Origin of the sequence: Tepidimonas ignava (assembly GCF_004342625.1) — a bacterium.
Classification (GTDB): domain Bacteria; phylum Pseudomonadota; class Gammaproteobacteria; order Burkholderiales; family Burkholderiaceae_C; genus Tepidimonas; species Tepidimonas ignava.
In genome coordinates this window covers 55221-112500 of sequence record NZ_SMAH01000006.1, presented here as the reverse complement: position 1 = coordinate 112500, position 57280 = coordinate 55221, and the positions used below count along the sequence as shown (strand labels likewise).

The window sequence follows — 57280 nt, the reverse complement described above, 5'->3', positions numbered from 1 at the left end:
ACGATCCTGCGTGGGGACAAGGTGGGCATCATCGGCCCCAACGGGGCCGGCAAAACGACCTTGCTGCGCTTGATCGTCGGGGAGCTGCAGCCCGACGCGGGCACGGTGCGGCGTGGCACGAGGCTGCAGGTGGCGTATTTTGACCAGCTGCGCCAGCGGTTGGACCTTGAGGCGACGCTGGAGGATTTCATCAGCCCTGGCAGTGAATGGATCGAGCTGCCGGGACGGCGCCAGCACGTGCGCAGCTACCTGGCGGACTTTTTGTTCGACCCGGCGCGGGCGCGCAGCCCCGTGCGCACGCTCTCCGGCGGCGAGCGCAACCGCCTGCTGCTGGCGCGGCTGCTGGCGCAGCCGGTCAATACGCTGGTGCTGGACGAGCCGACCAACGACCTGGATATCGATACGTTGGAGCTGCTGGAGCAACGGCTGGCGGACTACGACGGGACGGTGCTGCTGGTCAGCCACGACCGTCGCTTTTTGGACGCCGTGGTGACCAGCACCCTGGTGTTCGACGGCGACGGGCGCTGGCGCGAATACGAGGGTGGCGTGGACGACTGGATGGCGCAGTCCATGCGGCTGCACGGGCGCGTGCCGGTGTGGCCGTCGCCATGGCGCGACGACGAGGACACCGCGGCGGCGCCAGCGCCCACCCACCCGACCGCCCCCGCGACACGTCGGCGGCTCAGCTACAAGGAGCGGCGGGAGTTGGAGGCGCTGCCCGCCCGCATCGACGCGCTGGAAGCCGAGCAGCGCGCCATCGAGGCCGAACTGGCCGATGGCACCGTGTACGCGCGCGACCCACAACGGGCACGCACGCTGGCCGAGCGGCACCACGCGGTCGAGGCCGAGCTGCTCGACGCGCTGCAGCGCTGGGAGGCCCTGCAGGCGCTGGACGATGCGGCAGCGTCACCGCGGTGACGGCAACCGCAGGCCAGGTGGGTGGCGACGAACACGCCGCCGTGCACAATGCCCTCCATGCCAACCCCTGCGCTGACGTGGGCCGAATTCACCGCCTTGCTGACGCTGGCCACCGCGGCCAGCTTCACGCCGGGCCCCAACACGACGCTGTCGACCGCCTTGGCGGCCCAAGGCGGACTGCGGCGAGCGCTGCCCTTTGTGTGCGCGGTGCCGGTGGGCTGGGCGCTGCTGCTGGCGCTGTGCGCCGCTGGCGTGGGGACCTTGGTGCTGACGGTGCCGTGGCTGCGGCTGGGCATCGTCGGCGCTGGCGTGGCCTACCTGCTGTGGCTGGCGTGGCGGTTGGCACGCGCGGGCACACCGGCCCAGGGCCCGGTGCCGCCGCTGCGGATTTCGTTTGCACGCGGCGTGCTGCTGCAGTTTCTCAACATCAAGGCGTGGATGTTGGCGCTGTCGGTGGTGGCCGGGTGGATCGCGGGGCATGCGCAGGCCGGGCAGCGTTTGGCGTGGGTGCTGCCGGTGATGGTGGTGTACGCGCTGTCGAGCAACCTGACCTACGCGATGATCGGAACCGCGCTGCGCGGGTGGTTGGCCGGGCCGCTGGTGCAGGGACGCCCCAGCCACCGCCGACTGCGCGCCTTCAACCGCGCGATGGCCGTTGCGCTGGCGGTGACCGCCGTGTGGATGCTGGTCAGCGGTCTGGACGGGCGGCGTTGAACCGCGCGGTCACCGCGGCGACTGCCGCGCCAGTCGGCGGCGCGGACAATGCCGCGCATGGGCACCCTTCACCTCGTGCGGCACGCGCAAGCCAGCTTTGGCAGCGACGACTACGATCAGCTCAGCCCGCTGGGCTGGCGGCAGGCGCAACGCCTGGGTGAGCATCTGCAAGCGCACGGGCTGGAAGTGGGCGCGGTGCTGTGCGGCACCCTGCGGCGCCATCGGCAGACGTGGGAGGGCATGCGCCAAGCGTGGCCGTCCCTGCCTGAACCGGTGGTTTGGCCGGGCTTGGACGAATACGACAGCGCTGCGCTGATCGAGGCGCTGCACGCCCCGTGCGCGGGGGATCCCCACACGCCTGAGGGGTATCGGGCCCACTTCCGGCTGCTGCGCGACGCGCTGCGGCAGTGGATGGATGGCGTGATCACCCCGCGCGGCATGCCCCCCTACGAGGCCTGGCGCCGCAACGCGTTGGAGGTGCTCGAACACGCGCGTCAGCAACACGCGCAGGGGGAGGTGTTGGTGATCAGCAGCGGTGGGCCGATCGCCACGTTGGTGGGGCATTTGCTCGGGGTGCAGCCGGAGACGACGGTGGAGCTCAACCTGCGGCTGCGCAACACGGCGCTCAGTGAGGTCGCGGTCACGCCCAAGCGCTGCGCGCTGGTCAGCTTCAACACGCTGCCGCACCTCAGCGCCCCCCAGCACCGCGGCTGGATCACCTACGCCTGAGAAGGCCCGCCGGGTGGCGCAGCGGCCAGCATGGTCAGCGGCGCGTCCATCGCTTCGAGCAGCAGTTGCGCCAGCGCGCGGCCAGCGGCTTCGATGACACGCCGGCCCCATGAGGCATCGGCCGCGGCGGCGTCGCCCGCCGCGCCCAGCGGGTGCAGGTCGTGCATCGCCCACGCCCATTTGGCGCTGCGCCCGTCGTGCAGCGTGGGCTGCCGGGGCACGTGCTCGGTGCGGCGCGACACGAAGGTTTGCAAGGCGGCGTGCCGCACCAGGTGCGGCGCCAGCGCCAGCATGGCGGCGGTTTCGAGCTGGCCGGCGTGCACGCCCCAGCGACGCTCGGACGCGCCAAGGTCACCCTCCAGGTCGTGGCCGTCGGTGTCGATCAGCGGCAACTGCCACCAGTGCACGCTCCACACCAGCAAACCGTGGCGCATGCGCATCGTGCGCGTGGCCACGTCCAGCAGACCCACGTGGCCGCCGTGGCCGTTGAGGATGAGCAGCTTGCGCACCCCCGCCCGGGCCACGCCGGCGGCCACGTCGGCCAGCAGCGCCAGCGCCGTTTCGGGCTGCAGCGACAGGGTGCCGGGGTAGGCCGTGTGCTCGGTGCTCAGGCCCACGGCCAGGGTGGGCAGCACAAGCAGCGGCGCGTCATGAGGCAGGTGGGGCGCGGCGGCCGCCAGCACGCCCTCGGCAAGGAGGGTGTCCACCCCCAGCGGCAGGTGGGGACCGTGCTGCTCGGTGGCGCCCAGCGGCAGCACCGCCAGTGTGCGCGCGGCGTCCAGCGCGGCGAAGTCGGTCCAGGCCAGGTCGGCCCAACGGCGCAGGTGCGGGCGATGGGTCATGGCGCCATCGTAGCCGATGCGGCCCGCCCCACGGCTCAGGCACCCGGCTGAGCGTCGTAGATCCAGCGACGCGACCAGGGCAGCTCCTGCGCGCTGCGCCCCGCTGGCCGGCACAGCACCTGGTACAGCGCGATCTGGTCGTGCTCGAACGCCCACGCGCAGCCCGCCAGGTACACGCGCCAGATGCGCCAGATGCGCTCGGGTACCATGCCACGCAGGCGTTGCGACTGCCCTTCGAAGTTGCGGCTCCACAGCGTCAGCGTGCGCGCGTAGTGGCGACGCAGGTTTTCGACGTCGAACGCTTCCAGCCCGCCCTCTTGCATGGTGCGCAGCACGGTGGCGATGTGCGGCAGTTCGCCATGCGGGAAGACGTACTTGTCGATGAAGCGCCCGCCGCCATAAGGGGTTTCACCGTCGGCGGCGTCGGTGGTGGTGATGCCGTGGTTCATCGCCCAGCCGTCGGGCGCCAAGCGATCGCGGATGATGCGAAAGTACTGCGGCAGGTGTTGAAGGCCGACGTGCTCGAACATGCCGACGCTGGTGATGCGGTCGAACGTGCCTTCGACATCGCGGTAGTCTTGCAGGCGAATCTCGATGCGGTCGGTCAGACCGGCCTCGGCCACGCGCTGGCGCGCCAGCTCGTACTGCGCCTGCGACAGCGTGATGCCCACGCAGCGAGCGCCAAACTTTTGCGCGGCGCGCAACACCAACGCGCCCCAGCCGCAGCCGATGTCCAGCAACGTGTGCCCTGGCTGCAGCCGAATCTTGGTCAGGATGTGGTCGATTTTTTTGCGCTGCGCGCTGGCCAGGTCCTCGTCGCCGTGCTCGAAGTAGGCGCACGAGTACACCATCGCGGGGTCCAACCAGGTGGCGTAAAAATCGTTGGAGACGTCGTAGTGGTACTGGATGGCCTCGCGGTCCAGCTTGCGGTTGTGCTTCAGTCCCTTGACCACCCGCTGCAGCAGCGTCGTGGAGCCTTGGTGCGCGGCGTTGTCGCGCACCAAGGCGTGCGCCATGGCCAGCACGTCGTCGATGTCGCCTTCGACGTCGAGGTGACCTTCGACATAGGCCTCACCCAGGCTGTCCAGGCTTGGGTTGAGCAGCGCCGACAACGCAGCCACGTCGCGCACCGTGATGACCACCTTGGGCTCGTCAAACCGCCCCAGGTCCCACGCGCGCGGCGCACCGTCCGTGTTGCCCGTCCCCCACACCACGCGCAGCGGCAGGTCGAGCCGCTGCCGCCAGCGTTGCACCCAGGCGTCGATGGCCTTGTCGATGGTTGGCATGCGCGCACCTCCTGATCCCATACACACCTTGGGGGATTGTTGGGTAAGCCCGCGTGGTTGTGAAGGGGGTGCGGGCTATGGCGGGCATTGGCGGTGACGATCGCGCACGGCCCCGGCCGCATGCGCCACAATGCAGCGCGGCCCTTGGGGAACCCCAGGGGGAATAACAGATTCGATAGCGTCACGATGAAACAACGTTGGCTTGCATGCTTGGCCCAGCACGGGCGGCGATGGGTGCGCACGCTGGGACTGACGATGGCGACGGCGCTGCTGGCCGGCGGCGCCGCGGCCCTGGAGGTTTTGCCGAGCCGCAACCCCTCTGCGGCCGTGGCTGGCGCCAGCGCCGACCTGGCCGGCGCCCGCGCGCGCACCGAGCACGCCCAGGTGGCGCTGCTGGCGCACGCGCCCCAGGGCGTGGCGCCCGGCCGCGCGCTGTGGCTGGGCTTGCAACTGCAACACGAGCCGGGTTGGCACACGTATTGGCACAACCCAGGCGACTCCGGCTTGCCCATCGAGCTGCAGTGGACGCTGCCCGAGGGCGTGCAAGCCGGTCCGATCCAATGGCCGACGCCGCGCAAATTCCCCATCGGCGAGCTGGCCAACTACGGCTTTGACGGCACGGTGCTGCTGCCGGTGCCGCTGACGCTGCCGCCCACCTGGCGCGCCGAAGCGCTGCCGGTGCGGCTGCACGCCACCTGGCTGATCTGCCGCCAGGAGTGCGTACCGGAAGAAGCCACGCTGCAGCTCACCCTGCCCGCCGGCGCCGTGATGGGCGAGCACGCGGCGGCCTTCGAAGCGGCGTGGGCCGCCGCCCCGCGAGCGCTGCCGGGCGCGCGCGCCGCCCTGCGTGTGGACGACGCTGGGCTGCACCTGGAGGTGGCGGGGTTGCCCGGCGACTGGCAGGGACGCACGCTGGAGTTCTTTCCGGAAACCGGCAATCTGATCGCCCCGGGCGCGCCCTGGACCCAGCGGTGGGACGGGCCGGTGTGGCGTGCCAGTGTGCCGCTGCACCCCTACCGGACCGAGACCGCCACGCGGCTGGCGTTTGTGCTGGCCCTGGCCGACGCCGGCCACGGACCCGCCCCGGCCGGGGTGCGCCTGGACAGCGCGGTGCAGGGCACATGGCCCGCACCGCCCGCGCCGGCACCCCTGACCGCGACGGCACCGGTGCCGCCAACCCCGGCCGACGCCACGGGCGAGGTCACGGCGCTGGGCCTGGCCTTGGCCGTGCTGGGCGCGCTGGTGGGCGGCATGATCCTCAACCTGATGCCGTGCGTCTTTCCGGTGCTGACCATCAAGGTGATGGCGTTTCAGGCCCACGGGGCGGATGCGCGCGCCCACCGGCTGGGTGGGCTGGCCTACACGGCCGGGGTGGTGTTGTCGTTTGCGGCGCTTGGGGCGGCGTTGCTGGCGCTGCGCAGCGCCGGCGAAGCCGTCGGCTGGGGCTTCCAGCTGCAAAACCCGTGGGTGGTGGCGGGGCTGGCAACGCTGTTCCTCGTCATCGCGCTCAACCTGGCCGGGGTGTACGAAGTGGGGGCGCTGGCCCCCAGCGGGCTGGCGGGGATGCAGCTACGCCACCCGCTGGGCGACGCTTTTTTGACCGGCGTGCTGGCCTCGGTGGTGGCCTCGCCGTGCACGGCGCCGTTCATGGGCGCATCGCTCGGGCTGGCGGTGACACTGCCCGGCCCGGCGGCACTGGCCGTGTTCGCCAGCCTCGGGCTGGGCATGGCGCTGCCGTACCTGGCGGCCAGTTGGTGGCCCGCGCTGGCGCGAAGGCTGCCCCGGCCCGGCCCCTGGATGCAAACGCTGCGCCAGGCGCTGGCGTTTCCGATGCTGGCCGCGGCCGTGTGGCTGCTGTGGGTGCTGGGGCAGCAAACCAGCGTGCATGGGCTGGCGGCCCTGCTGCTGCTGTGGCTGGCGTTGGCCTGGGTGCTGTGGGCCTGGGCGCGCCGCGCGCGCGTGCTGACGGCGTTGGGCGCGCTGGCGCTGGCGGCGCTGGCCGTCGGCGTGGGCCCCCATGTGGTGCGCGAAGCGACCATGCCCGCGGGCGCCGCCACGGCCCAGGAAGCTGAGCGCTGGCAAGCGTGGACCCCGCAGCGGCAGGCCGACTTGCTGGCGGCGGGCCGGCCGGTGTTCGTGGACTTCACGGCGGCGTGGTGCGTCACCTGCCAGGTCAACAAAGCCGCCGTGCTGAGCGACGCCGAGGTGCTGCGCGCCGCCGAAGCCGCCAACATCGCGCTGCTGCGCGCGGACTGGACGCGACGCGACCCGACGATCACCGCCGCGCTGGCGGCGCTGGGGCGCAGCGGGGTGCCGGTGTACGTGCTGCACGTGCCGGGACGCGCGCCGCAGGTGCTCACCGAGGTGCTCAGCGTGGCCGAGGTGCGCGCGGCCTTTGAGGGGGCGCGGCGATAATCGCGCGCCAGAGCCCCTCCACCTTTTGAGATTGACGCTGCGCCATGCCCTTTGCCCCGCTTCGCAACGATACGTTTGTGCGCGCCTGCCTCGGGCAGGCCACCCCGTACACCCCTGTGTGGCTGATGCGCCAGGCGGGGCGCTACCTGCCCGAGTACTGCGCGACGCGCGCGCGGGCCGGCTCGTTCATGGGCCTGGCCACCAACGTTGACTTCGCCACCGAAGTGACGCTGCAGCCACTGCAGCGCTACGAGCTGGACGCAGCGATTTTGTTTTCCGACATCCTGACGGTGCCCGACGCCATGGGCCTGGGGCTGACCTTCGCCGCCGGCGAAGGCCCGCGGTTTGCGCGCAGCGTGCGCAGCGAAGCCGACGTGGCCGCGCTGGCGGTGCCCGACATGGAGCGGCTGCGCTACGTGTTCGACGCCGTCACCAGCATTCGGCGCGCGTTGGACGGCCGGGTGCCGTTGATCGGCTTTTCCGGCAGCCCCTGGACGCTGGCGTGCTACATGGTCGAAGGCGGCAGCAGCGACGACTACCGGCACGTCAAAACGCTGCTGTACGCCCGCCCCGACCTGATGCACCGGCTGTTGGCCATCAACGCCGATGCGGTGGCGCTGTACCTGCGCCACCAGATCGAGGCCGGCGCGCAGGCCGTGATGGTGTTCGACAGCTGGGGCGGCGTGCTGGCCGATGGCATGTTCCAGCGCTTCAGCCTGGCCTACACGCAGCGGGTGCTGGCCCAGCTGCCGCGCGAACACGACGGTCAGGTGATCCCGCGCATCGTCTTCACCAAGGGTGGGGCGCCGTGGCTGGCCGAGATGGCCGCGCTGGACTGCGACGTGTTGGGGGTGGACTGGACGGTGCACCTGGGGCGCGCGCGGGCGCTGGTGGGTGGACTGCCCGGCGGCCCCGGCAAGGCGCTGCAAGGCAACCTCGACCCCGCCGTGCTGCTCAGCACGCCCGAGGCGGTGGTGCAACAGGCCGTCGCCGTGCTGGAGGCGTTTGGCGCCCCCCACACCGACCCCACGCGGCGCGGACCGACGCACATCTTCAACCTGGGGCACGGCATCAGCCAGCACACGCCGCCGGAACATGTGGCCGCGCTGGTGCACGCGGTGCACGACCATTCGCGCCGCATGCGCCAAGCGCGCTGAGCACCGTTGGCCAACGGGGCACAGGCGCGGGCTTATGCACAACTACATCACCACCCAGAGGGACCGCCGGGGTCACCACGGGCGGCCGGCCAGCCCTCACCGAAACCGCATAAGTCATTGTTCTTTCGATGACATCCATGCGTTGCCGGGTTTTTGTGCAGCCTGTTGCAAGCCTTGAGCGGCAACGCTTTCCGATGCCCATCCGCAGGTTGCCAACAAAGTTATCCACAAGCCCCCTGGATAACCGACAAAAGCCCCGGTCGCACAAGCCCTTGGCCCACCCAGCGCAACACCGCTTGAAGACATGAGGCCATCCGCGCAGGTCGCCGTCGTCGTGCCCACGCCCGCGCACAGCGAGCTGCACGGGCCACTGACCTACACGCACGACGCGCCGCTGCCGCCCGGCACCCTGGTGCGGGTGCCACTGGGCCGGCGCACGGTGCTGGGCATCGTGTGGGACCATGCGCCGGCAGCGCCTGGTGCGGCCACGCTGCGCGCCATCGACGAGGTCTGGTCACCGCTGCCCCCCCTGGACGCGGCGTGGCGCGCGCTGGTGGCGTTTGCCGCGCGCTACTACCAACGCAGCCTGGGGGAAGTGGCGTTGGCCGCCCTGCCGCCCGCGCTGCGCACTCTGGACGCCGAGGCACTGGCGCGCCGACTGGCCCGCACACCCAGCCCATCCGGCCCCACCGCCCACGAAGCCCCGCCCGCGCTGACAGCCGATCAAACCCAAGCGCTGCAGGCCATCGAAAGCGCCACGCGCCCGGTGCTGCTGTTTGGCGCCACCGGCAGCGGCAAAACCGAGGTGTACCTGCAGGCCGCGGCACGCACGCTGGCGCGTGATCCCTTGGCGCAGGTGCTGGTGCTGGTGCCCGAAATCAACCTGACGCCGCAGTTGTTGGCGCGTTTTCAGGCGCGCTTTGGCGCCAGCGTGGTGGCGTTGCACTCGGGCCTGACGCCGGCGCAGCGGCTGCGCCACTGGTTGGCCGCGCACATGGGGCAGGCGCGCATCGTGCTGGGCACACGCACCGCCGTCTGGGCCAGCCTGCCGCGGCTGCGCCTGATCGTCGTCGACGAAGAGCACGACCCCAGCTACAAAAGCCAAGAGGGCGCACGCTACTCGGCGCGCGACCTGGCGGTGGTGCGCGCCCACCACCTCGCCGCCGCCGGCTGCCGGGTGGTGCTGGGCTCGGCCACGCCGGCGCTGGAAACCTGGCACGCCGCCGAGCAAGGGCGCTACCAGCGCATCGAGCTGCCCGTGCGCATGGGCGGCGCGCACTGGCCGGCGCTGCGGTTGGTGGACCTGCGCCAGCAACCGCGCGACACGCTGCTGGCGCCGCCGTTGCGCGCCGCGCTGCAAGCCCGGCTGGCGCGCGGCGAGCAGGCCCTGCTGCTGCTCAACCGGCGTGGCTACGCCCCGGTGATCGCCTGCGGCGACTGCGGCTGGAAAAGCGGCTGCCCGCACTGCAGCGCCTACCTCGTGTACCACAAGCGCGAGCGCGCGTTGCGCTGCCACCACTGCGGTCACGCCCAGCCGGTGCCGCGCGCTTGTCCCACGTGCGGCAACGTCGATCTGGCGCCGCTGGGCCGCGGCACCGAGCAGTTGGAAGAGCATGTGGTGCAAGCGCTGGCCGAGCTGCGCCGCCCCGACGGTGGCCCGGTGCGCGTCGGCCGGCTCGACGCCGACACCGCGCGCGGCGTGGGCGCGCTGGAGCAAACGCTGGCCGCCGTGCACCGCGGCGAGCTCGACGTGCTGGTGGGCACGCAGATGGTGGCCAAGGGGCACGACTTTCGGCGCATCACGCTGGTGGCGGCCATCAACCCGGACGGCGCCTTGTACGCCAGCGACTGGCGCGCGCCGGAGCGGCTGTTCGCACTGCTGTTGCAGGCCGCTGGGCGCGCCGGGCGCGACGCCGCGTTCACGGCGGCCCAGGGTGCGCAGCCCGAGCTGTGGGTGCAAACCAGCCAGCCCGACCACCCCTTGTTCGCCGCGCTGGCGCGGCACGACTACCCAGGCTTTGCCGCCCAGCAATTGCAGGAGCGGCGCGCGGCGGGCATGCCGCCGTTTGCGCACCAGGCGCTGCTGCGCGCCGAGGCCCGCCAGTTGGAAGTGGCGTTGGCGTGGCTGCAACACGCCGCCGCGTGCGCCGACGACCTGCCCGGGCGGCCCCAGGTGACGCTGTACGCGCCGGTGCCGATGACGCTGACGCGCGTGGCCGGGGTGGAGCGCGCGCAACTGCTGCTGGAGTCGGGCTCGCGCGCGGCGCTGCAGGCGCTGCTGGCGGCGTGGCTGCCGCACCTGCACGCGCTGCGGCGCACCCCCGCGGGCCGCGGGGTGCTGCGCTGGGCCATCGACGTCGATCCGTTGGGCTACTGAGGGCGCGCCGCCGGTCACGGCGGCGCCACGGCGCGCTGCACCCCGCGCGCCAAGCCATCGGGCAAGTGCGGCAGCAGCCCCAGCACGTGGGGCAGCAACCACTTTTTGACGCCGCGCACGGTGCTGGGCACGATCGCTTCGATCAGGTGTGGCCCCGGCGTGGCCAAGGCACGCTCCAACGCGTCGGCGAAGGCCTCGGCGGTGTTGACCCGCTGCGCCGGCACCCCCATGCCGTGCGCCAGTTGCACGAAGTCTAGCGGCGGCTGCCCGAGGTCGAACTGCGCCCGCGCCCGCTCGCCCCCGCCGACCGCGCCCACCCGGCGCAGCTCCAACTGCAAAATGGCGTAGGCGCGGTTGTTGAGGATCACCGTGACCACATGCAGGCGCTCACGCGCCATTGTCCACAGGGCCTGGGGCGTGTACATCGCGGCGCCGTCGCCCACCAGCGCCAGCACCGGGCGGTCGGGGCAGGCGATGGCCGCCCCCACCGCGTTGGGCAATCCCTGGCCGATGGCGCCACCGGTCAGCGTCAGCACGTCGTGGCGCGGGGCCCCGCGGGTGAAGTGGGGCAGCAGCGTGCCGCTGGTTTGGCTCTCGTCGACAACGATGGCCCCCTGTGGCAGCAGATGCCCCACCGCCTTGGCCAGCGTGGCGGCACTGAGCCGGCCACGCGGCCGCGGAGGCCGCCTGGGGGGCTGGCGCGGTGGCTCGCTGCCTGCCGCGCCCAAGCGCGCGGCCAGGCGGGCCAGGGCGTCGGCGGCATCCTCCCCCACGTCGGCCAGCGTGTGCACCGTGCACCCGGGTGGCACCAGGCTGCCCGGCTTGCCGGGGTAGGCAAAAAACGACACCGGTGCGCGCGCGCCCACCAGCACCAGGTGACGCACGCCGCGCAACTGCACCTGGGCCAACTCGGCCAGGTAGGCCAGGCGCGCCAGCGGCGGCAAACCGGCGCCACGCTCGATGCGCGCCGGGAACGTTTCCGCCAACAAGCGGGCCCCGCACGCGGCGGCGCAGCGTGCGGCGTCGAGCTGCGGCTCGGCACGCAACGCGGCGCCCCCCAACAGCAGCGCCGCGGGCTCGCCCCGCGTCAGCGCCGCCGCGAGGGCGTCCAGGCGCGCGTCGTCCACCCGCGCCGGCGGCTGCGGTGGCGGCACGACGCCGGGCGCCGCACCCTCGCTCCAGGAAACGTCGGCCGGCAAAATCAGCGTCGCCACCTGCCCCGGCGGGTGGCATGCCGCGGCCACCGCGCTGGCCGCCATCGCCCCCAGCGCGTGGACATCGGTGCAGGTGTGCAGCCAGCCGCTGACGTTGCGCGCCACCGTGGCGATGTCGGACTGCAGCGGGGCGTCCAGCGCCGCGTGGTGGGTGGCGTGGTCGCCGACGATGTTGACCACCGGCGTGTGCGCCTTGCGGGCGTTGTGCAAATTGGCCAGGCCGTTGCCCAGCCCGCAGCCCAGGTGCAGCAGCGTCGCCGCCGGGTGGCCGCGCATGCGGGCGTAGCCATCGGCCGCGCCGGTGGCCACACCCTCGAACAGCGTCAGCACCGCACGCATGCGCGGCTCGGCGTCCAGCGCCGCGACGAAGTGCATCTCCGACGTGCCGGGGTTGGTGAAGCACACCGTCACCCCAGCATCGGCCAGGGTGCGCAGCAGGGCTTGGGCTCCGTTCATGGCGGTCTCCTTGGGATCGGCGGGGCGCGGCGCGCATTCACCCCGGCCGCAACCACGCCGTGGCGGCCGAAAAGCTCACGAACGCCAGCGCCGTGGACACCAAAATGATGCGTGCGATGCGGCCGTTGTCGGCCCCCATGCGCTCGGCCAGCAACGACACGTTGCTGGCGCTGGGCAAGGCGGCGGTCAGCACCAGCACCGTCAGCGTCGAGGCCTGCAGCGGGGCGCCCAGGCGCGCGGCGGCCGCCCCCAGCAGCAGCACCAGCAGCGGGTGCAACGCCAGTTTGGCCAGCGCCAGCGGCACGTAGTCGCGCCATGGCATCGGGTGGTCGGCCTGCATTTGGGAGCGCGCCAACACCGCCCCGATGGTGAACAGCGCCACGGGGCTGGCGGCGTCGGCCAACAGGGCCACCGTCTTGTCCAACGGGCCGGGCAGCGTCAGCCGCCACGCCGACGCCAGCGCCCCCGCGCCGATGGCCCACGGCATGGGGTTGCGCAGCACCCCCAGCAACGCGTGGCGCAGCGCCGCACGGGCGCCCCCCTCCCCGGCGTCCAGCCGCGACAGGGCGATGCACAGCGAGCTGGTGATCACCATGTCCACCACGATGACCACGATGACCGTCCCCACCGCCTGCGGCCCCAGCAGCGCCGCGATCAGGGGCACCCCCATGAAGCCGGAGTTGGGGAACGCCGCCACCAGCGCCCCAAAGGCCGCGTCGTTCCAGCCGATGCGCCCACCCAGGCTGAACACCACCGCCAGCCCCACCACCAGCAGCGCGCACACCAGCCACACCCCGGCCACCGTGGGGTCGAGCAGTTGCGCGATCGGCGTGGAGGCGCCGAAGCGGTACAGCATGGCCGGCAGCGCGAAAAACAGCACAAAGCCGTTGAGCCCCGGGATCGCGGCCAGCGGCAGCCAACCGCGCCGCGCCGCCAGGTAGCCTGCGGCCACCAGCGCGAAAAAAGGAAACGTGACCAGCAGGATCGAAGCCATGCCCATGGGTGCGCATGGTAGCGGGGCACCCGGCGCGGCCCCTGTCACCGGCGCGGCGGCGCGCGCTCGGTATCATCGCGCGCCCGCCCCTGCGCCGTGCGCACCCGGGGCTGCACGCCGCGCCGTCCAACGATGCACGACACCCTCAACCCCGCCCAGCTCGAAGCCGTCCACCACCTGCACGGGCCCTCGCTCGTGCTGGCTGGGGCCGGCTCGGGCAAAACCCGCGTGATCACGCACAAAATCGCCCGCCTGATCCAGGCCGGCCTGGCGCCCGAGCGCATCGCCGCCATCACCTTCACCAACAAAGCCGCGGCTGAGATGCGCGAGCGCGCCCGCAGCCTGGTGGGACGCGCGGCGCACAACGTGCTGCTGTGCACCTTCCACGCGCTGGGGGTGCGCATCCTGCGCGAGGATGGCGCCGCGCTCGGCCTCAAGCCGCAGTTTTCCATTCTGGACAGCGACGACGTCATCGGCATCCTCAAAGATTGTGGCGGCACCACCGACAGCACCACCGCGCGCCACTGGGCCTGGCGCATCAGCCAGTGGAAGGGGGCCGGGCTCGATGCCCCCGCCGCGCTGGCGCAGGCGCGTGACGAAGCCGAGCAGCTGATCGCGCGCGTGATGGCGCGCTACCACGAGCGGCTGGCGGCGTACCAGGCGGTGGATTTCGATGACCTGATCCTGCTGCCGCTCAAGCTGCTGCAGCAGCACCCCGAGGTGCGCCAGCGCTGGCAGCAGCGCCTGGGCCATGTGCTGGTGGACGAATACCAAGACACCAGCGCCACGCAGTACGCGCTGCTGAAGGTGCTGGTGGGCCAGGGCGAGCGCCCCAACCCACCGCTGACCTGCGTCGGCGACGACGACCAGTCGATTTACGGCTGGCGCGGCGCCACGCTGGACAACCTGCGTCGCCTGCCGCAGGACTTCCCGACGCTCAAGATCATCAAATTGGAGCAAAACTACCGCTCCACCAACGCCATTTTGCGCGCCGCCAACGCCGTCATCGGGCCCAACCCCAAACTGTTCCCCAAGACGCTGTGGAGCGCCTTGGGCGAGGGCGAGCCGGTGCGGGTGGTGGCCTGCGACCACGAGGAGCACGAGGCCGAACGGGCGGTGGCGCACATCCAAGGCCAGCGGGTGCGTGGCGCGGCGTGGCGCGACTGCGCCATCCTGTACCGCGCCAACCACCAGTCGCGCGCGTTCGAAGTGGCGCTGCGCCGCGCCGGCATCCCCTACAAGGTGTCGGGCGGCACCGGCTTTTTCGAGCGTGCCGAGATCAAGGACCTGTGCGCCTGGCTGCGCCTGCTGGCCAACGAGGACGACGACCCGGCCTTTTTGCGCGCCGTCACCACGCCCAAGCGCGGCATCGGCCACCAGACGCTGGCGCAACTGGGCCAGGTGGCCGCGGCGCTCAAGCTCAGCCTGTTCGAGACGCTGTTTGCGCCGACGCTGCACGCGACGCTGGCGCCGCGCGCCCTGGGCGCGCTGCACGAGTTCGGTCGCTACGTCAACGAGCTGCAGTACCGTGCGCGCCACGCGGTGGGCCACGAAGCCGCGCGCGCCGTGCTGCAGCAGTGGCTGACCGACATCGGCTACGAGCGGCACCTGCACGACCACGCCGACAGCCCCCAGCAGGCCAGCACGCGCTGGGGCCATGTGCTGGACTTCGTCGACTGGATGGCGCAGCGCTGCGGCGGCGACGACGCGGCCGACCCCCAGGGCGCGCGCACGCCGCGGCCGCTGCTGGAGGTGGCGCAAACCGTGGCGTTGCTCAGCACCCTGAGCGAGCGCGAACAGGACCAAGACGCCGTGGTGCTGTCCACCCTGCACGCCGCCAAGGGGCTGGAGTGGCCCCACGTGTGGCTGGCCGGGGTCAACGAGGGGCTGCTGCCGTTCAAGCCGGACGTCGACGGCGACCCCGAGGCCAGCAGCGCGCGCATCGAGGAGGAGCGGCGGTTGATGTACGTGGGCATCACGCGGGCGCAGCGCACCCTGGTGGTGAGCTGGCTCAAGGCGCGCAAGCAGGGGCGCGAACGCACGCCGGCGCAGGCCAGCCGCTTCATCGCTGAGATGCAGCTCGACCCCGCCACCGCCCAGGAAGATCCGCGCGCCAAGCTGCGCGCGCTGCGTGAGGAATTCGCCGCCCGCGCCGCCGCCCGCCGGGCCTGATCCCCGCCGGCGCGCGGTTGCGCGGCGCCCCGCTAAAACGCTATCATTGCGCCACTGACCCACGCAGAACCAGGATAACAACAATGTTTTTAGCATTTGCGACATGGTGGCGGCGTGCCGTTTGGGGCATGCTGTTGGTGGCCGCCGGCCTCGCCTGGGCAGCCGAGCCCAAGCTGCCCAAACCCAGCGGCCGCGTCGTGCTGACCGTCACCGGGCTCATCGACGTGCGCAACCAGGGGGCGCAGGCGGTGTTCGACCTCGCGCTGCTCGAGGCGCTGCCCCAGCACCGCTTCACCACCCGCACGCCATGGGACGACGGACCGGTCACCTTCAGCGGCCCGCGGCTGCGCGACGTGCTGGCCGCCGTCAAGGCGCGCGGCACCCAACTGCGCGCCACCGCGCTCAACGACTACCGCATCACGATCCCGATCGAGGACGCGCAGCGTTTCGACGTCATCGTGGCCACGCGCAAAAACGACGCCCCGATGGCGGTGCGCGACCAAGGGCCGCTGTTCATCATCTACCCCTTCGACAGCGACCCGCAGTTGCGTGACAAACGCTATTACGAGCGCTCGATCTGGCAGCTCAAGGCGCTGCACGTCGAATGACCGACCGGGCCGACGCGGCACACCCGCCCGCACCGGCGCCTGCCGCGGAGGGGCGGCGTTTTCTGTGGTGGGTGGCGCTGACCACGACGCTGCTGGCCGCCGGCCTGGCGGTGCTGCTGGCGGTGTTTTTGCGCCAAGCGCAGTCGGCCGAAGAGACCGCGCAACTGCAAGCCGACTCGCTGACGACGCTGGTGTTTCAGCACGAGCGCGAGTTCATGCGCCTGCGCCACGCCATCCAAGTCGCCCTGCTGCAGCGCACCCCGCCGGACTGGGACATGCTGGCCCTGCGGCACGACATCTGGGCCAGCCGCGTGGCGTTGCTGCGCGCGCCCTCCACGGCTCCCTTGCACGGTGAGCCGGACTACCAGGCGCTGCTGCCGCAGCTTGAACAGCTGGTGCCGCAGCTGGACGCGGCGCTGCAGCGACGCGACCGCTCGCGTCTGCAAGCGCTGCTGCCGCAACTGCAAGCGCTGGGGCCTGAGGTGCAGGCGCTGAGCCTGCGCGCCGACAGCCGCGTCGGCGACCTGGTCTTGGCCAAGCTGCGCGAGGCACGCACCCTGCGCCGCTGGGTCGTCGTGCTGATGGCCGCGCAGGTGACCGTGCTGCTGGCCGCCGCTGCGGCGCTGTGGCTGCGCCAGCGGCGCCAAGCGCAGGAGCGCGCGCAGCTCGACGCACTCAACGCCGCGCTGGTGCGCGCCCGCGACGCCGCCGAAGCCGCCAGCCGCGCCAAGAGCCAGTTCCTGGCCAACATGAGCCACGAGCTGCGCACCCCCTTCAACGGTCTGCTGGGCATGCTGGCCATGCTGGACGACAGCCCGCTGGACGCCACCCAGCGCGACCACCTGCGCACCGCGCAGGCCTCGGCCGAGCACCTGTTGCAGTTGCTCAACGACATCCTGGACCTGAGCGCGCTGGACGCCGGCCAGATGCGCATCCAACCCGAACCGGTGGACATGGCGGCGTTGGTGGACGACGTGCACCGCTGGCTGCGGCCGCAGGCGCAGCGCAAGGGACTTGCGTTGCACGTGGCGCTGGACGGTCTGGACGCCGCCCCTGCGACGGTGCTGGCCGACCCGACGCGCGTGCGCCAGATCCTGCTCAACCTGGTGGGCAACGCCATCAAATTCACCGAGCGCGGCGAGGTGGCGTTGCGGGTGCGTGCCGAGCCGCTGGACGACGGCCGCATCCGCTGGCACGCCACCGTGCGCGACACCGGCATTGGCATCGACCCGGCCACGCAGGCGCGCCTGTTCCAGCGCTTCCAGCAGGCCGACCCCAGCATCACGCGGCGCTACGGTGGCAGCGGGCTGGGGTTGGACATCTCGCGCTCGCTGGCGCGGCTGATGGGCGGTGACATCACGTTGCACAGCGTGCCGGGGCAGGGCTCCACGTTCGAAGCCACCTGGGTGACCGAGCCGGCGCCGCCGGGGGCGACCGCGTCCGGCTTTGCCCCCACGCGCCCCGGGGAGTGGCGCACCGATGTGGCCACGCCGCCGCCTCCCGCCCCCGTCGACGCCCCAGCGCCACCCGACAGCGTGCCGTGCACGGCGGGGCAGGGCAGCGGCGCGTGCGTGCTGGTGGCCGAAGACCACCCGATCAACCGCCGGGTCGTCGGGCTGCTGCTGACCAAGCTCGGGCACCACGCCACCTTCGCCGACGATGGCGTGCAGGCGGTGGAGCTGGCGCGCACGCGCGACTTCGACCTGATCCTGATGGACCTGCACATGCCCGAGCTCGACGGCTTGCAAGCCACCGAGCGCATCCGCGCGTTGCCCGGCGCGCGGGGGCGGGTGCCGATCATCGCCCTGACCGCCGACGTCATGGACGACGCGCAGACGCGCGCACGCGCCGCCGGCATGGACGGCTTTTTGGCCAAGCCGGTGCAGCCGGCGCAGCTGCAAGCGGCCATCGCGGCCGTGTGGCCCGCCGCGCGCGCCTCCGCTACCAGCCCAGGCCCAGACGCAGCGGCAGGTACACCGCCATCCCCGTGACGATGGTGCCCAGCACCCCGCCGCGGTAAAAAAACCACCCCGCCCCCGCCAGCGCCGCGTACAGGCGCGCGTCGTGCCAGGTCTGCACCAGCGCACCGTCGCGCATCACGATCTCGGGCACCACCACCGCCGCCAACGCCGCGATCGGCGCGTACTGCAAACCCCGCTCGGCCCAATGCGGCAGCCGCCACGGCCGCTGCGAGAGGAAGAAAAACCCGCGCGTGACCACCGTCACACCCGCCAGCGCGACAAACGCCACCAGGCGCCAAGGATCCAGCCCACCCATCAATGCCCACCCCCTGCGCGCAGCCAGCGCGGACCGTGCGCCTCGGCCACCAGGCACACCAGCACCGCCGCGGCGATCGCCACCAGAATGTTGAGCTTGAGCGGCAGCGCCCACGCCGCCACCGCCGCCGTGCCGGCCACCGCCGCCGACAGCACACGCAGGCGCGAGGTGGCCAGTGAACACCCCACCCCCAGCAGCGCCAGGATGCCGGCAAACCCCAGCCCCCACGCCGTCGGGATGGCGTTGGCCAGCGCGATGCCGACCAGGCTCGCCCCGGTCCAGGCCAGCCAGTTCAGCCCACAGCTGCCGGCCAGGTAGGCCTCCTGCTCGGTGCGCTGCTCGGACGTGGCCCCGGGGCGCGCGTAGCGCTTGGCAAAAAAGACGTACGACAGGTCGCCCGTCAGGTACCCCGTCAGCAGACGCTGTCCGCGCGGCAAATGGGCCAGGTACGGGCGCAGGTGCGCCGAAAACACCACGAAGCGCAGGTTGACGCAAAACGCCGCCGCCAGCACCACCCACAGCGGCGCGCCGCTGACCATCAGCGGCACCGCGGTGAGCTGGGCGCTGCCGGCGTACACCAGCAGCGTCATCAGCACCGCCTCCAGCGGCGTCAAGCCCCCTTTGACCATCGCGACGCCGGTCATCAGGCCCCACGCCGCGATCCCCGTGGCCGCGCCCGCCAGCTCCCGGGCGCCGACGGCAAACGCCGGGTGACGCCGCAGCCGCGGACTCAAAAACGATGTGCGCCAAAACGCTGCTTCGACGGCCATCGGCAAACCACCTTCGGCAGGGCCGCTCAACGCGGCGCCGCCAACGACTGGCCCACGCGCAGCGGGGCACCGCGCACAAATTCGGCCACCGGCAGCCGCCGTCCACCGGCGCGCTGCAGCTCGGTCAGCACCAGCGCCCCCTCGCCGCAAGCCACCCGCACGCCGCCTGCGTCCACGGCCAGCACGGTGCCCGGGGTGGCCTGAGCGGTCTGGGGTTCGGCGTGGGCGCGCCACACCTTCAGCGGCGCGCCGTCCAGCCAGCCCCACGCACCCGGCACAGGGTCGAAGGCACGCACCTTGCGCGCCAGCACCGACGCCGGCTGACGCCAGTCCAGGCACGCCTCGGCCTTGTCGACCTTGGCGGCGTAGGTCACGCCCTCGGCGGGCTGGGGCTGCTGGGGCAACGGGCCCTGCTCGGCCAGCCGCAACGCGCGCACGATCAGCGCCGCCCCCAGCGCGGCCAGCCGGTCGTGCAGCTCGCCCGCGCTTTCTTGCGGGCCGATCGCCAGCGGCTCGGCCAGCACGATCGGGCCGGTGTCCAACCCTTCGTCCATCTGCATGATGGTGATGCCGGTGCACGCGTCGCCGGCTTCGATGGCACGCTGGATCGGCGCCGCGCCGCGCCAGCGCGGCAGCAAGGAGGCGTGGATGTTGAGGCAGCCCAGCCGCGGCAACTGCAGCACCCAGCGCGGCAGAATGAGGCCGTAGGCCGCCACCACCAGCACATCGGGCTGCGCCGCCTGCAACGCGGCACGCGCGGCGGCCGCGTCGTCGGCCCAGCGGCCATCCAGCCGCAGCCCGTGGGGTTGCTGCACGGCCCAGCCCTGCGCCAGCGCCAACTGCTTCACCGGCGAAGGCTGCAGCTTGAGGCCGCGACCGGCCGGCCGGTCGGGCTGGGTCAGCACCAGCACCGGCTCGTAGCCCGCCTGCGCCATGGCGCGCAGGGCCGTGGCGGCGAACACCGGCGTGCCGGCAAAGGCCACGCGCAAGCCACGCGCGCCCGTGGGCGCTGGCGTCAAGGCTGGGCCTCCGCCACCACGGCACGCCGCGCCCGCGCCGTCCCGCCACCGCTGCGGGCCCCCTCCCGCTCGGCTTTGAGCAGCTTGGTGCGGATGCGCTCGCGCTTCAGGGGCGACAGGTATTCGACGAACACCTTGCCCATCAGGTGGTCCATCTCGTGCTGGATGCACACGGCCAGCAGGCCTTCGGCCTCGATGACGCGGCTGACCCCGTGCTCATCCAGCGCCCGCACCCGCACCGCCACCGAACGCTCCACGCCGTCGTAAATGCCGGGCACCGACAGGCAGCCCTCCTCGCCTTTGCGCTTGTCGGGGCTGGCCCACTCGATCTCGGGGTTGATCAGCACCAGCGGCTCGTTGCGCGCTTCGCTGACGTCGATGACGACGATGCGCTCGTGGATGTCGACCTGGGTGGCGGCCAGACCCACGCCGTTGGCGGCGTACATCGTGACGAACATGCGCTGCACGATCGTGCGCACACGCTCGTCCACCTGCGCCACCGGCCGCGCCACGGTGTGCAAGCGCGGATCGGGGTAGCGCAAAATGGGGTAAGGTTGTACGTTGGTGTTGTTCATCGGTGTCGTCATTTTGCCGAATTTGACACGCCCCTGCCAGCGCAGGGGTCCGTGACCATTGCCAACGGTGGGGCTCAGCCCGCACAATCACAAGGGAGGATCCGCCCCCATGAACACCTCGCACCGACCTTGGGCTCCCCGCCAGGCGCACCTGCGCCACGGGGCCCTGCTGGCCGCCGTGGCGCTGCTCAGCGCCGGCGCGCAGGCCTTCCCGAACTACCCCATCACCCCGCAGCAACGCAGCACCGCGCAGCAGGTCGCGCAGGCCGGGGTGCCGCTGGCCGACCTCGCGCCCAACGCGCCCGAGCGCTACACCGTCAAGCGCGGTGACACGCTGTGGGACATCGCCAAGCTGTACCTGCTCAAACCCTGGCGCTGGCCCGAGCTGTGGGGCATGAACCTGCAGCAAATCCGCAACCCGCACCTGATCTACCCCGGGCAGGTGTTGGTGCTGACCCGCGTGGGCGACCGCGCCGTGCTGCAGGTGGACGCCGGCACGCCCCCCACCGTCAAGCTGTCGCCGCGCATCCGCGCCGAACGGCTTGACGACGGCGCCATCCCGGCGCTGCCCCCGGGGGTGATCGAGCCGTTTTTGGCCGACGTCTCGGTCGTGGACGCGACCGTCCACGAGCAGGCCCCGCGCATCGTGGCCGGGCCTGAGCAGCGCGTGCTGCTGGCGCGCGGCGACCGTGCCTACGCACGCGGCCAAAGCGGCCCGAGCGACGCCCTCAGCGGCGAGCCGCTGGAAGGGGGCGTGGCGCGCCAGCTCGACATCTACCGCCAGGCCTTACCGCTGAAGGATCCCGCCACCGGCGAGCTGCTGGGCTACGAGGCGCACCGCATCGGCCAGGCGCGACTGGTGCGCGCTGAGCGGCTGGGCACCAACGCGCAAGGCCAGCCCGCGTTGGTGCCGGCCACGCTCGACATCACAGCCGCGCGCGAAGAAGTGCGCTTGGGCGACCGGCTACTGCCGGCGCGCCGGCAGGCCCACCCGGCGTACATTCCCCACCCCCCGACCGAGGCGGTGCAGGGGCAGGTCGTCAAGGTGCACGGCGACGCCGTGCACTTCGCCGGGCAGTACCAGGTGGTGGTGCTCAACCGCGGGCGCGAGCACGGGCTCGAGCCCGGACACGTGCTGGCGCTGCTCAAAGACGGCGGCCACGTCACCGACAGCACCGACCCGGCCAAGCCCCGGCTCGCGCTGCCCGGCGAGCGCAACGGCGTCATGATGGTGTTTCGCACCTTCGAGCGCGTGGCCTACGCGCTGGTGCTGCAAATCACCGACGGCGTGCAGGTGGGCGACCGTTTCACCAACCCCTGAGCGCGCATGGCGCCGGCCGATTGGGAGGATTGGCTGCGCCTGATGGCCACCGACGGCGTCGGCCCGGCCACCGCGCGGCGCTTGCTGGCGGCCTTTGGGCCGCCGGGGGCGGTGTTGGCGCAGTCGGCGGCGGCGCTGGCCAAGGTCGTGGGCGAGGCGCTGGCGCAGCGTGTGCGCGCCGAACCGCACGGCTGGGCGGTGCTGCGCGCGCGCACCGCCGCGTGGCTGGACCAGCCCGACCACCACCTGCTCGCGCTGGGTGACGACGCCTACCCGCCTGCGTTGCTGAACACGCCCGACCCGCCGCCGCTGCTGCACGTGGTGGGCGACTGGCGCGCGCTGCACTCGCCGCGGGCGCTGGCCATCGTCGGCAGCCGCCACCCCACCGCCCAAGGCAGCGCCAACGCGCGCGCGTTCGCCCGCGCGCTGGCCGAGCGCGGGGTGTGCGTGGTGTCGGGGCTGGCCGCGGGCATCGACGGCGCCGCGCACGAAGGCGCGCTCGACGGCGGTGGCCCCACGGTGGCGGTGGTGGGCACGGGGTTGGATCGCGTCTACCCGGCGCGCCACCGCGCGCTGGCGCAGCGCATCGCCACGCAGGGCTGCCTGGTGAGCGAGTACGCGCTCGGCACACCGCCGCTGGCGCCCCACTTTCCCCGCCGCAACCGCATCATCGCCGGCCTGACGCAGGGCACCCTGGTGGTCGAAGCGGCGCTGGACTCGGGCTCGCTGATCACCGCCGAACAGGCCATGCACTTGGGGCGCGAGGTGTTCGCCATCCCAGGCTCGATCCACGCGCCGCAGTCACGCGGCTGCCACGCGCTGATCCGCCAGGGCGCCAAGCTGGTGGAAACCGTGCAGCACATCGAAGAAGAGCTGCAGGGTGTGTGGGACGCGCCGGTGGCGCCGCCCTCCGCCCCCGCGGACGAGGCCAGCGCCCACGACGACGCCGACCCCGTGCTGCGCGCCCTCGGCTACGACCCGACCCCGCTTGATGTGCTGCAAGCGCGCTGCGGCTGGGACACCGCGGCGCTGCAGGCGCACTTGCTGACGCTGGAGCTCGACGGGCACGTCGCGCGCCTGCCCGGCGGGCTGCTGCAACGCGTGGCGCGTGGCTGAGGCCCGGCCGCCGTCAAACGACGGCGCCGGCGTTGGGATCGTTGGGGTCGGCCTTGGTGCCGCCGCCCTTGACGAGGTCTTCGCGCTTGACGCCCAACCACATCGCCACGCCGGCGGCCACGAACACCGACGAGTAAATGCCAAACAGGATGCCGATGGTCAGCGCCAGCGCAAAGTAGTGCAGCGTGGGGCCGCCAAAGATCAGCATCGACAGCACCATCGCCTCGGTCGAGCCGTGCGTGATGATCGTGCGGCTCATCGTCGAGGTGATGGCGTAGTCGATCACTTCGCGCGTGCTCATCTTGCGCTGGCGGCGGAAGGTTTCGCGGATGCGGTCGAAAATGACCACCGACTCGTTGACCGAGTAGCCCAACACCGCCAGCACCGCGGCCAGCACCGCGAGCGAAAACTCCCACTGGAAAAAGGCAAAAAACCCGAGGATGATGATGACGTCGTGCAGGTTGGCCACGATCGCCGCCAGCGCGAACTTCCACTCGAAGCGCAGCGCCAGGTACAGCATGATGCCGCCGATGACGAAGGCCAGCGCCAGCAAGCCGCCTTCGACCAACTCGCGCCCCACCTGCGGGCCGACGAACTCGGTGCGGCGCAGCTCAACATCGGGCGTGCGCGCGCGCAACGCGGCCAGCAACTGCTCGGTCTGCTGGCCCGAGCTCAGCCCCTCGCGCAGCGGCAGGCGCACCAGCACGTCGCGCGCGCTGCCAAAGTGCTGCACCGGCACGTCACCGTAGCCAAGTTGCGCCACGGCCTCGCGCACCGGCGCCAGGTCGGCCGGTTGCGGGTAGGCCACCTCGATGACGGTGCCCCCGGTGAACTCCACCGAGAGGTTGAGGCCACGCAGCGCCAAAAACACCACCGCCAGCACAAACGTGACCAGCGAGACGAGGTTGAGCGCCAGCATGTGGCGCGTGAAGGGGATGGTGCGCTGCAAGCGAAACAGTTCCATCGTGTCGTCCCTGCCGCCTCAAGCGGCCTTGCCGCCCGCCGGCGGCGCGATGCCAATGGCGATCCACTTCAGCTTGCGCTGCCGGCCGTACCACAGGTTGACCAACCCACGCGAGAACATCACCGCCGAGAACATGCTGGTGAGGATGCCGATGCAGTGCACAACGGCAAAGCCGCGCACCGGGCCCGAGCCGAACGTCAGCAGCGCCAGCCCCGCCAGCAGCGAGGTGATGTTGGAGTCCACGATCGTGCCCCAGGCGTGCTCGTAGCCCTTGTGGATCGCGGTCTGCGGCGCCGAGCCGTTGCGCAGCTCCTCGCGGATGCGCTCGTTGATGAGCACGTTGGCGTCGATGGCCATGCCCAGCGTCAGCGCCATCGCGGCGATGCCGGGCAGCGTCAGCGTGGCTTGCAGCATCGACAAAATGGCCACCAGCAGCAGCAGGTTGAACGCCAGCGCCAGGCTCGACACCAGGCCAAAGAACGTGTAGTACACGCACATGAAGGCCACCACCGCCACAAAGCCCCACACCACGCTGTTGAAGCCCATGCGGATGTTGTCGGCGCCCAGGCTCGGGCCGACGGTGCGCTCTTCGATGATCTCCATCGGCGCGGCCAGCGAGCCGGCGCGCAGCAGCAGCGCCGTGTCGTTGGCTTCCTGCGTCGTCATGCGCCCGGAGATCTGCACCCGGCCGCCGCCGATTTCGGTGCGGATGACCGGGGCGGTGACCACCTCGCCCTTGCCCTTTTCGAACAGCAGGATGGCCATGCGCTTGCCAACGTTGTCGCGCGTGACGTCGCGGAAGATGCGCGCGCCCTTGGCGTCCAGCGTCAGGTTGACCACGGGCTCCTGCGTCTGGTTGTCGAAGCCGGCCTGGGCGTCGGTGAGGTTGTCGCCGGTCAGGATGACTTCGCGCTTGACGATGACCGCCCGCCCGTTGCGGTCCAGGTAGCGCTCCGAGCCGAACGGCACCGGCGCGGCCGGGTCGCGTTCGGCGGCCAGCCCTTCGGGGCTTTCGTCCACCATGCGGATTTCCAGCGTCGCCGTGCGGCCCAGGATGTCTTTGGCCTTGGCGGTGTCTTGCACGCCGGGCAACTGCACGACGATGCGGTCCAGGCCCTGCTGCTGGATCACCGGCTCGGCCACGCCCAGCTCGTTGATGCGGTTGTGCAGCGTCAGGATGTTTTGCTTGAGCGCCTGCTCCTGCAGGCGGCGCACCGCCTCGGGCCGTAGGGTCAGCGCCAGCTCCGGCTCGGCGCCGCCGGCTTGCTCGGCCGCCGCCACGTCGGGCAGCTCGCGCGCCAACACGTCGGCCGCCTGGCGCAGACCGGCCGCGTCGCGCGCCCGCACGCGCACCGCATCGCCTTCGCGGCGCACACCGCCGTGGCGCACGTCACGCTCGCGCAGCAGCGTGCGCACCTCGCCCACCAGCGCGTCGAGCCGCTTGCTGGTGGCGGCGGCCATGTCCACCTGCAGCAAAAAGTGCACTCCACCGCGCAGGTCCAGCCCCAGGTACATGGGCTTGGCCCCCAGCGCCTGCAGCCACGCCGGGGTGCGCGGCAGCAGGTTGAGCGCCACCACATAGCCGGGGTTGGCGGCGTCGGGGTTGAGCGCGCGCTCGATGACGTCACGCGCGCGGATTTGGTCGTCGGTGGAGGCAAAACGCACCCGCACGCTGGCGCCGTCGAACTGCACGGCCTCGGCACGCAGCGACGCGCCGGCCAACGCCTGCTCGATGCGCGCCACCGTGCCTTGGTCGAGCCGATGCGCCGCGCGCGCCGGCGACACCTGCACCGCCGGCGCTTCGCCAAACAGGTTGGGCAGCGCGTACAGCGCGGCGACGACCAGCGCCACCGCCAGCACGGCGTACTTCCACCAGGCGTAACGGTTCACTTGAGCGTACCTTTGGGCAGCACCTGCGCCACCGCGGTGCGCTGCAGCTGCACCTCCACGCCGTTGGCCACCTCAATGCTGATGTAGGGGTCGCCCAGCTTGGTCACCTTACCCAGCAGGCCACCGGCGGTCAGCACTTCGTCACCCTTGGCCAGCGCTTCGATCATGGCCTTGTGCTCTTTTTGGCGCTTCATTTGGGGCCGGATCATCACGAACCACAGCACCACAAACATCAGCAGCAGCGGCAGCAGGCTCATCAGCGTGGAAGGGGCGTCGCCAGCGGCGGCGGCTTGGGCGTAAGCGTTGGAGATGAACACGTCGCGTTCCTTGTGGCGTGTTGAGACGGCAAAACAAGCGGCGGCGCGCCTGGCGCGCTGCCACGGCAGGCGGCCATTGTAGCGGCGCGGCTGCCCGCGCGCGCCGTCAGTCCGGATGGGCCTGCGCCACCACCGGCTGCGGCCGGAGGCGCACGCCCCACAGCACCCCGACCACCAGCAGCGCCACGCCGGCCAACGCCAGCGGCTCGGGCCAGCGCCCACGCCACAGGTAGGCGTACAGCAGCGCGGCCAGCGTCTCGAACACGATCAGCTGCCCCGCCAACGCGGTCGGCAGGCGCTGGCTGGCCGCGTTCCAGCACAGCGTGCCCAGCCACGAGGCCAGCAGCCCGATGGCCGCCATCAAGCCCAAAAACACCATCGGCCGCGGCCCCAGGGGCAGCCAGCCAGCGTCGCCGTGCCACGCCCACCACGCCGCCAGCACGGCGTAGCCCAGCGCCGCCAACGGCAGCGTGGCCAGCCCCTGGGCGGTGGACCAGGCGCGCGCGCTGCGCGTGGGGTGGGCGCGCAGCCAGTCGGCGTTGCGCAGCGGGTACCAGGTCCAGCACACCACCGCACCCAGCGCCAGCAGCGCCCCCAGCGCGTAGTCGGCCACGCGGCGCGTGGGATCGGCCAGCACCGCCGTCAGCTCCACGTGGTTGACCAGCGCGATGCCGCCGCCGATCAGCACCAGCGCTGGCAGCAGCCGCAGCCACGGCAGGCGGCCGTCACGCTGGGCGTCGCGCCAGTTGGCCACCACGGCGATGACCACCGGCAGCGTGCCGATGATGACGGTCGACAACGGGCCGCCGGTGCGCTGGATCGAGCTGGCCAGCAACAGGTAGTACAGCAGGTTGCCCACCAGCGCCAGCTCCAGCGCACGCGCCCAGTCCGGCGCGCGCAGCCGACGCAGCTCGGCGCGGTCCCACCACGCCAGCGGCACACACAGCAGGCCAAACGCCAAGTAGCGGCCCACCGATTGCAACGCCGCCGGGTACTCCGGCACCATCAGCGGCGCGACGAACACCAACCCCCACAACAGCCCGGCGGCCAGCGCCCACACGACGCCGGCGCCCACCCCGTGGTGCGCCACGCCCCCCTGCGTGACAACGTGATCGGTCATGCCCTGCGCGTCCCTCGGCTTCCTGTTCGCAAAGGGCGGCAGTGTAGCGCCACGCGGCGGGCGTCAGGCAGGGGACACGCCGCGGCCGCGGCGCATCAGGCCGCGCGCGCCGCTGCGCTGGCGCCGTCCACCGGGGTGGCCGCGCCGCCGCGCCAGCGCTGCCGCAGTTCTTCCCACTGCGGGCGGGCGCGCTGCAAGGCACGCGCCTTGACGTGGCCAAAGCCGCGCACCTGCGCCGGCCAGCACGCAATGGCCAGCGCCAGCGGCATACGCTCGGGCGTCAGCCCCGCCAACACGTCGGCGATGGCGGCTTCGTACTCGGCGATCAGCGCGCGCTCGGTGCGGCGCTCTTCGGTGTAACCAAAGGGGTCCAGCCAGGTGCCGCGCAGGCCTTTGAGGCGCGCCAACACCCGCATGGCCATGAGCACCCATGGGCCGTACTCGCGCTTGAGCAGCTCGCCCCGATCGTTGCGGCGCGCCAGCAGCGGCGGCGCCAGGTGCAGCCGCAGCCGCACGTCGCCCTCGAACTGCTCACGCAGGCGCTGCTCGAACGCGCCGTCGGTGTACAGGCGCGCCACTTCGTATTCGTCCTTGTACGCCAACAAGCGTCCGTACTGCTGCGCCACCGCCAGCGCCAGCGCATGGCCGCTGAGGCCCAACGCCGTCTCGGCCTGCTGCACGCGGCGCACCAGGGCCTCGTAGCGCTGCGCGTAGGCGGCGTTTTGGTAGCCCGTCAGGTGCTCCACCCAGGCACGCACGGTTTGCTCCAGCGTCGGCTGGCGGTGCAAGGGCACCACCTGCGCCGGCGCCACCAAGCGCAGCACCGCGGCCAGGTCGTGCGCGACGCGCCGCCCCCATTCGAAGGCGGCCAGGTTGGCCTTGACCGCCACGCCGTTGAGCTCGATGGCGCGCTGCAGCGTCTCGCGCCGCAGCGGTATCCAGCCCTTTTGCCAGGCGTAGCCCAGCACCATCGGGTTGACGTACAGCGTGTCGCCCAGCAGCTTGAGCGCCAGCGCTTCGGCGTCGAACGCGCCCACGGCGTCGGCCCCCACCGCCTCGGTGATGGCCGCCACGCAGCGCTGCGATGGGTTGACCCAATCACGGTCGTGCACGAAGGCCGCCGTCGGCGTGGCCTGGGCGTTGAGCGCCACGTGCGTGCGCCCGGGCAACGTGCGCGCCAGCGTCTCGGCGCTGGCCGCCACGATCGGGTCGCACGCCAGGATCAGGTCGGCCGCCGCGGTGGGCACGCGCGTGGTCAGGATGTCGTCCTGCCGCGCGCCGATCAGCACGTGGCTCCAGGTGGCGCCCCCTTTTTGCGCCAAGCCGGCAGCGTCCTGCGTGACGATACCTTTGCCTTCCAGGTGCGCCGCCACGCCCAGCAGCTGCCCGATCGTGATGACCCCCGTGCCCCCCACCCCGGCCACGACGATGCCCCAGGCCGCGCCGCCGGGTTGCAGCTCGGGCAGGGACGGCTCGGGCAGCGGTGGCAGATCCTTGAGGTCGGGTGCTCCCGCGTCACGGCCGGGCTTGCGCGGCTTGGCGCCTTCCACCGTCACGAAGCTGGGGCAGAACCCCTTGGTGCAGGAAAAATCCTTGTTGCACGTGCTCTGGTTGATGGTGCGCTTGCGGCCAAACTCGGTCTCCAGCGGCTCCACGCTCAGGCAGTTGCTCTGCACACCGCAGTCGCCGCAGCCCTCGCACACGCGCTCGTTGATCATGGCGCGCTTGTCTGGATCGGCCATCAGGCCGCGCTTGCGGCGGCGGCGCTTCTCGGTGGCGCAGGTCTGGTCGTAAATGATGGCGGTCACGCCGGGGGTGACGCGGCACTCGCGCTGCACGCGGTCGAGTTCGTCGCGGTGCAGCACCGGCACGTCGGCCGGCAGCGTCAGCGTCACGCCACCCAGGGTGGTGTGCTGGGCGTGGGCATACTTGGCCGGCTCGTCGGTGACGATGTAGAGCTTGCGCACGCCCTCGCTGCGCAGGCTGTGCACGATTTGCAGCACCGAGTGGCCTTCGGGGCGCTCGCCCACCGGCTGGCCACCGGTCATGGCCACGGCGTCGTTGTACAGAATCTTGTAGGTGATGTTGACGCCGGCCGCGATGGCCTGGCGAATGGCCAGCAGCCCGCTGTGGAAATAGGTGCCATCGCCCAGGTTGGCAAAGATGTGCGGCTCGCTCGTGAACGGCTGCTGCCCCACCCACGGCACCCCCTCGCCCCCCATTTGCGTGAAGGCCACGGTGTTGCGGTCCATCCAGATGGCCATGTAGTGGCAACCGATGCCGGCCATGGCGCGCGAGCCTTCCGGCACCCGGGTCGAGGTGTTGTGCGGGCAGCCCGAGCAAAACCACGGCAGGCGCTGCGCCTGGCCGCTGGTCAACTCGATGGCGTGCAGGGCGCGCTCGCGCGCGTCGATCAGGGCCAGCCGCTCGTGCACCCGGCGCGCGATGTCGCTGCCCTCGGGCAGCAGGCCGCGGCGCTGCAGACGCTTGGCCACCGCGCGCGCGATGATGGCCGGCGTCAGGTCGGCGTTGGCGCGCAGCAACTGGTTGGCGCTGGGGTTGGGCATCGACCACTCACCGCCGGAGTGGTCGCCCTCGATTTCGTCGAACTTGCCCAGCACGTCCGGGCGCACGTCGGGGCGCCAGTTGTACAGCTCCTCCTTGAGCTGGTACTCGATGACCTGGCGCTTTTCCTCCACCACCAGGATTTCGCGCAGCCCCAAAGCAAATTCGCGCGTGATTTGGGCCTCCAGCGGCCACACCACCGCCACCTTGTGCACGCGGATGCCCAACTGCCGGCAGGTGTCGTCGTCCAGCCCCAAGTCGTGCAGCGCTTGGCGCAAATCGTTGTAAGCCTTGCCGCTGGCGATGATCCCGTAGCGGTCGTGGGGGCCCTGGATGACGTTGTGGTTGAGCCGGTTGGCGCGCACGTAGGCCAGCGCCGCGTACCACTTGTAGTCCATCAGGCGCGCTTCTTGCTCCAGCGGCGCATCGGGCCAGCGGATGTGCACGCCACCCGGGGGCAGCTCGAAGTCCTGCGGCAGCGCGATACGCACCCGCTCGGGGTCGATTTCGACGGTGGCGCTGGACTCGACAATTTCCTGGATCGTCTTCATGCCGGTCCACACGCCGGCGTAGCGGCTCATGGCCCAAGCGTGCAGGCCCAGGTCCAAAATCTCTTGCACGCTGGCCGGGAAAAACACCGGCAGCCCGCAGGCCTTGAAGATGTGGTCGCTTTGGTGCGCCGCGGTGGAGCTCTTGGCCACATGGTCGTCACCCGCCACCGCGATCACCCCACCCCACGGCGTGGTGCCGGCCAGGTTGGCGTGCTTGAACACGTCGCTGCAGCGGTCCACGCCCGGCCCCTTGCCGTACCACAGACCAAAGACACCGTCGTACTTGGCGCTGCCCGGCGGGGCAAAGCCGAGCTGCTGGGTGCCCCACACCGCGGTGGCGGCCAGCTCTTCGTTGACGCCGGGCTGGAACACCACGTGGTGCGCTTGGAGGTGCTTGCGCGCCTTCCACAGCGCCTGGTCGTAGCCACCCAGCGGCGAGCCCCGGTAACCGCTGATGAAGCCGGCGGTGTTTTGGCCGGCCAGCGCGTCGCGTTGGCGCTGCAGCATCGGCAGGCGCACCAGCGCCTGGATGCCGCTCATGAACGCGTGGCCGCGCTCCAGGGTGTATTTGTCGTCCAGCGTGACGCTGGCCAGGGCACGCTGCACGTGCTCGGGCAAAGGTGCGGTCATGGCAGTGATCTCCTCTTGGGACAGCAAGGGCCGGTGGGCCCACAACCGGACGGCGGGCCTGCCAACCACGCCCGCAGCGTCGCGCGCCGGGATCTCCGGCGGCGCGCGCCTGCATGCCATGCCCGTCCGGGCGCATCGCAGCCCGCAGTGTAGGGTTCAACGGCCCGGGCGTGGCCATTACCCCCACACCGCAGGCCATTTTTGCGGGAAAACCCTAGGTCGGCGACGCCCTGCCGGCGGGCGCCGGTGCTAAAGTGACGCGCACCTCCACCTCCATCACCAAGGCTGTTGGACCACGACCATGCCAAGCCCGGACGCGCCGCCCCCGCGCAAGCTGCCCGCCTGGGCCTGGCCCTGGGTGGCGTTGGCCACCGCCGGGGCCTACGCGTTGGCCGGCTGGCTGGCGCTGGGTTTGCGTGCCGCACCGGACTACGCCATCGTGGTGTTTTTGCCGGCTGGGGTGGCCGCCGGCGCAACCCTGGTCGCCGGCCCGGCGGCCCTGCCTGGCGTGCTGCTGGGGTCGTTGGCCGTGCAAGCGATGACCCACCACGCGTTGGGCCACACCGAGTACCCATGGACGATGCTGGTGCCGGCGCTGGGGGCCACGGCGATGGCGCACCTGGCCGCGTGGGCGGCGCGGCGCTGGGCCGGCTACCCAGGCCCGTTGGACGCGCCGATGCAGGTGGTGCGGCTGTTGTTTGCGGTGTTGCCGTTGACCGCGCTGCTCAACGCCAGCGTGGCGGTGCCCACGCTTGTGTGGACCGGCACCATCCCCGCCGCCGACGCCGCTGGACAATGGCTGAGCTGGTGGCTGGGCGATGCGCTGGGCATGGTGCTGCTGGTGCCGCTGGCGCTGGTGCTGTTCGGCCAACCACGCCCGCTGTGGTGGGCGCGCCGCTACAGCGTTGGGTTGCCGCTGCTGGTGGCGCTGCTGCTGGTCAGTGGGGCGGTGCACCTGCTGTTCCAAACCCAATACGATCGGCAGCAACTGCTGATGCAACAAATCACCAGCCAGGCGGGTCAAGCGCTGCAGCGGCGGCTGGACGCGCAACTCGACGCGTTGGAAGCGATGGGGCAGCTGCTGGCGCGCAAGCCCGACATGGACCAAGCCGAGTTCGAGGAGGTGGCCGAGCTGTGGCTGCGCCGCCACCAGGGCACGCAGAATTTCACCTTCAACTGGCGGGTGTCGCGCGGCGAGCGTGCCCGCTACGAATGCTGCGACCCTGGCTGGCCGATCCTGGGGCGCGACGCCGCCGGCCAGCGCTTCCCCGCCCCTGACGCCGACGAACACATCGTGATCACGCGCCTGGCCCCGCTGCGCGGCAACGAAGCCGCGCGCGGGCTGGACGTGCTGACCTACGCGCCGCTGCGCGAGGCCGTGCAACAGGCCATCGCCACCGGCCGCCCCCAGGCCACCGAGCCGTTTCGCCTGGTGCAGGAAACCGGCACCCAGCGCGGCATCGTGGTGTACCACGCGGTGCGCGCGCCGACGGCGCCGCACACGCTGCTGGGCATCGCCTCCAGCGCCTTCCGCATGGGCGACGTCACGCAAGCGGCGCTGGAGGCGCTGCCGACCCGAGACCTGACGTTGTGCCTGGTGGACGAGCAAGCCCGTCCCGACAACCGGGTGTTGGCCGGGGCGCCCGACTGCGCCCAGCAACGCGGCGTGCCGAGGGACCTGGTGCACGCCTGGCCGCTGCGCTTTGCCCAGCGCGCCTGGCGGCTGCAGGTGACGCCCCAACCGGCCTTTTGGCGCCACGGCGCCGCGGACACGCGTATGCAGCTCACCGCCGTCATCGGCTTTGCGGCGGTGGGGTTGTTGGCCGCCCTGCTGCTGGTCGGCACCGGGCAACGACGCCGTGTCGAGCAGTTGGTGCGCGAGCGCACGCTGGCGCTGGCGCACAGCCACGCGCAGCTGCAACAACTGGCCCATTACGACCCGCTGACCGGGCTGCTCAACCGCACCCGTTGGGCCGAGGTGGCGCGCGGCGTGCTGGACAGCGCGCGGCGCGAGCAGCGCATGGTGGCGGTGGCCTTCATGGACCTGGACCGCTTCAAACAGGTCAACGACACCCTGGGCCACGCCCAGGGTGACCGGCTGCTGCAGGCGTTGGCGGGGCGCTTGCAGCAGGTGCTGCGCAACCGCGACGTGCTGGCGCGCTTCGGCGGCGATGAATTCGTGGCGCTGCTGCCGTGGATCAAAGGGCAAGCGGGCGCCGAGGTGGTGGCGCGCAAGCTCAGCCAGGCGTTGGAAGCGCCCATCGAGCTCGACGGCACCTCGGTGCGCATGGGGGCCAGCATCGGCGTGGCGATCTTCCCCGACGACGGCGACGACCTCGACACGCTGCTGCGCCACGCCGACACCGCGATGTACGCCGCCAAGGCCGCCGGGCGCAACCAGTGGCGTTTTTTCGAGCCGTCGATGCACGCCGGCGTGTCGCGCCGGCTGACGCTGGAGACCGCGCTGCGCGCCGCGCTGGCCAACCCCGACGGCGCGGGCCTGCACCTGCACTACCAGCCGCAGGTGCGTGCCGAAGACGGCCGCGTGGTCGGGGTCGAGGCGTTGTTGCGCTGGCGCCACCCCGAATTGGGGCCGCTGTCGCCGGCGGAATTCGTGCGCGTGGCCGAGGAAGCCGGCATCGTCGACCGCCTGGACCACTGGGTGCTGCAGCACAGCCTGGCGCAGTGGGCGCAATGGTGCGCGCAGGCGCCGGCGTTGCTGCAGGACGTGCGCTTGGCGCTCAACGTCTCGGCGCAGGAGTTGGTCCACGGCACGCTGCTGGAACGCGTGCGCACCGCGCTGGCCACCCACGGCCTGGGCGCCGACGTGCTCGAGATCGAGATCACCGAAAGCGTGCTGATGCAGGCCGGCGGCGACGCCATCGAGCAGTTGCACGCCTTGCAACGCCTGGGCGTGTCGATCAGCCTGGACGACTTCGGCACCGGCTATTCGAGCTTGAGCTACCTGAAGCGCCTGCCCATCGCCACACTCAAGATCGACCGCAGCTTCGTCGATGGCATCCCGCACGACGCCGACAGCGTCGCCATCGTGCGCGCCACCCTGTCGATGGCGCACGACCTGGACTTGGCGGTGGTGGCCGAGGGCGTCGAGACCGTGGCGCAACGCGACTTTTTGCGCGCGCACGGCTGCACCGTGCTGCAAGGCTGGCTGTTTGCGCGCGCGATGCCACCGGACGCACTGTTGGCCTGGCTGCGCACCCAACGCAGCGCCGCCACCGCATAATCCCCGCGACGCGATGGACCTCAAACCCCTCATCACGCTGCTGGCCATTGTCAACCCGCTGGCCATCGTGCCGTTTTTCATCCACTACACGCAGGGCATGACCCGCGCGCAGCGTCGTCGCACGGTGTGGATCTCGTCGTGCACGGCGTTTGCGGTGATCGCCGCGTGCGCGCTGGCGGGGCTGCAAATCCTGGACTTTTTCGGCATCTCGCTGGCCAGCTTCCAGGTCGGCGGCGGCATGTTGCTGCTGATGTCGTCGATGGCCATGCTCAACGCCCAGCCGGCCGAAGCCAAAACCACGCGCGAGGAGGTGCACGACGCCGCCAGCCGTGCGTCGATCGCCGTGGTGCCGCTGACGATCCCGCTCCTGACCGGGCCGGCCACGATGTCCACCGTCGTCATTTACGCCGAGCGCGCGCAGACCTTTTGGCAGCACGCCGCGCTGGTGGGCTACGGCGTGGTGGTGGCGCTGGCCACGGCGCTGTGCTTCACGCTGGCCGTGCCGATCGAGCGCGCGCTGGGCAAAACCGGCATCAACGTGATGACCCGCCTGATGGGCCTGATCCTGGCCGCGTTGGCGGTGGAGGTGATGGCCGCCGGTTTGCAGCGGCTCTTTCCGGCGCTGGGCGTCCCCGCCTGACGGCGACGCCGACGCCACCCCGGGCACACCTTGGCACAATCGGCGCCATGGACGCTGACGCCCCCACCCCTTGGCCCCACGACGACCAACCCCACGGCGCGGCCGGCCCCCTGGCCGGTGTGCGCGTGCTGGAGCTGGGCCAACTGATCGCCGGGCCGTTTGCCGCGCGCGTGCTGGCCGACTTCGGCGCCGACGTCATCAAGATCGAGCCGCCTGGCCAGGGCGATCCGCTACGCAAGTGGCGCCTGCTGCGCGACGGCACCTCGGTGTGGTGGGAAGTGCAATCCCGCAACAAACGCTCGGTGTGCGCGGACCTGCGCACCCCCGAAGGTCAGACGCTGGTGCGGCAGCTGGCGGCCCAGGCTGATGTGCTGATCGAGAACTTCAAGCCCGGCACGCTGGAGGGCTGGGGGCTGGGCTGGGAGGCGCTGCACGCCCTCAACCCGCGCCTGATCATGCTGCGCGTCTCAGGCTACGGCCAAACCGGCCCCTACGCGCACAAACCCGGCTTTGCCATCCTGGGCGAAGCCATGGGCGGCCTGCGCTACCTGACCGGCGAGCCAGGGCGCGTGCCGGTGCGCTGCGGCGTGTCGATCGGCGACTCCATCGCGGCGCTGCACGGCGTCATCGGCGTGCTGCTGGCGCTGTACCACCGCGACGCCCGCGGCGGGCAGGGGCAAATGGTGGACGTGGCGCTGTACGAGAGCGTGTTCAACCTGATGGAAAGCCTGCTGCCCGAATACGACGCCTTTGGCGTGGTGCGCCAGCGTGCGGGCAGCGCCTTGCCCGGCATTGCGCCATCCAACGCCTACCGCTGCCGCGCGGCGGGCGATGACCCCGAGCCCTACGTGTTGATCGGTGGCAACGGCGACGGCATCTTCCGACGCCTGATGCACGCCATCGGCCGCCCCGACCTGGCCGACGACCCCGCGCTGGCCCACAACGACGGCCGCGCGCGCCGCGCGGCGGAACTGGACGCCGCCATCGAGGCCTGGACGCAGCAGCGTACGGTGGAGGAGGTCATTGCGGCGCTGGAGGCCGCCGACGTGCCCGTGGGCCGCATCTACACCGCGGCCGACATCGCCCATGACCCCCACTACGCCGCGCGCGGCATGGTGGTGCACGCCACCGACCGCGAAGGCCGGCCCCTCAAAGTCCCGGGCGTCGTGCCCAAGCTCAGCGCCACACCGGGGCGGCTGCGCACGCCCGCGCCACGCCTGGGCGAACACGGCGCGCAGGTGGCCGGCGGGCGCTGGCGCGCGCCCGACTGACACCGGCCTCAACCGCCCGGCACACCTTCAGCGAAGATCACCATGACGACCACAGGGAGCTTGACCATCACCCCGGCCGCGCCGCCCGCCGCGGCGGCCACGGCGCCGTTCACACCGCCACCGCAGCGCCTGGCCTGGCGGCGCCTGGCGGCGCTGGCGCGCCAGCCCCAACCGCACTTGCGCACGCTGCTCGATGCGCACGACCCGACGCGCGCCCAGGCGCTGCGGTTCGAGGCCGCTGGGGTGACGTTGGACGCCACCCGTCAGGCGTTGACGCTGCCGGTGTGGCGCGCGCTGCTGGACATGGCCACCGAGGTTGGCCTGCGCGACCACGCCCACGCGATGTGGCGCGGTGCACCCATCAACGCCACCGAAGGCCGCGCGGTGCTGCACGTGGCGCTGCGCGGCAGCCAGATCGACGCTCCACCGTGGGGCACCGCCATCCGCGACGCCGTGCGGCACGAGCTGCAACGCTTTTTGGGCATCGCCGAGCGCGTGCGCACCGGCGCCTGGCAGGGCCACGACGGCCAACCGATCACGGATGTCGTCAACCTCGGCATCGGCGGCTCCGACCTTGGGCCGCGCATGGCGGTGCACGCGCTCGGGCCCACCAGCGCCGGCCCGGTGCGGGTGCACTTCGTCTCCAACCCCGACGCGTGGGCGCTGTGGGAGGTGCTGCGGCCGCTGCAGCCCCGTCGGACGTTGTTCATCATCCAGAGCAAAACGTTCACCACCCACGAGACGCTGCTGCTGGCGGCCAGCGCACGGCGCTGGCTGGCCGATGGCGGCGTGGGCGAGCGTGACCAAGGCCCCCACTGGGTCGCCGTCACCGCCCACCCGCAACGGGCGCAGGCGTGGGGTGTGGCGGCGCACCAGGTGTTGCGGATCTGGGACTGGGTCGGGGGGCGCTATTCGCTGTGGAGCGCGATCGGGCTGCCGCTGGCCATCAGCATCGGCCGCGCCGCGTTCGAGCAACTGCTGGCCGGCGCGCATGCGATGGACGACCATTTCCTGCACGCCCCGCTGGAGCACAACCTGCCGCTGGCGCTGGCCTTGTTGGGGGTGTGGAACCGCAACTTCCTGGGCTGCCCGACCCACCTGTTGGCGCTGTACGACGCCCGGCTGGCCGAATTCGCGCGCTTCATCCAGCAAATGGACATGGAGTCCAACGGCAAGTCGGTGCACGTCGACGGTCAGCCCGTGACAGTCGAAACCGGGCCGATCGTCTGGGGCGGCCTGGGCAACGATGCTCAACACGCGTACTTCCAGCTGCTGCACCAAGGCACCCACCGGGTACCTGTGGATTTCATCGGTGTGCGCGAAACGGATGCTCCGCTACCCACCGCACCCCTTCACCAAAAACTTTTGCACACCAACCTGCTGGCCCAGGCCGAGGCCCTCGCGCGCGGCCGCGACGCCGAGGCCGCCGCCGCCGCGCTGCGCGCCGAGGGGCTCAGCGACGACGAGGTGCAGCGTCTGACCCCGCACCGCACCTACCGCGGCAACGTACCCAGCAACATCCTGTGGCTGCCACGGTTGGACCCGTTCCACCTCGGGGCTCTGGTTGCCGCTTACGAGCACAAGGTGTTCTGTCAGGCGGCGCTGTGGGGCATCAACGCCTACGACCAATGGGGCGTGGAGCTGGGCAAGACGATGGCGCGCACCCTGGCGTCCAGCACCCCGTAAACAAATTACACTCGCAGCCGCCCTCCACCGACCGCACGCCCCGCCATGCCCCGCTCGACCACCCACGCCGCCTCACCCCGTGTTCCGGCCAAGGACCTGCCGTTGGTGGAGGACATCCGCCTGCTGGGCCGCATCCTGGGCGATGTGATCCGCGAGCACGAGGGGGCGGCCACCTTCGAGTTGATCGAACGCATCCGCCAACTCTCGGTCGCGTACCGCCGCCACGCCGACCGTCGCGCGCAGCAGTCGCTGCAGACGCTGCTGCAGGGCCTCAGCGACGCGCAGGCGGTCAGCGTCATCCGCGCGTTCACCTACTTCAGCCACCTGGCCAACCTGGCCGAGGACCGGCACCACATCCGCCGTCGCGAGGTGCACGAGCGCGCCGGCCACGTGCAACCCGGCAGCCTGGCGCACACGTGGCGGCGGCTGCAACGCCGCGGCATCGGGCACGAGCAGGTGCGCCAAACGCTGCAAAGCGCTCACGTTTCACCGGTGCTGACGGCCCACCCCACCGAAGTGCAGCGCAAAAGCATCCGCGACGCCGAGGCAGCGATCGCCGACCTGTTGCGCGAGCGCGACGCCATCCGCGCGCAGGCGGCCGCCGCCGGCAGCCGTGGCCACGACCGCGTGCTGCACCGTGCGCTGCACGCCAACGAAGCGGCGCTGCGCGCGCGCATCACCCAGTTGTGGCACACGCGGCTGCTGCGCTTTTCGCACCTGACGGTGGCCGACGAGATTGGCAACGCGCTGGCGTACTTCGAGCGCACCTTCATCCCCGAGCTGCCGCGCCTGTACGCCGACCTGGAACACACGCTGGGTGCGCCGGTGCCGCCGTTTCTGCGGCTGGGCCAGTGGACGGGGGGCGACCGCGACGGCAACCCCAACGTCAACGCCGACACGCTGCACCTGGCGCTGCAACGTCAGGCCGACCTGATCCTGCGCCACTACCTGCGCGAAGTCCACCTGCTCGGCGCGGAGCTGTCACTGTCGGCGATGTTGCTGCCCCCACCGCCCGCGCTGCAGGCGCTGGCCGCGGCCTCGCCCGACCGCAACGCGCACCGCGAAGACGAGCCGTACCGCCGCGCGCTGATCGGCATCTACGCCCGGCTGGCCGCCACGCTGCAGCAACTCACCGGGGGCGAGGCGGCACGCCATGCGGTCGCGCCGCAGGACCCCTACCCGAGCGCCGACGCCTTCGTGGCCGACCTGCGCGTGCTCGACGAGGCGCTGGTGCAACAGGGCTGCGCCGCGCTGGCCGAGCCACGTCTGCGCCCGCTGCTGCGCGCCGCGCAGGCGTTTGGTTTCCACCTGGCCACGTTGGACCTGCGGCAAAGCAGCGACCAGCACGAGCACGCCGTGGCCGAGTTGCTGGCCGCCGCGGGCGTGCACGGGAGCTACCCTGCGCTGGCCGAGGCCGACAAGCGCCGCGTGCTGCTGCAGGCGCTGGCCGATCCGCGGCCGCTGCGCATCCCCGAGCGCGCCTACAGCCCCACCACCGAGCGCGAACTGGCCGTCTTTGCCGCGGCGCGCCAGGCCCGCCGCCACTACGGGGGCGCCGCCATCCGCCACGCCATCATCAGCCACACCGAGGCCGTCAGCGACCTGCTGGAGGTGCTGGTGCTGCAAAAAGAAACCGGGCTGCTGCACGGCGCCTGGGGCCACGACGCGCGCGCCGAGCTGATCGTGGTGCCGCTGTTCGAAACCATTGAGGACCTGCAGCGCGCCGCCACCATCATGGCCGAGTACTACGCCATCCCCGGCGTGGCGGCGCTGGTGGCCCACGGCGGGGCGCTGGAGTACGGCGAGCAAGACATCATGCTCGGCTACTCGGACAGCAACAAGGACGGCGGCATCTTCACCAGCAACTGGTCGCTGTACCAGGCCGAGGTGGCGCTGGCGGCGCTGTTCGACCGCCTGGCCACCGAGCTGCCGCGGCCGGTGCGCATGCGGCTGTTCCACGGCCGCGGCGGCACCGTGGGGCGCGGCGGCGGCCCCAGCTACGAAGCCATCCTGGCCCAACCCGCAGGCACCGTGCGCGGGCAGTTGCGCCTGACCGAACAGGGCGAGGTGATCGCCTCCAAGTACGGCCACCCCGACATCGGGCGGCGCAACCTGGAAACCCTGGTGGCCGCCACGCTGGAAGCGACCCTGCTGCCGCCGCGCCAGGCGGTGCCCAAGCGCTTCGTGCAGGCGGCCGAAGCGCTGTCGCGCGCCAGCATGGCCGCGTACCGCGCGCTGGTGTACGAAACACCGGGCTTTGCCGATTATTTTTTCAGCGCCACCCCGATCCGCGAAATCGCCGAACTCAACATCGGCTCACGCCCGGCGTCGCGCACCGGCTCGCAGCGCATCGAAGACCTGCGCGCCATCCCGTGGAGCTTCAGCTGGGGGCAGTGCCGCCTGACGCTGCCGGGGTGGTACGGTCTGGGCAGCGGTGTGCAGGCGCTGTGCGAACAGATGGGGCACGACACCGCGCTGGCGCTGTTGCGCGAGATGCACGCGCGCTGGCCGTTTTTCGCCACCTTGCTCAGCAACGTCGACATGGTGCTGGCCAAAAGCGACCTGGCGCTGGGCGCGCTGTACGCGCAACTGGTGGACAACCGTGCCTTGCGGCGCCGCGTCATGGGGGCCATCGAGGCCGAATGGCACCGCACCCACGAAGCGCTGGCCGCCATCACCGGTCACGCGCAGCGCCTGGCCAACAACCCCGCGCTGGCACGTTCGATCGAGCACCGCTTCCCCTACATCGACCCGCTGCACCACCTCCAAGTCGAGCTGATCCGCCGCTACCGCGCCGGCAACCACGAAGAAAAGGTCAAGCGCGGCATCCACTTGTCGATCAACGGCATCGCCGCGGGGCTGCGCAACACGGGCTGATGGCGCGGCCGGCGCCGATTGGTGGATACTTCGCACCATGCTCGAACGTATCCAAGCCTGCCTGCCCTCGTTGCCCGCGGCCGAACAGCGCGTCGCGCGGCTGGTGCTGGACGACCCGCGGCGCTTTGCCAAGCTGCCGGTGGGGGAACTGGCGGCCATGGCGGGCGTGAGCAAGCCGACCGTGCTGCGCTTTTGCCGCAGCCTGGGCTACGACGGCCTGACCGACTTCAAGCTGAAGCTTGCCGGCACCGTCAGCGAAGGCGTGCCCTACATCCACCGCAGCGTCGACGAGGGCGACGACGTGCCCGAGGTCGCCGTCAAGGTCATCGACAACACGGTGGCGGCGCTGCTCCAATTTCGCAACGACCTCTCACCCACCACGCTGCGCAAGGCGGTCGACGCGCTGGAGCAGGCCTGGCGTGGCCGCCACCGCATCGAAATCTACGGCGTGGGCAACTCCGGCGTCGTGGCGCTGGACGCGCAGCACAAGCTGTTTCGGCTGGGTGTCAACTGCCGCGCGTTTGCCGACGGCCACCTGCAGGTGATGAGCGCCGCGCTGCTCAAGCCGGGCGACGTCGTGCTGGTCGTGTCCAACTCCGGCCGCACGCGCGACCTCATCGACGCCACCGACGTGGCGCGCAAAAACGGCGCGCTCACCATCGCCATCACCCGCACGCGCAGCCCGCTGGCGCTGACCGCCGACATCCACCTGCCCGCCGACCACGCCGAACGTTACGACCAGGACATGCCGATGCTGTCGCGCCTGATCCACCTGGTGTTGGTGGACATCTTGGTGACCGCGCTGGCGCTGCGCATGGGCACGGCGCTGGTGCAGCCGATGCTCAAAGCCGTCAAAGCGCAAATCAGCAGCAAACGTTATGCCTGAACACACCATCGATCCCATGCTGCCGCTGGCGTTCATCGGCGGCGGCAACATGGCCAACGCCATCGTCGGCGCCTTGGTGCGCGCCGGGCACGTGGCGCACCAGATCACCGTCGTCGATCCCGGGGTTGAGGCGCGCCAGCGCCTGCGCGAGCGCTGGGGCGTGACGACGCTGGCCGAGCCCGGCCCGGCGCTGCACCGCGCGGCGTTGGTGGTGTGGGCCATCAAGCCGCAGCAGTTTCGCGAGGCCGCCCAAGCGGCGGCGCCGTACTTGGGTGACGCGCTGCACCTGAGCGTGGCCGCGGGCATCCGCTGCGCCAGCATCGCGGCGTGGAGCGGCAGCGCGCGCATCGTGCGCGCCATGCCCAACACGCCGGCGCTGGTGGGCTTGGGCATGACCGGGCTGTACGCCACCCCGTCGGTCAGCGGCGACGACCGTGCGCTGGCCGAAGCGGTGCTGGCGCTGACGGGCGAATTCCTGTGGGTGGAAGACGAAGCGCTGCTGGACGCGGTCACCGCCCTGTCCGGCTCGGGGCCGGCGTACGTGTTTTACCTGCTGGAGGCGATGCGCGACGCCGGCGTGGCCATGGGCTTGAGCGCCGAGCAGGCGCTGCGGCTGGCCACCGCCACCTTCGCCGGCGCGGCGCGGCTGGCGCGCGACGCCGGTGAGCCGCCCGAGACGCTGCGCGAGCGTGTCACCTCCAAAGGCGGCACCACCGCCGCAGCGCTGGAGGTGCTGCACGCGCACGACGTGCGTGGCGCGTTCGTGCAGGCGTTGCAAGCCGCCCAGCGGCGCGCCGCCGAGCTGGCCGACGCGTTTGGCCGCTGAGGGTCGGGGCAGGCGCTACGCCGCCCCGCCCAGCGCGAGCTGCAGCACCACCCCGGCAAACAGGCTGGCACCCAGCCAGTGGTTGTGGCGAAACGCCGCAAAACACCCCTCGCGTGTACGGTGGCGGATCAGCCACGCGTGCCACACCACCTGCGCGGCCGCCAGCGCCACCCCGGCCGCCAGCCACGGCCCGCCCGCCAGCGGCCACACCAGCCACGTCCACAGCACCAGGTGCAGCACGTAAAACGCCAGCACCGCCGCCACATCCCAGCGGCCCAGCGTGATGGCCGAGGTGCGAATGCCAATGCGCAGGTCGTCGTCGCGGTCCACCATCGCGTACTCGGTGTCGTAGGCCAGCACCCAAAACAGGTTGGCCACGAGCAAGGCCCACGCCAGCGCCGGCACCTCGCCGCGCACGGCGGCAAACGCCATCGGGATGCCAAAGCTGAACGCCACGCCCAGCACCGCCTGCGGCATGGCAAAAAAGCGCTTCGTGTAGGGGTAGAACACCGCCACGGCCAGCGCGGCGAACGACCACGCCACCGCGGCCGGGCGGGTCGTCAACACCAGCGCGAACGCCAGCAGCGCCAACGCCGCCCCCACCAGCAGCGCCTCGCGCACGCTGAGGCGACCACTCGTCACCGGGCGCTGGGCGGTGCGCTTGACGTGGCGGTCGAAGTCGCGGTCGGCCACGTCGTTGACACAGCAGCCGGCGCTGCGCATCAGGATGGTGCCGCCCACGAACACCAGCAACAGGTGCCACCCCGGCCATCCCCCCGCGGACAGCCACAGCGCGCTGAGGGTCGGCCACAACAGCAGCAACCAACCCGCGGGCCGGTCCCAGCGGATCAGGTCCAGGTACAACGCCAGCCGCGTGCGCCACGCGGGCGGCAGGGGGTGCAGGGTCGCGTTCATGCTCATCAGGTCAGGCGGCGGCAGCCTGGCAGTTCGCAGGCGTAAACGGCGTTGCGCAACGCGGCGATGGCCTCGTAGCGGGTGAAGCTGCGCCGCCAGGCCAGCACCACGCGGCGCGTCGGCGGCTCGCCGGCCAGCGGCAGGTAGCGCACATAGCCGGCGTCGCCCTCGGCAGGGGCGCCCGCGCCCTCCAGCGCGCCCTTGGGCACCGACAGGCGTGGCACCAGCGTCACCCCCATGCCGGCGGCGACCATGTGCTTGATGGTCTCCAGCGACGAGCCTTCGAAGCTTTTTTGGATGCCCTCGCTGTGGTCGGAAAAGCGCGCAAACTCCGGACACACCTGCAGCACGTGGTCGCGAAAGCAGTGCCCGTTGCCCAGCAGCAGCATCGTTTCGCGCTTGAGGTCGTCCACCGTCACCGAGTCGCGCGCCGCCAACGGGTGGTCACGCGGCACGGCGGCCACGAACGGCTCGTCGTACAGCGGCGCCACCGCCAGGTTGGTGTCGGGAAACGGCTCGGCCAGGATGGCGGCGTCGATCTCGCCCAGGCGCAACTGCTCCAGCAGCTTGACGGTGAAGTTTTCTTGCAGGATCAGCGGCATTTGCCGCGCACGCTCGATGACTTGCTTGACGAGGTCGGGCAGCAGGTAGGGCGCGATGGTGTAAATCAACCCCAGCCGCAGCGGGCCGGCCAACGGGTCTTTGCCGCGCTTGGCGATTTCCTTGATCGCCGCGGCCTGCTCCAGCACCACCTGCGCTTGGCGCACGATCTCCTGCCCCAGCGGCGTGACGGTCACTTCAGCGGCGCTGCGCTCGAAGATTTTGACCTCCAGCTCCTCCTCGAGCTTTTTGACCGCCACCGACAGCGTGGGTTGCGACACGAAGCACGCCTCGGCCGCCCGGCCGAAGTGCCGTTCGCGCGCCACGGCGACGATGTATTTGAGTTCGGTCAGTGTCATCGATCGTCCCATAGGGGGCTACCTCCGTCGGTGGGGCAGCCCACGACCCCTCTCAGGCTTTCAGGTAGTCCAATTTTGCCCCGAGCCAGCGCTGCACGTGCCGCTGCGCCTGGGTCGGCGCGTGCGCCCACATCCACGGCGCCCAGCGCTGCGCCCACTCGATCAGGTCGGCGTCGCGCTGCAGGTCGGCAAAGCGCAGCATCGGCAGACCCGACTGGCGCGCGCCCAAAAACTCGCCCGGGCCGCGAATCGCGAGGTCGCGCCGCGCGATCTCAAAGCCATCGTGCGTCTCGACCATGGCGCGCAGCCGCTCGCGCGCGGCCTCGCCCAAGCGCCCCGCCTCGCCCGGACTGTACAGCAGCACGCACGCCGCCGCCAGCGATCCCCGCCCGACGCGGCCGCGCAACTGGTGCAACTGGCTCAGCCCAAAGCGCTCGGCGTGCTCGACCACCATCAGCGTCGCGTTGGGCACATCCACCCCAACTTCGATGACCGTGGTGGCCACCAGCACCGCCAGCTCGCCGCGCGCGAAGGCGGCCATCACGGCCTTTTTTTCGGCGGTGGGCAAGCGGGCGTGCAACAGCCCCACCCGCACCGGGCGCCCTTGGGCGTCCAACGCCCCGTGCAACGCGGCGGTCAATTCGGCGTGCGTGGCGGTGGCCGCGCGCAAGTCCAGCGCTTCGCTTTCCTCGACCAGCGGGCACACCCAGTACACCTGGCGCCCCTGCGCCACCTGGGCGCGGATGCGCTCAATGACCTGCGCACGCCGCGTGTCGGCCAGCAGCTTGGTGACCACCGGCGTGCGCCCGGGGGGCAGTTCGTCCAGCGTCGAGACATCGACGTCGCCAAACGCGGTCATGGCCAGCGTGCGCGGGATGGGCGTGGCGCTCATCATCAGCAAGTGCGGCTCCAGCCCCACCGCCTGCGCCCCCGCTTTGCCACGCAGCGCCAACCGCTGCTCGACGCCGAAGCGGTGTTGCTCGTCCACAATGGCCAGCCCCAGGCGTTGGAACACCACCTGCTGCTGGATGACGGCGTGCGTGCCCACCACCAGCGCCGCCTGGCCTTGCGCGATCGCCTGCAGCATGGCCTGGCGCTGCGCACGCGGCTGCGCCCCGGTCAGCCACGCCACGCTGCGGCCCGACGGTTGCAGCAGCGGCTCAAGCCACTGCACCAACTTGCCAAAGTGCTGCTCGGCCAGGATTTCGGTCGGCGCCATCAAGGCGCACTGCCAGCCCGCGTCGATGGCGGTGGCGGCGGCCAGCGCGGCCACCACGGTTTTGCCGCTGCCCACGTCCCCCTGCAGCAAGCGGTGCATCGGGTGGGCGCGGGCCAGGTCGGCGGCGATCTCGGCCACCACACGCCGCTGCGCCCCGGTCAACGCGAACGGCAACGCCGCCTGCAACCTGGCCGGCAGCCCGCCGTCGGGCGCCGCACGCAGCACGGGGGCGCGCAGCGCCGCGCGCTGCTGGCGCGCCTGCCACTGCGCCAACTGCTGCGCCAGCAACTCCTCGGCCGCCAGGCGCCGCCAGGCGGGATGGGTGCGCTGCTGCAGCGCGTCGCGCTCGACGTCAGGCGGCGGCTGGTGCAGCACACGCAGCGCTTGCGGCAGCGTCCAAGCCCGTCCGTGGACACCGGGCAGCTCGGCCAGCGCGGCCGCAGGCACCGTGTCGTCCCACGCCAGGCGCGCCAGCGCCCGCTGGATGGCGGCGCGCAGGTACGCCTGGGGCAAGCCGGCGGTGGTGGGGTACACCGGCGTCAAGCCGGTCGGCAAAGGCGCATCGGGCGCCAGCAGGCGCGGGTGCACCATGCTCCAGCCGGCCCAGCCGCCGCGCAGCTCGCCGTGCGCCCGCACCCGCGCCCCGAGCGCGAGCCGCTGCCGGTGCGTGGGGTAAAAGGTAAAAAAGCGCAGCGTCACGCGCGCGCCATCGTCGCCCTGCACCACGGCCACCAACTGGCGCCGCGGGCGCGCCAGCACCTCGCAGCTCAGCACCACCCCCTCCACCAGCGCCTCGTCGCCGTCGCGGGCCTGCCCCAGCGGGGTGACGCGGGTCAGGTCCTCGTAGCGCAACGGCAGGTGCAGCACCAGCGCGGTGTCGTCGGTCAGCCCTAAGCGCTGCAGGGCGCGCTGCGCGGCGCTGACGGGCGCGCGCGCCGCCGGCGGGCCAGCCGGGCAGGGGGACTCGGGCGAGGCGGCGGCGGGGCGCGGCATGGGGCGATGCTAGCATCGCCGGCACGCGCGGCACGGCGGGCGGCCCGTCATGCGCGGGCTGGCGCCCCAGGGCCGGGCGACGCCCACGCCGCGCGGTCGCGCCCGCCGCGCTTGGCTTCGTACAGCGCGGCGTCGGCGCGCGCCAGGCAGGCCTGCCACGGCTCGCCGGCCGCATGCACCGCCACCCCGGCTGAGAACGTCACCGGCTGGCCACCGGCGCGCACGTCCTCGGCCACCCGGACGCGCAGGCGTTGCAACAACGCTTGCACCGCCTGCGGCTCGCCCTGCGGCAACCACAGCACGAATTCCTCGCCCCCCAACCGGTACAGACGGTCGCTCTTGCGCAGCACACCGCGCGTCGCGTCGGCAAAACGGCGCAGCACGGCGTCGCCCTCGTCGTGGCCCAGACGGTCGTTGATGGCCTTGAAGTGGTCCAGGTCCACCACCACGAGTGTGCCCAAGGCCCCGCCCGCCTGCGCCAGCTCCAGCTCCAGCAGCCGTCGGTTGCCCACCCCCGTGAGGGCGTCGAGCAGACTCAACGTGCGCCAGCCGCGAATGTGCTGCTGCGCCTGCTGGGCCACCACGTAGCCCAGCAACGCCGTCAGCGAGGCGGTGAAGATAAAAAACGGCAGCCCCTCGTGGCCGCCCAGCTCGTTCCACGACAGCGCCGCCGCCCCGGCGATGGCGGCCAAGCCCAGCACGATGGCTGCCGCCGGCGGCACCAGAAAAAACAGCATCAGCACGCCGGGGTAGGTCCAAAACAAGGCCGCAAACCGCGCCGCCCACCCGATGGCCCAGATGCCGCCCACGATGGCCAGCCCCACCACCCACCCCGCGCGCCGGGTGTCGCCGCTGCGCCAGGCGTACCCCGCCGCGCCGCTGAGCAGCGCGGACAACGCCAGGTCGTTGGCCATGGCCACCCAATTGCCCTGCCAAGCCCGGTACACCGCGAACGGCAGCAGCCACACCACCGTGACGATCACCCCCAACACCAGCACGCCCAGCGTGTAGTCGCCGCGCACGCGCTGCCACAGCGTGTGCACACCCCCGGTGGGCAGCACCGATGGCGGTGCATGCCTGTCATCAAAAGGTGGCATGGGACGGTCTCCTCGGCCGGCACGAACGTTCGTTTGTTGTGATGGTAGCGTGATTGACCCGCGCTGGGCGACAATGGCGCCTTGGCGTTTTCCCTTGGTACGGATCCGTCCGGTCCTCAAGCCCCATGACCAACCCCACTCCTCCCACGTGGCGCACCGCCGACTTTGACTTCGAACTGCCAGCCGAACTGATCGCTCAGCACCCCGCGCCCGAGCGCAGCGCGTCCCGGCTGCTCGACGGCCGCGGCTGGCCCCCGGCCGACCGCATTTTCCGCCAGTTGCCCGAGCTGTTGCAGCCCGGGGATTTGCTCGTGTTCAACGACACCCAGGTCATCAAGGCGCGGCTGTTTGGCGCCAAGCCCACCGGCGGCAGGCTGGAGGTGCTGGTCGAGCGCGTGCTGCCCGACGGCGAGGTCGTGGCGCACATGAAGGTCAGCAAAAAGCCCGCCGTGGGCACCGTGCTGCGCATGGCGCCACAGCCCGACGGCCAGCCCGCGTTCACCGCCACGCTGCTGGGGCGCTGGCCCGAGGCGGATGGGCCGCTGTTTCGGCTGCGTTTTTCCGACGACCCCTACACGCTGATGCAGCGCCACGGTCACGTGCCGCTGCCGCCGTACATCGACCACCCCGACACCGCCGACGACGAGCAGCGCTACCAGACGGTGTTCGCCAAGCACCCCGGCGCGGTGGCCGCCCCCACCGCCGCGCTGCATTTTGACGAGGCCGTGCTGGCCGCGCTGGAGGCGCGCGGGGTGCGCCGCGCCGCGGTCACCCTGCACGTCGGTGCGGGCACCTTCCAGCCGGTCAAGGTGGACGACATCACCCAGCACCGCATGCACAGCGAGTGGTACCGCATCCCGCCCGAGACGCTGGCCGCGCTGGAGCAGACACGCCGCCAGGGCGGACGCATCGTCGCGGTGGGCACCACCACCGTGCGCACGCTGGAAAGCTGGGCCGCCACCGGCCAAACCGAGGGTGACACCGACATCTTCATCACCCCTGGGTTCAGCTTCCGCGTGGTGGACCTGCTGATCACCAACTTCCACCTGCCGCGCAGCACGCTGATGATGCTGGTCAGCGCCTTCGCCGGCTACGAGCGCATCATGGCGCTGTACCGCCACGCCGTGCAGCAGCGCTACCGCTTTTTCAGCTACGGCGACGCGATGCTGTTGCAGCGCGCGCAGCGCTGAGCGCACACCGGCCGGGTGGTGCGCGGTCGGCGCGAGGGGGCCCCAGCGCTTGCGCGCCGCGCCGTAACGTACTACGATGGCAGCCGTGATGAACATCGCCTCCACCCCCTCGTTCGTTTCGCAGGCAGCCACGGCTGTGTCCGACACACCGGGCGCGGCGCAGGTGCTGGCGCTGCGCAAAGCCCTGCAGGTGCAGCAGCAGGGGGCCTTGGCGTTGTTGCAGGCGCTGCCCCAGCCCGCGCCCGCCCCGACGGGCGACCTGCCGCTGGCCACCCAGGGGCCGTTGGGCACCCAGCTCAACGTGATGGCCTAAGGTCGGCGTGCCCCGCCGGCCGGCCTGCGTGCCCCGCGCATCGGGGACAATGCGGGGATGTTGCGCTTCGACGTCCTGACCACCGACCCCACCAGCCACGCCCGCCGCGGGCGGCTCACCCTCAACCACGGCGTGGTTGAAACGCCCATCTTTATGCCCGTGGGCACCTACGGCACGGTCAAAGGTGTCACGCCGCGCAGCCTGCACGAGATGGGCGCGCAAATCATCCTGGGCAACACCTTCCATCTGTGGATGCGGCCTGGGCTGGACGTGATACGGGCTTTCGGCGGCTTGCACGCGTTCGAACAGTGGCACAAGCCGATCCTGACCGACTCGGGCGGCTTTCAGGTCTGGTCGCTGGGGGCGATGCGCAAAATCACCGAGGAAGGGGTGCACTTCGCGTCGCCCGTCAACGGCGACAAACTGTTCATGTCGCCCGAGGTCAGCATCCAAATCCAGACCGTGCTGGGCAGCGACATCGTGATGCAGTTGGACGAGTGCACGCCGTACTGGCAGGGGGACAAGGCCAGCGGCCACGTCACCACCGAGGCCGAGGCGCGCGCCAGCATGGAGCTGAGCCTGCGCTGGGCGCGCCGCTGCAAGGCCGAGTTCGAACGGCTGGGCAACCCCAACGCGCTGTTTGGCATTGTGCAGGGCGGCATGTTCGAACACCTGCGGCAAGCGTCGCTGGAAGCGCTGGTGGAGATGGACTTCCCCGGCTACGCCATCGGAGGCGTGAGCGTGGGCGAGCCCAAAGAGGAGATGCGCCGCATCATGGCGCACACGCCGCACCGCTTGCCGGCCAACAAGCCGCGCTACCTGATGGGCGTGGGCACGCCGGAGGACCTGGTGGAAGGCGTGGCCTGCGGCGTGGACATGTTCGACTGCGTGATGCCCACGCGCAACGCACGCAACGGCACCTACTTCACGCGCTACGGCGACCTCAAGATCCGCAACGCGCGCTACAAAACCGACCCCCTGCCCATCGACCCGAGTTGCACGTGTTACGCCTGCGCGGGCACCTGCGGCGTGAGTTGGAACGACGGCGGCCGTGAGGGTTTTTCGCGCGCGTACCTGCACCACCTGGACCGCTGCGGCGAGATGCTGGGGCCGATGCTGGCCACGATCCACAACCTGCACCACTACCTGAACCTGATGCGCGAGATCCGCGCCGCCCTGGACGCGGGCTGCTACGCGGACTTTCGGCGGCGCTTCGCCGCCGAGCGCAGCCAGGGCGTTTAGGGGTTCGGCGTGTGCGCGGCGGCGTGCGCGCGCACCTCGGCGGTCAGCTCGGCCAGCGCCGCTTCGTCCAGCGTTTCGCGCGCCAGCAGCTCGCGCGCGCCGCGCTCCAGCACGTCGCGGTGGCGCTGCAAGAGGGCGGTGGCCTGCTCGAACGCGTCCATCACGATGCGCCGCACCGCCTCGTCGATGCGCGCTTGCGTCTCGGGGCTGCGCGGGCAGCCGCCGCTGCTCAGGCCCGGCACGTCGAGGAACGGCGTGCGCTGCGCTTCGTAGGCGATGTAGCCCAGCGACTCCTCCATGCCGTAGCGCATCACCATGTCGCGCGCGATGTCGGTGACCTTGGCGATGTCATCGGCCGCGCCGGTGGACAGGTGACCGAAGACGAGCTTTTCGGCGGCGCGCCCGCCCAGCAGCACCATGATTTTGCGCTGCAACTCCTCGCGCGTCATCAGGTAGCGATCCTCGGTGGGGCGCTGGATGGTGTAGCCCAAGGCCCCGATGCCACGCGGGATGATGGAAACCTTGTGCACCGGGTCGGTGCCGGGCAGCGCCAGCGCCACCAACGCGTGGCCCATTTCGTGGTACGCGACGATTTCGCGCTCGCGCGGGTTGAGCAGGCGGTTTTTCTTTTCCAGCCCCGCGACGATGCGCTCGATGGCGGCGGTGAAGTCGGCCAGCGTCACCGCGTCGGCGCCACGGCGGGTGGCCGCCAGCGCCGCTTCGTTGCACAGGTTGGCCAGGTCCGCGCCCGAAAACCCGGGCGTCAGCGCCGCAATCTGCTCCAGGTCCACATCCGGGGCCAGCTTGATTTTGCGCGCGTGCACGCGCAGGATTTGCACGCGACCGGCCTTGTCCGGGCGGTCCACCAGCACCTGGCGGTCGAAGCGGCCGGCGCGCAGCAGCGCGGGGTCCAGGATCTCAGGCCGGTTGGTCGCGGCCAGCAGCACCAACCCCGTGCCGCTGTCAAAGCCGTCGAGCTCCACCAGCAGCTGGTTGAGGGTTTGCTCGCGCTCGTCGTGGCCACCGACGGGCCCAGCCGCACCGCGCGCCCGCCCCAGCGCGTCGAGCTCGTCGATGAAGATGATGGCCGGCGCCTTGGCGCGCGCCTGCTCGAACAGGTCGCGCACGCGCGCCGCGCCCACACCGACGAACATTTCGACGAATTCGCTGCCGCTGATGCTGAAAAACGGCACACCCGCCTCGCCGGCCACGGCCTTGGCCAGCAAGGTCTTGCCGGTGCCGGGCGGCCCCACCAGCAGCACGCCCTTGGGCGCGCGCGCCCCCAGCCGGCCATAGCCCTGCGGGTCTTTGAGGAAGGCCACGATCTCCTGCAATTCAGCCTTGGCTTCGTCCACACCGGCCACGTCCGCGAAGGTCACCCCGGTGTCGTTTTCCACGTAAACCTTGGCGCGGCTTTTGCCGATGTTCATGAAACCACCCACGCCCTGGCGCTCCAACACCTTGCGCACGACAAAAAACCACAGCGCAAAAAACACCAGCGCTGGCACCACCCACGACAGGATGTCACGCACCCAGGTGTTTTCCACCACGCGGGTGTAGGGCACGTCGTAGCGGCTGAGCCGCTCGGCCAGTTGCGGCTCGACACGGTTGGCCACGATGACCGTTTTGCCGCCTGGCTCCGGGGACTTGAGGCGGCCGGTGATCGTGGTTTCGCCGACGATGACTTCAGCCACCTTGCCTTCGGCCAACGCCTGCTCAAAGGCGCTGTAGGGCACCGGCTCCACGGTGCGCGCGGTCTGCCACAGGTTTTGCATCCACAGCAGCAACGTCAGCGCCAGCACCCAGTAGCCGACATTCCACGAGGTTTTCGGGTCGGGTTTCATGGTCCACGGGGCTCCTTCGGCAGGCCCGGCCCCGCCGCCTGCTCGGCAGGCCGGGGTCTTATGGGTTCAGATGTCCAGCGCGGCGCCCGCACGGCGCAGCCGCGCCCGCAAGCGCTCGATTTCGGCTTCGAGCTGCACCACCAGCGCGGCCAGCTCGGGGTCGGCGTCGAAGTGGCGCTGCAACCAGGCCCAGCGCCGCACGCGCTGCAACGCGGCGGCGTCCAAAGGCTCGTCGGTGTCGGCGGCCGGCACCAACCCCGCCTGGGCGGCGGCCTGCCACCAGGCCCACGGCACCCCCGCCGCGCGGCACAGGGCCTGGGCGTCCGTGGCCTCGCCGACCACCTCCACGCGAATGACGTTGAGCTCCATCTCAATGGCTCCTTTCGGCTTCGGCCGCGGCCACTTTTCGGGCGTCGAAGTCGGTCAGCTCGGCGGCCATTTTTTCGTACAGCGCGCGCGCCCGCGGGTCGTACGCGCTGGGCAGGATGACGCGCAGCTGCAGCTCCAGGTCGCCGGGCTCGCGCGCCGGCAGCCCCTTGCCACGCACGGTCAGCGTCTGCCCCGACTGGCTGCCTGCGGGCACGCGCACCTTGAGCGTGCTGCCATCCGGCAGCGTGACCGGCACCACCGCGCCCAGCGCCGCTTCCCACGGGGCCAGCGGCAGCTCGGTGATGAGCGTTTTGCCGTCCAGCCGGTAGCGCGGGTGCGGGCGGATGGCCACCTCCAGGTACAGGTCGCCCGGCGGCTCGCCCGGGCCACCCTGGCCGGCCAGACGGATCAGTTGCCCCGGCCGCACGCCGGCCGGGATGTTGACCTGCAGCGTGCGGTTGCGCAGCACGACGTGGCCGCGTTCGTCCAGCTCGGGCGCCTGCAGCGTCAGCGTGTGCGTGCCGCCACGCCAAGCCTGCTCCAGATCCAACACCACCTTGGCGTGATGGTCCTCGCCGCGCAGCCCGTGCCCGCGCGCGGTGTGGCGCCCCGCGGCCCGCGCGCGGGCCATCCGCCCGAACAGTTCACTGAAAAAGTCGCTGAACTCGGCCGCGTCCATGCCTTCGGGCGCGCCGTGAAATTCAAAGCCAGCGTCCCAGTCCGGCGGCGGGGTGAACGTCTGCCCAGCGCGACGCCCCTGCGCCAGGCGATCGTAGGCCGCGCGCTTGTCCGGGTCGGACAGCACGGCGTAGGCCTCGTTGACCTCGCTCATGCGCTGCGCCGCGTCCGGCTCCTTGCTGACGTCCGGATGGTACTTGCGCGCCAGCTTGCGGTAGGCCCGCTTGATGTCGTCGGCGCTGGCGTCGCGCGCCACGCCCAGCACCGCGTAATAGTCTTTGAACTCCACCTCAGCTCCTTTGTGCGTCGGGGATGCACTGCAACGTCAAGTGGGGTGGCGCCGCGCCGTTTCAACCCCAGCACGCCCTGCGTCGTCAGCGCTCGTCGGCGTCGGCCACAAACACCGTCAGCACGCCGGTGTAACCGTACAGCCGGTGGTGCGCGATCTCGCCGGCGGCAAAAAAGCCCACCAACGGCACGTCGCCCAGGGCCTGGCGCAGCAGTTGCAGCTCGGCGCTGGCGCCGCCAAAGTGCGGGCCACCGCGCCCGTTGCAACTGACGTACACCGCGCCGGCCACACGCTGCAAGGGGTCGGCATCCGACTCGCCCGCCAGCGCCTCGCGCACCTCGGCCCCGATGCGCAGCAGGTCCGCACGCGCCGCGTGCACGTGGCGCTCGCACAGCATCCAGCCCGCGCCGGGCGGCAGCTCATCGGCCACCACCAGGGCACGCTGCGCCGGGTCGATGCCCACCAGATGCCGCACCAACACGTCCTCCCCCAAGCGCAGCGGCACCCGCCCGGGCACAGGTGGGTCGGGGACACGGTCCGCAGCCGGCGCGATCCAGCCCACCAACGTGCCGCGCAGCCGCGCCACGATCGCCCCCAGGTCGTGCGCGGGCAACCCCAGGTCGCGCAGCACCACGTCCAGCGCCGGCTCGCCATCCAGCGCCTCGACCCGGTGGCCGTGCACGCCGGTCACGCGCCGCAGCGGCGTGATCGCCCGCACGCCCTGGGTCACCCGCGCCACGATGCCCACGTCGGGCGCCCAGGCCACGCCGCTCAAGCCACCCTCCCACACGCCTTCGGCCGCGGCGTGGCCGTGCCCGGCCAGCCCCCCGCGGCTGCTGCGCGCGATTTGCACCGCCCCGGCACGGCTGGCCACCAACCCCCCGAACACAAAATGCCCCACGGTGCGCTCGGCCAGCTCGCGCACCAGCTCCGGCAACTCCGGCGTCGCGGGGTCGGCGTGCACCAACGCCGTCTGTGGCACAAAGCCATCCGGTCCGCGCACCGCCGGCAGCGGCGCCAGCCCATGGAACACCCGGTAGCGCGTCGGCGCCAGGTCGCACAGCATGACGCTGAGCGCGGGCTCGTCGATGTACTCCACCCCTTGGGCGGCAATGCCCAGGGCCACCGCCCCGGCCCAGTCGGTCACCTGGGGCAGCTCGGCGCTCAAGCTGGCCAGCAGTTCGCGCGCGTGGGCGGCGTAGTGGTCGGTCAGGTACAGCAGACCCAGCGGCCAGCGCCGGTCGGGGTGGGCCGCCATCTGCGCACGCAACTGCGCCACCACCTGCGCGGTGGCCACCGACCACTGCGGGTGGGTGGCGTGGGCATGCACAAACCGTTTCATGGACGTTGGGGGGGCGGTGCGCGACGGCCCGCGCGACGCGCCGCGGCTGGGGCGGCTGGCGGCGGCGCCGACGCCCCTTGAGCGTTCGGGGCCGGGTTCGGCGCAGACGTTGCCACGCCGCGCGCCGCGTCGGCCACCGTCTGCTGGGCGATCGTCTGAAACTGCTCGCTCAGCGCCCGCCACCAGCGCACCGGATCGAAGTCCGGTGCCACGCCGCCGGCCGGCGCAGCGTCGGCTGCGGCCCCGGCCAAGGGCGCCGAGCCCGCGGCGGGCGCCTCTGCGGGGGGCGCTGCGGCCGCAGCACCCCGGGCCGCCGCGGTGGCGCCGGCCTGCGCCATCGTCTGCCAACCGACGTTCATCGAGCGCAGCGCCGCCAACGTCATGCGCTGCACTTGCAGCGCCTGAATCGTGGCCTGCAGCGCGCGGGCGTTTTGTTCCAACCAAAAGTGCACGGCCTGCAGGTCGCGGATGCGTCGGTCCAGTTCATCCACGTCCAGCACCGGCGCCACCCACCCGGCCCAAGGCGGCGCAGGCGTGCCAGCGTCGGCCGCTTGGGCCGGGGCCGCTGCGGGCCACCCCGGCATGCCGGGAAACAGGCGCGCAAACGGCGCCCAGGCCTGGGCCCACGCGCCGGGGTCGGGTTGGTTCATGGCCAGCCTCCTGGGGTTGGTGTGACATCCGTAGCATGCCACAGTTGGCTTGACACGGATCAAGCGTCGTCCGTGCAGGCACCGCCTTGGCCTTGGCGGGGATACGCTTTGCCCGCACAATGCCAACCATGCGCCCGCAACGGGCTGCCCAGGAGCCCATGACCATGACCCAAGCCATTTCGGACACGTTCGCCCAGCAACTGCAACAGATGCGCGCCGACCTCATCGCCCACCTGCGCCAGCGCCGCGGTGGCAAGGTGGGGCGCGCCCAGGCCGCCCCCGACCCCCACGAGGTGCAAAGCGGCGACTGGAACCAGTTCGACAGCGAGCGCGACCTGGAGCAGGCGCTGGACGAGCGCGAAACCGCGGCGCTGCGCGACATCGACGCGGCGCTGCAGCGCATCGCCGACGGCACCTTCGGGTTGTGCGTGGACTGCGGCGCCGAAATCCCTGCCGCACGGCTGCACGCCGCCCCCACGACGCTGCGCTGCCTGGCATGCCAACAACGCTACGAACGCGAGCATCCCACCGCCGCACCGTCGCTTTGACGGCGCTGGCCGTGGCGGCCGCCCACGCCGTGGTGCTGGGGGGGTGGGCGCTGCAACCCGCGCCGCCGCGGCCGACGGACGCCGGCGTGCTGGCGGCCTGGACGGTGCCAGCGACCGCCGACGCCACGCCCACCCAAGCCCCCGCCCGCGCCCGGGGGACGAGCGCGGCGCGCGCCCCCGCGACGCCTGCGGGTGCCGCGCCGCCTGCGGCGGCCACGTCGCCCGACCCGACGATGGAGCCGCCCGAGCCGCCAGCGCCGGACGCGGCCAGCCCTACCGAGCCATCGGCGCCGGCCGAGGCGGTGGCCGCCCCGCCTGAGCCGACGGTCACGGCCAGCGCTGCACCCCCCTCCGACGACAGGCCGGCCAGCGCCGCGCCGGCCACGGCGGAGACCCGCCCCCCGACGCCTTGGGCCATCCCCCCCGACGTTTGGCCGCGCAGCGCGGAGCTGCACTACGACGTTCGTGCGGAGATGCGCGGTCTGGGCCTCGGCGCCCGCGCCACGTTGCAGTGGCAAGCCGAAGGCCCCCACTACAGCGCAACGCTCACCTTGGGCGCGCTGTGGGCGCAGCGCAGCCAGCGCAGCGCGGGGGACATCACACCGGCGGGCCTGCGCCCTGCCGAGTACGCCGACCAAGGCAAACGCACGCGCACCCTGCGGCTGACCTGGGCCTCGCCGCACGAGCCCGGCCAAGCGCAGCGCGAAGACGGCCGCACCCTGTCCCCGCTGCCCAGCGGGGCCCAAGACCGCTTGAGCATGTTCATGCAACTGGGGGCGTGGGTGACGCTGCTGCAACCGCCACCCGGCGCGCGGCTGGTGGTGCCGGTGGTCGGCCTGGGTGAGGTGCAAACCTGGACCTTTGTGGCAGGGGAGCACGAGACGCTGGAGCTGCCGGTGGGCACGCTGCGCGCCGTGCGCGTGCAGCGTGTGGTCGACGGCGGTCGCGCCCTCGGTGTGACCCTGTGGTACGCCCCGGCGTGGGGCGTGCTGCCGGTGCGTGTGCTGCTGCAGGAAACCGACGGTCAACGCATCGATCAAAGCCTACAAAGCGGTCGACTGCAAAGCGCGTCCCCTTGAAAAACCGGCTCGCGCCCTGATATCCGGGTCGAATCCCCGGACCCAGCGCGGCCCCGGTGTTAGGACGGACGCTTGCAGGGTCAACGCGTTTCGAGGACAGTTACGCCATGCAGATGCTCTACAACT

46 protein-coding genes (2 of these 46 only partly in view) are annotated in these 57280 nt (G+C 71.6%); 24 read left to right on the top strand and 22 right to left on the bottom strand.

Annotated elements, in window-relative coordinates; genetic code table 11:
• The 3 genes from EDC36_RS06245 to EDC36_RS06235 all read left to right on the top strand — a co-directional run.
• On the top strand, positions 1-918 hold the 3' portion of the coding sequence (locus tag EDC36_RS06245; RefSeq protein ID WP_132962389.1) for an ABC-F family ATP-binding cassette domain-containing protein. It extends 1002 nt beyond the left edge of the window; the window shows 918 of its 1920 coding nt (coding positions 1003-1920); its start codon lies beyond the left edge, outside the window; it ends in the stop codon at positions 916-918.
• Between the two features lie 72 nt (positions 919-990).
• The gene (locus tag EDC36_RS06240) at positions 991-1632 is read left to right on the top strand and encodes a LysE family translocator (protein WP_132962435.1); all 642 of its coding nucleotides are present in this window, start codon (positions 991-993) and stop codon (positions 1630-1632) included.
• Between the two features lie 57 nt (positions 1633-1689).
• Complete coding sequence (locus EDC36_RS06235) at positions 1690-2361, top strand: histidine phosphatase family protein (RefSeq protein WP_132962388.1); 672 nt, start codon at positions 1690-1692, stop codon at positions 2359-2361.
• Here EDC36_RS06235 and EDC36_RS06230 read toward each other — a convergent pair.
• Together EDC36_RS06230 and EDC36_RS06225 are read right to left on the bottom strand one after the other, a co-directional pair.
• Positions 2352-3203, bottom strand: coding sequence for a creatininase family protein (locus EDC36_RS06230; protein ID WP_132962387.1), 852 nt, complete (start codon positions 3201-3203; stop codon positions 2352-2354). The genes EDC36_RS06235 and EDC36_RS06230 overlap by 10 nt on opposite strands.
• A 35-nt stretch (positions 3204-3238) precedes the next feature.
• The gene (locus EDC36_RS06225; protein WP_132962386.1) at positions 3239-4489 is read right to left on the bottom strand and encodes an SAM-dependent methyltransferase; all 1251 of its coding nucleotides are present in this window, start codon (positions 4487-4489) and stop codon (positions 3239-3241) included.
• A 186-nt stretch (positions 4490-4675) separates the two neighbouring features.
• On the opposite strand from EDC36_RS06225, the gene EDC36_RS06220 reads away from it, so the two are divergent.
• The 3 genes from EDC36_RS06220 (at position 4676) to priA (ending at position 10438) form a co-directional block, all read left to right on the top strand.
• Positions 4676-6904, top strand: coding sequence for a protein-disulfide reductase DsbD family protein (locus EDC36_RS06220; protein ID WP_243646494.1), 2229 nt, complete (start codon positions 4676-4678; stop codon positions 6902-6904).
• A 44-nt stretch (positions 6905-6948) separates the two neighbouring features.
• Complete coding sequence (gene hemE / locus EDC36_RS06215) at positions 6949-8061, top strand: uroporphyrinogen decarboxylase (RefSeq protein ID WP_132962385.1); 1113 nt, start codon at positions 6949-6951, stop codon at positions 8059-8061.
• Between the two features lie 304 nt (positions 8062-8365).
• Positions 8366-10438, top strand: coding sequence for a replication restart helicase PriA (gene priA / locus EDC36_RS06210; protein WP_132962384.1), 2073 nt, complete (start codon positions 8366-8368; stop codon positions 10436-10438).
• 14 nt (positions 10439-10452) lie between these two features.
• Here priA and EDC36_RS06205 read toward each other — a convergent pair whose 3' ends face one another.
• Together EDC36_RS06205 and EDC36_RS06200 are read right to left on the bottom strand one after the other, a co-directional pair.
• Positions 10453-12108: an acetolactate synthase large subunit gene (locus EDC36_RS06205; RefSeq protein WP_132962383.1), complete on the bottom strand. Its 1656-nt coding sequence runs from the start codon at positions 12106-12108 to the stop codon at positions 10453-10455.
• Positions 12109-12145: 37 nt separating this feature from the next.
• Positions 12146-13102 carry an AEC family transporter gene (locus tag EDC36_RS06200; protein ID WP_132962433.1) on the bottom strand — a complete coding sequence of 319 codons (957 nt, stop codon included), beginning with the start codon at positions 13100-13102 and terminating at the stop codon, positions 12146-12148.
• Between the two features lie 132 nt (positions 13103-13234).
• Here EDC36_RS06200 and EDC36_RS06195 point away from each other — a divergent pair, with 132 nt between their 5' ends.
• From EDC36_RS06195 to EDC36_RS06185, 3 genes are all read left to right on the top strand, one after another.
• Complete coding sequence (locus EDC36_RS06195; RefSeq protein WP_132962382.1) at positions 13235-15274, top strand: ATP-dependent helicase; 2040 nt, start codon at positions 13235-13237, stop codon at positions 15272-15274.
• Between the two features lie 83 nt (positions 15275-15357).
• Positions 15358-15882 (top strand): putative pterin-binding protein, encoded by a 525-nt coding sequence (locus EDC36_RS06190; protein WP_243646493.1) that lies wholly within the window; start codon positions 15358-15360, stop codon positions 15880-15882.
• Positions 15879-17873: an ATP-binding protein gene (locus tag EDC36_RS06185; RefSeq protein ID WP_132962381.1), complete on the top strand. Its 1995-nt coding sequence runs from the start codon at positions 15879-15881 to the stop codon at positions 17871-17873. The genes EDC36_RS06190 and EDC36_RS06185 overlap by 4 nt, the downstream gene beginning before the upstream one ends.
• Here EDC36_RS06185 and EDC36_RS06180 read toward each other — a convergent pair.
• From EDC36_RS06180 to def, 4 genes are read right to left on the bottom strand one after another with little or no spacing between them, the layout of a single operon-like run.
• Positions 17824-18159 carry an AzlD domain-containing protein gene (locus tag EDC36_RS06180; RefSeq protein WP_132962380.1) on the bottom strand — a complete coding sequence of 112 codons (336 nt, stop codon included), beginning with the start codon at positions 18157-18159 and terminating at the stop codon, positions 17824-17826. The genes EDC36_RS06185 and EDC36_RS06180 overlap by 50 nt on opposite strands.
• Positions 18159-18929, bottom strand: a complete 771-nt coding sequence (locus EDC36_RS06175; RefSeq protein ID WP_132962379.1) for an AzlC family ABC transporter permease — start codon at positions 18927-18929, stop codon at positions 18159-18161. The genes EDC36_RS06180 and EDC36_RS06175 overlap by 1 nt, the downstream gene beginning before the upstream one ends.
• Before the next feature lie 26 nt (positions 18930-18955).
• Entirely contained in the window at positions 18956-19918 is a 963-nt protein-coding gene (gene fmt / locus EDC36_RS06170) for a methionyl-tRNA formyltransferase (protein ID WP_132962431.1), read from the bottom strand.
• Between the two features lie 26 nt (positions 19919-19944).
• The gene (def, locus tag EDC36_RS06165; RefSeq protein ID WP_132962378.1) at positions 19945-20523 is read right to left on the bottom strand and encodes a peptide deformylase; all 579 of its coding nucleotides are present in this window, start codon (positions 20521-20523) and stop codon (positions 19945-19947) included.
• Positions 20524-20632: 109 nt separating this feature from the next.
• On the opposite strand from def, the gene EDC36_RS06160 reads away from it, so the two are divergent.
• Both EDC36_RS06160 and dprA read left to right on the top strand, forming a co-directional pair.
• Entirely contained in the window at positions 20633-21844 is a 1212-nt protein-coding gene (locus EDC36_RS06160) for a LysM peptidoglycan-binding domain-containing protein (protein ID WP_132962377.1), read from the top strand.
• A gap of 6 nt (positions 21845-21850) precedes the next feature.
• Positions 21851-22960: a DNA-processing protein DprA gene (gene dprA, locus EDC36_RS06155; RefSeq protein ID WP_132962376.1), complete on the top strand. Its 1110-nt coding sequence runs from the start codon at positions 21851-21853 to the stop codon at positions 22958-22960.
• Positions 22961-22973: 13 nt separating this feature from the next.
• Here dprA and secF read toward each other — a convergent pair whose 3' ends face one another.
• The 5 genes from secF to EDC36_RS06130 form a co-directional block, all read right to left on the bottom strand.
• A complete protein-coding gene (secF, locus tag EDC36_RS06150) occupies positions 22974-23924 on the bottom strand; it encodes a protein translocase subunit SecF (protein WP_132962375.1) in 951 nt (316 codons plus the stop codon).
• An 18-nt stretch (positions 23925-23942) separates the two neighbouring features.
• The gene (secD, locus tag EDC36_RS06145; protein ID WP_132962374.1) at positions 23943-25814 is read right to left on the bottom strand and encodes a protein translocase subunit SecD; all 1872 of its coding nucleotides are present in this window, start codon (positions 25812-25814) and stop codon (positions 23943-23945) included.
• Positions 25811-26131 (bottom strand): preprotein translocase subunit YajC, encoded by a 321-nt coding sequence (yajC, locus tag EDC36_RS06140; RefSeq protein ID WP_132962373.1) that lies wholly within the window; start codon positions 26129-26131, stop codon positions 25811-25813. Before yajC ends, secD begins: the two co-directional genes overlap by 4 nt.
• Positions 26132-26237: 106 nt before the next feature.
• The gene (locus EDC36_RS06135; RefSeq protein WP_132962430.1) at positions 26238-27206 is read right to left on the bottom strand and encodes a DMT family transporter; all 969 of its coding nucleotides are present in this window, start codon (positions 27204-27206) and stop codon (positions 26238-26240) included.
• Between the two features lie 140 nt (positions 27207-27346).
• The gene (locus EDC36_RS06130; protein ID WP_132962372.1) at positions 27347-30997 is read right to left on the bottom strand and encodes an indolepyruvate ferredoxin oxidoreductase family protein; all 3651 of its coding nucleotides are present in this window, start codon (positions 30995-30997) and stop codon (positions 27347-27349) included.
• 301 nt (positions 30998-31298) lie between these two features.
• Between EDC36_RS06130 and EDC36_RS06125 the strand changes: the two genes are divergently transcribed.
• The 7 genes from EDC36_RS06125 to proC are packed head-to-tail and all read left to right on the top strand — an operon-like array spanning position 31299 to position 42427.
• Entirely contained in the window at positions 31299-34241 is a 2943-nt protein-coding gene (locus tag EDC36_RS06125; protein ID WP_132962371.1) for a bifunctional diguanylate cyclase/phosphodiesterase, read from the top strand.
• A 13-nt stretch (positions 34242-34254) separates the two neighbouring features.
• Positions 34255-34881, top strand: coding sequence for a MarC family protein (locus EDC36_RS06120; protein WP_132962370.1), 627 nt, complete (start codon positions 34255-34257; stop codon positions 34879-34881).
• 47 nt (positions 34882-34928) lie between these two features.
• Complete coding sequence (locus tag EDC36_RS06115) at positions 34929-36152, top strand: CaiB/BaiF CoA transferase family protein (RefSeq protein WP_132962369.1); 1224 nt, start codon at positions 34929-34931, stop codon at positions 36150-36152.
• Positions 36153-36194: 42 nt separating this feature from the next.
• Positions 36195-37838, top strand: coding sequence for a glucose-6-phosphate isomerase (pgi, locus tag EDC36_RS06110; RefSeq protein WP_132962368.1), 1644 nt, complete (start codon positions 36195-36197; stop codon positions 37836-37838).
• A 45-nt stretch (positions 37839-37883) separates the two neighbouring features.
• Entirely contained in the window at positions 37884-40715 is a 2832-nt protein-coding gene (gene ppc, locus EDC36_RS06105; protein ID WP_132962367.1) for a phosphoenolpyruvate carboxylase, read from the top strand.
• A gap of 37 nt (positions 40716-40752) precedes the next feature.
• Positions 40753-41601: a MurR/RpiR family transcriptional regulator gene (locus EDC36_RS06100; protein WP_132962366.1), complete on the top strand. Its 849-nt coding sequence runs from the start codon at positions 40753-40755 to the stop codon at positions 41599-41601.
• Positions 41594-42427, top strand: coding sequence for a pyrroline-5-carboxylate reductase (gene proC / locus EDC36_RS06095; RefSeq protein ID WP_132962365.1), 834 nt, complete (start codon positions 41594-41596; stop codon positions 42425-42427). Before EDC36_RS06100 ends, proC begins: the two co-directional genes overlap by 8 nt.
• Before the next feature lie 15 nt (positions 42428-42442).
• Here proC and ubiA read toward each other — a convergent pair whose 3' ends face one another.
• Genes ubiA through EDC36_RS06075 form a run of 4 tightly spaced genes read right to left on the bottom strand, consistent with a single transcriptional unit; the run spans position 42443 to position 47610 of the window.
• Complete coding sequence (ubiA, locus tag EDC36_RS06090) at positions 42443-43342, bottom strand: 4-hydroxybenzoate octaprenyltransferase (RefSeq protein ID WP_132962364.1); 900 nt, start codon at positions 43340-43342, stop codon at positions 42443-42445.
• A gap of 5 nt (positions 43343-43347) precedes the next feature.
• Positions 43348-44301 carry a hydrogen peroxide-inducible genes activator gene (locus EDC36_RS06085; protein WP_132962363.1) on the bottom strand — a complete coding sequence of 318 codons (954 nt, stop codon included), beginning with the start codon at positions 44299-44301 and terminating at the stop codon, positions 43348-43350.
• Between the two features lie 52 nt (positions 44302-44353).
• Positions 44354-46513: an ATP-dependent DNA helicase RecG gene (gene recG, locus EDC36_RS06080; RefSeq protein WP_132962362.1), complete on the bottom strand. Its 2160-nt coding sequence runs from the start codon at positions 46511-46513 to the stop codon at positions 44354-44356.
• A 47-nt stretch (positions 46514-46560) separates the two neighbouring features.
• On the bottom strand, positions 46561-47610 hold the full coding sequence (locus EDC36_RS06075; protein ID WP_132962361.1) for a GGDEF domain-containing protein: 1050 nt from the start codon (positions 47608-47610) through the stop codon (positions 46561-46563).
• A gap of 125 nt (positions 47611-47735) precedes the next feature.
• On the opposite strand from EDC36_RS06075, the gene queA reads away from it, so the two are divergent.
• The 3 genes from queA to tgt all read left to right on the top strand — a co-directional run bounded on the left by queA (position 47736) and on the right by tgt (position 50355).
• Positions 47736-48800 (top strand): tRNA preQ1(34) S-adenosylmethionine ribosyltransferase-isomerase QueA, encoded by a 1065-nt coding sequence (queA, locus tag EDC36_RS06070; protein ID WP_132962360.1) that lies wholly within the window; start codon positions 47736-47738, stop codon positions 48798-48800.
• An 88-nt stretch (positions 48801-48888) separates the two neighbouring features.
• Positions 48889-49113, top strand: coding sequence for a putative motility protein (locus EDC36_RS06065; protein WP_132962359.1), 225 nt, complete (start codon positions 48889-48891; stop codon positions 49111-49113).
• A gap of 57 nt (positions 49114-49170) precedes the next feature.
• Positions 49171-50355, top strand: coding sequence for a tRNA guanosine(34) transglycosylase Tgt (tgt, locus tag EDC36_RS06060; protein WP_132962358.1), 1185 nt, complete (start codon positions 49171-49173; stop codon positions 50353-50355).
• On the opposite strand, the gene ftsH is transcribed toward tgt, so the two are convergent.
• The 5 genes from ftsH to EDC36_RS06035 form a co-directional block, all read right to left on the bottom strand.
• Positions 50352-52199, bottom strand: coding sequence for an ATP-dependent zinc metalloprotease FtsH (gene ftsH, locus EDC36_RS06055; protein WP_132962357.1), 1848 nt, complete (start codon positions 52197-52199; stop codon positions 50352-50354). The two genes, tgt and ftsH, sit on opposite strands and share 4 nt — an antisense overlap.
• Positions 52200-52265: 66 nt before the next feature.
• Complete coding sequence (locus EDC36_RS06050; RefSeq protein WP_132962356.1) at positions 52266-52568, bottom strand: MerR family transcriptional regulator; 303 nt, start codon at positions 52566-52568, stop codon at positions 52266-52268.
• A 1-nt stretch (position 52569) separates the two neighbouring features.
• Complete coding sequence (locus EDC36_RS06045) at positions 52570-53535, bottom strand: DnaJ C-terminal domain-containing protein (protein ID WP_132962355.1); 966 nt, start codon at positions 53533-53535, stop codon at positions 52570-52572.
• A gap of 85 nt (positions 53536-53620) precedes the next feature.
• The gene (locus tag EDC36_RS06040) at positions 53621-54877 is read right to left on the bottom strand and encodes an FIST signal transduction protein (RefSeq protein ID WP_132962354.1); all 1257 of its coding nucleotides are present in this window, start codon (positions 54875-54877) and stop codon (positions 53621-53623) included.
• Entirely contained in the window at positions 54874-55527 is a 654-nt protein-coding gene (locus tag EDC36_RS06035; protein WP_132962353.1) for a PhaM family polyhydroxyalkanoate granule multifunctional regulatory protein, read from the bottom strand. Before EDC36_RS06035 ends, EDC36_RS06040 begins: the two co-directional genes overlap by 4 nt.
• Positions 55528-55691: 164 nt before the next feature.
• On the opposite strand from EDC36_RS06035, the gene EDC36_RS06030 reads away from it, so the two are divergent.
• The 3 genes from EDC36_RS06030 to EDC36_RS06020 form a co-directional block, all read left to right on the top strand.
• On the top strand, positions 55692-56075 hold the full coding sequence (locus EDC36_RS06030; RefSeq protein ID WP_132962352.1) for a TraR/DksA family transcriptional regulator: 384 nt from the start codon (positions 55692-55694) through the stop codon (positions 56073-56075).
• A gap of 11 nt (positions 56076-56086) precedes the next feature.
• Positions 56087-57154 carry a DUF3108 domain-containing protein gene (locus EDC36_RS06025; protein WP_132962351.1) on the top strand — a complete coding sequence of 356 codons (1068 nt, stop codon included), beginning with the start codon at positions 56087-56089 and terminating at the stop codon, positions 57152-57154.
• A 107-nt stretch (positions 57155-57261) separates the two neighbouring features.
• Positions 57262-57280 carry the 5' portion of a BTH_I0359 family protein gene (locus EDC36_RS06020; protein ID WP_132962350.1) on the top strand. 272 nt of this gene lie beyond the right edge of the window, so the window shows 19 of its 291 coding nt (coding positions 1-19); its start codon is at positions 57262-57264; its stop codon lies beyond the right edge, outside the window.

Excerpts from the sequence above, each read along its gene's own strand:
- EDC36_RS06235 (WP_132962388.1), top strand. The coding sequence starts at position 1,690 with ATGGGCACCCTTCACCTCGTGCGGCACGCGCAAGCCAGCTTTGGCAGC.
- EDC36_RS06230 (WP_132962387.1), bottom strand. The coding sequence starts at position 3,203 with ATGACCCATCGCCCGCACCTGCGCCGTTGGGCCGACCTGGCCTGGACC.
- EDC36_RS06225 (WP_132962386.1), bottom strand. The coding sequence starts at position 4,489 with ATGCCAACCATCGACAAGGCCATCGACGCCTGGGTGCAACGCTGGCGG.
- EDC36_RS06220 (WP_243646494.1), top strand. The coding sequence starts at position 4,676 with ATGAAACAACGTTGGCTTGCATGCTTGGCCCAGCACGGGCGGCGATGG.
- hemE (WP_132962385.1), top strand. The coding sequence starts at position 6,949 with ATGCCCTTTGCCCCGCTTCGCAACGATACGTTTGTGCGCGCCTGCCTC.
- priA (WP_132962384.1), top strand. The coding sequence starts at position 8,366 with ATGAGGCCATCCGCGCAGGTCGCCGTCGTCGTGCCCACGCCCGCGCAC.
- EDC36_RS06205 (WP_132962383.1), bottom strand. The coding sequence starts at position 12,108 with ATGAACGGAGCCCAAGCCCTGCTGCGCACCCTGGCCGATGCTGGGGTG.
- EDC36_RS06200 (WP_132962433.1), bottom strand. The coding sequence starts at position 13,102 with ATGGCTTCGATCCTGCTGGTCACGTTTCCTTTTTTCGCGCTGGTGGCC.
- EDC36_RS06195 (WP_132962382.1), top strand. The coding sequence starts at position 13,235 with ATGCACGACACCCTCAACCCCGCCCAGCTCGAAGCCGTCCACCACCTG.
- EDC36_RS06190 (WP_243646493.1), top strand. The coding sequence starts at position 15,358 with ATGTTTTTAGCATTTGCGACATGGTGGCGGCGTGCCGTTTGGGGCATG.
- EDC36_RS06185 (WP_132962381.1), top strand. The coding sequence starts at position 15,879 with ATGACCGACCGGGCCGACGCGGCACACCCGCCCGCACCGGCGCCTGCC.
- EDC36_RS06180 (WP_132962380.1), bottom strand. The coding sequence starts at position 18,159 with ATGGGTGGGCTGGATCCTTGGCGCCTGGTGGCGTTTGTCGCGCTGGCG.
- EDC36_RS06175 (WP_132962379.1), bottom strand. The coding sequence starts at position 18,929 with ATGGCCGTCGAAGCAGCGTTTTGGCGCACATCGTTTTTGAGTCCGCGG.
- def (WP_132962378.1), bottom strand. The coding sequence starts at position 20,523 with ATGAACAACACCAACGTACAACCTTACCCCATTTTGCGCTACCCCGAT.
- EDC36_RS06160 (WP_132962377.1), top strand. The coding sequence starts at position 20,633 with ATGAACACCTCGCACCGACCTTGGGCTCCCCGCCAGGCGCACCTGCGC.
- dprA (WP_132962376.1), top strand. The coding sequence starts at position 21,851 with ATGGCGCCGGCCGATTGGGAGGATTGGCTGCGCCTGATGGCCACCGAC.
- secF (WP_132962375.1), bottom strand. The coding sequence starts at position 23,924 with ATGGAACTGTTTCGCTTGCAGCGCACCATCCCCTTCACGCGCCACATG.
- EDC36_RS06130 (WP_132962372.1), bottom strand. The coding sequence starts at position 30,997 with ATGACCGCACCTTTGCCCGAGCACGTGCAGCGTGCCCTGGCCAGCGTC.
- EDC36_RS06125 (WP_132962371.1), top strand. The coding sequence starts at position 31,299 with ATGCCAAGCCCGGACGCGCCGCCCCCGCGCAAGCTGCCCGCCTGGGCC.
- EDC36_RS06120 (WP_132962370.1), top strand. The coding sequence starts at position 34,255 with ATGGACCTCAAACCCCTCATCACGCTGCTGGCCATTGTCAACCCGCTG.
- EDC36_RS06115 (WP_132962369.1), top strand. The coding sequence starts at position 34,929 with ATGGACGCTGACGCCCCCACCCCTTGGCCCCACGACGACCAACCCCAC.
- pgi (WP_132962368.1), top strand. The coding sequence starts at position 36,195 with ATGACGACCACAGGGAGCTTGACCATCACCCCGGCCGCGCCGCCCGCC.
- ppc (WP_132962367.1), top strand. The coding sequence starts at position 37,884 with ATGCCCCGCTCGACCACCCACGCCGCCTCACCCCGTGTTCCGGCCAAG.
- EDC36_RS06100 (WP_132962366.1), top strand. The coding sequence starts at position 40,753 with ATGCTCGAACGTATCCAAGCCTGCCTGCCCTCGTTGCCCGCGGCCGAA.
- proC (WP_132962365.1), top strand. The coding sequence starts at position 41,594 with ATGCCTGAACACACCATCGATCCCATGCTGCCGCTGGCGTTCATCGGC.
- ubiA (WP_132962364.1), bottom strand. The coding sequence starts at position 43,342 with ATGAACGCGACCCTGCACCCCCTGCCGCCCGCGTGGCGCACGCGGCTG.
- EDC36_RS06085 (WP_132962363.1), bottom strand. The coding sequence starts at position 44,301 with ATGACACTGACCGAACTCAAATACATCGTCGCCGTGGCGCGCGAACGG.
- recG (WP_132962362.1), bottom strand. The coding sequence starts at position 46,513 with ATGCCGCGCCCCGCCGCCGCCTCGCCCGAGTCCCCCTGCCCGGCTGGC.
- EDC36_RS06075 (WP_132962361.1), bottom strand. The coding sequence starts at position 47,610 with ATGCCACCTTTTGATGACAGGCATGCACCGCCATCGGTGCTGCCCACC.
- queA (WP_132962360.1), top strand. The coding sequence starts at position 47,736 with ATGACCAACCCCACTCCTCCCACGTGGCGCACCGCCGACTTTGACTTC.
- EDC36_RS06065 (WP_132962359.1), top strand. The coding sequence starts at position 48,889 with ATGAACATCGCCTCCACCCCCTCGTTCGTTTCGCAGGCAGCCACGGCT.
- tgt (WP_132962358.1), top strand. The coding sequence starts at position 49,171 with ATGTTGCGCTTCGACGTCCTGACCACCGACCCCACCAGCCACGCCCGC.
- ftsH (WP_132962357.1), bottom strand. The coding sequence starts at position 52,199 with ATGAAACCCGACCCGAAAACCTCGTGGAATGTCGGCTACTGGGTGCTG.
- EDC36_RS06050 (WP_132962356.1), bottom strand. The coding sequence starts at position 52,568 with ATGGAGCTCAACGTCATTCGCGTGGAGGTGGTCGGCGAGGCCACGGAC.
- EDC36_RS06040 (WP_132962354.1), bottom strand. The coding sequence starts at position 54,877 with ATGAAACGGTTTGTGCATGCCCACGCCACCCACCCGCAGTGGTCGGTG.
- EDC36_RS06035 (WP_132962353.1), bottom strand. The coding sequence starts at position 55,527 with ATGAACCAACCCGACCCCGGCGCGTGGGCCCAGGCCTGGGCGCCGTTT.
- EDC36_RS06030 (WP_132962352.1), top strand. The coding sequence starts at position 55,692 with ATGACCCAAGCCATTTCGGACACGTTCGCCCAGCAACTGCAACAGATG.